Annotated in this window: 58 protein-coding genes and 1 pseudogene (1 of these 59 running past the window's edge); 41 read left to right on the top strand and 18 right to left on the bottom strand. The window is 54.7% G+C overall.

Annotated elements, in window-relative coordinates:
- Both H8710_RS06545 and H8710_RS06540 read left to right on the top strand, forming a co-directional pair.
- Positions 1-196: pseudogene (locus H8710_RS06545) on the top strand (N-acetylmuramoyl-L-alanine amidase family protein); the annotation flags it as partial.
- A gap of 370 nt (positions 197-566) precedes the next feature.
- Positions 567-2,348 carry a CehA/McbA family metallohydrolase gene (locus H8710_RS06540; protein WP_249294661.1) on the top strand — a complete coding sequence of 594 codons (1,782 nt, stop codon included), beginning with the start codon at positions 567-569 and terminating at the stop codon, positions 2,346-2,348.
- 218 nt (positions 2,349-2,566) lie between these two features.
- On the opposite strand, the gene H8710_RS06535 is transcribed toward H8710_RS06540, so the two are convergent.
- The 4 genes from H8710_RS06535 to H8710_RS06520 all read right to left on the bottom strand — a co-directional run bounded on the left by H8710_RS06535 (position 2,567) and on the right by H8710_RS06520 (position 6,154).
- On the bottom strand, positions 2,567-2,782 hold the full coding sequence (locus tag H8710_RS06535) for a hypothetical protein (RefSeq protein ID WP_249294659.1): 216 nt from the start codon (positions 2,780-2,782) through the stop codon (positions 2,567-2,569).
- A 173-nt stretch (positions 2,783-2,955) separates the two neighbouring features.
- On the bottom strand, positions 2,956-3,138 hold the full coding sequence (locus H8710_RS06530) for a ribbon-helix-helix domain-containing protein (protein WP_249294658.1): 183 nt from the start codon (positions 3,136-3,138) through the stop codon (positions 2,956-2,958).
- Positions 3,139-3,339: 201 nt separating this feature from the next.
- A complete protein-coding gene (locus tag H8710_RS06525; RefSeq protein ID WP_249294656.1) occupies positions 3,340-3,981 on the bottom strand; it encodes a sugar O-acetyltransferase in 642 nt (213 codons plus the stop codon).
- Between the two features lie 298 nt (positions 3,982-4,279).
- Positions 4,280-6,154 carry an ABC transporter substrate-binding protein gene (locus H8710_RS06520; protein WP_249294655.1) on the bottom strand — a complete coding sequence of 625 codons (1,875 nt, stop codon included), beginning with the start codon at positions 6,152-6,154 and terminating at the stop codon, positions 4,280-4,282.
- A gap of 416 nt (positions 6,155-6,570) precedes the next feature.
- Here H8710_RS06520 and H8710_RS06515 point away from each other — a divergent pair, with 416 nt between their 5' ends.
- A complete protein-coding gene (locus H8710_RS06515) occupies positions 6,571-6,750 on the top strand; it encodes a hypothetical protein (RefSeq protein ID WP_249294653.1) in 180 nt (59 codons plus the stop codon).
- A 338-nt stretch (positions 6,751-7,088) separates the two neighbouring features.
- Here the strand turns inward: H8710_RS06515 and H8710_RS06510 are convergent, their stop codons facing one another.
- The 4 genes from H8710_RS06510 to H8710_RS06495 all read right to left on the bottom strand — a co-directional run bounded on the left by H8710_RS06510 (position 7,089) and on the right by H8710_RS06495 (position 9,439).
- Entirely contained in the window at positions 7,089-8,186 is a 1,098-nt protein-coding gene (locus H8710_RS06510) for an InlB B-repeat-containing protein (RefSeq protein ID WP_249294651.1), read from the bottom strand.
- Between the two features lie 280 nt (positions 8,187-8,466).
- Positions 8,467-8,964, bottom strand: coding sequence for a sigma factor-like helix-turn-helix DNA-binding protein (locus H8710_RS06505; RefSeq protein WP_249294650.1), 498 nt, complete (start codon positions 8,962-8,964; stop codon positions 8,467-8,469).
- 85 nt (positions 8,965-9,049) lie between these two features.
- Positions 9,050-9,256: a helix-turn-helix domain-containing protein gene (locus H8710_RS06500; protein WP_249294649.1), complete on the bottom strand. Its 207-nt coding sequence runs from the start codon at positions 9,254-9,256 to the stop codon at positions 9,050-9,052.
- Between the two features lie 3 nt (positions 9,257-9,259).
- The gene (locus H8710_RS06495) at positions 9,260-9,439 is read right to left on the bottom strand and encodes a helix-turn-helix domain-containing protein (protein ID WP_249294648.1); all 180 of its coding nucleotides are present in this window, start codon (positions 9,437-9,439) and stop codon (positions 9,260-9,262) included.
- A gap of 284 nt (positions 9,440-9,723) precedes the next feature.
- Between H8710_RS06495 and H8710_RS06490 the strand changes: the two genes are divergently transcribed.
- From H8710_RS06490 to H8710_RS06460, 7 genes are all read left to right on the top strand, one after another.
- Positions 9,724-10,125, top strand: a complete 402-nt coding sequence (locus H8710_RS06490; RefSeq protein WP_249294646.1) for a hypothetical protein — start codon at positions 9,724-9,726, stop codon at positions 10,123-10,125.
- A gap of 301 nt (positions 10,126-10,426) precedes the next feature.
- The gene (locus H8710_RS06485; RefSeq protein ID WP_249294644.1) at positions 10,427-11,530 is read left to right on the top strand and encodes an ImmA/IrrE family metallo-endopeptidase; all 1,104 of its coding nucleotides are present in this window, start codon (positions 10,427-10,429) and stop codon (positions 11,528-11,530) included.
- Between the two features lie 365 nt (positions 11,531-11,895).
- Positions 11,896-12,063 carry a ribbon-helix-helix protein, CopG family gene (locus tag H8710_RS06480; RefSeq protein ID WP_249294642.1) on the top strand — a complete coding sequence of 56 codons (168 nt, stop codon included), beginning with the start codon at positions 11,896-11,898 and terminating at the stop codon, positions 12,061-12,063.
- Between the two features lie 148 nt (positions 12,064-12,211).
- Positions 12,212-12,388: a ribbon-helix-helix protein, CopG family gene (locus tag H8710_RS06475; RefSeq protein WP_249294641.1), complete on the top strand. Its 177-nt coding sequence runs from the start codon at positions 12,212-12,214 to the stop codon at positions 12,386-12,388.
- Between the two features lie 183 nt (positions 12,389-12,571).
- Positions 12,572-12,739, top strand: coding sequence for a ribbon-helix-helix domain-containing protein (locus H8710_RS06470; RefSeq protein WP_249294640.1), 168 nt, complete (start codon positions 12,572-12,574; stop codon positions 12,737-12,739).
- A 177-nt stretch (positions 12,740-12,916) separates the two neighbouring features.
- On the top strand, positions 12,917-13,138 hold the full coding sequence (locus H8710_RS06465) for a ribbon-helix-helix protein, CopG family (RefSeq protein ID WP_249294639.1): 222 nt from the start codon (positions 12,917-12,919) through the stop codon (positions 13,136-13,138).
- 3 nt (positions 13,139-13,141) lie between these two features.
- Entirely contained in the window at positions 13,142-13,420 is a 279-nt protein-coding gene (locus H8710_RS06460) for a hypothetical protein (RefSeq protein ID WP_249294638.1), read from the top strand.
- Positions 13,421-13,594: 174 nt separating this feature from the next.
- On the opposite strand, the gene H8710_RS06455 is transcribed toward H8710_RS06460, so the two are convergent.
- From H8710_RS06455 to H8710_RS06445, 3 genes are all read right to left on the bottom strand, one after another.
- Positions 13,595-14,197, bottom strand: coding sequence for a pentapeptide repeat-containing protein (locus H8710_RS06455; RefSeq protein WP_249294636.1), 603 nt, complete (start codon positions 14,195-14,197; stop codon positions 13,595-13,597).
- A 96-nt stretch (positions 14,198-14,293) separates the two neighbouring features.
- The gene (locus H8710_RS06450; RefSeq protein WP_249294634.1) at positions 14,294-14,716 is read right to left on the bottom strand and encodes a Fur family transcriptional regulator; all 423 of its coding nucleotides are present in this window, start codon (positions 14,714-14,716) and stop codon (positions 14,294-14,296) included.
- 303 nt (positions 14,717-15,019) lie between these two features.
- Positions 15,020-15,904, bottom strand: a complete 885-nt coding sequence (locus tag H8710_RS06445) for a putative manganese transporter (protein ID WP_249294632.1) — start codon at positions 15,902-15,904, stop codon at positions 15,020-15,022.
- Positions 15,905-16,192: 288 nt separating this feature from the next.
- On the opposite strand from H8710_RS06445, the gene H8710_RS06440 reads away from it, so the two are divergent.
- The 3 genes from H8710_RS06440 (at position 16,193) to H8710_RS06430 (ending at position 19,392) form a co-directional block, all read left to right on the top strand.
- A complete protein-coding gene (locus H8710_RS06440) occupies positions 16,193-17,098 on the top strand; it encodes a S66 peptidase family protein (RefSeq protein ID WP_249294630.1) in 906 nt (301 codons plus the stop codon).
- A gap of 124 nt (positions 17,099-17,222) precedes the next feature.
- Positions 17,223-17,897 (top strand): response regulator transcription factor, encoded by a 675-nt coding sequence (locus tag H8710_RS06435; RefSeq protein WP_249294628.1) that lies wholly within the window; start codon positions 17,223-17,225, stop codon positions 17,895-17,897.
- Positions 17,884-19,392 carry a sensor histidine kinase gene (locus H8710_RS06430; RefSeq protein WP_249294626.1) on the top strand — a complete coding sequence of 503 codons (1,509 nt, stop codon included), beginning with the start codon at positions 17,884-17,886 and terminating at the stop codon, positions 19,390-19,392. Before H8710_RS06435 ends, H8710_RS06430 begins: the two co-directional genes overlap by 14 nt.
- Positions 19,393-19,591: 199 nt before the next feature.
- Here the strand turns inward: H8710_RS06430 and H8710_RS06425 are convergent, their stop codons facing one another.
- Positions 19,592-19,990 (bottom strand): SLOG family protein, encoded by a 399-nt coding sequence (locus tag H8710_RS06425; RefSeq protein WP_249294624.1) that lies wholly within the window; start codon positions 19,988-19,990, stop codon positions 19,592-19,594.
- A 113-nt stretch (positions 19,991-20,103) separates the two neighbouring features.
- Between H8710_RS06425 and H8710_RS06420 the strand changes: the two genes are divergently transcribed.
- The 4 genes from H8710_RS06420 to H8710_RS06405 all read left to right on the top strand — a co-directional run bounded on the left by H8710_RS06420 (position 20,104) and on the right by H8710_RS06405 (position 25,292).
- Complete coding sequence (locus tag H8710_RS06420) at positions 20,104-20,433, top strand: helix-turn-helix domain-containing protein (protein ID WP_249294623.1); 330 nt, start codon at positions 20,104-20,106, stop codon at positions 20,431-20,433.
- A 682-nt stretch (positions 20,434-21,115) separates the two neighbouring features.
- Positions 21,116-21,802 carry a polyphosphate polymerase domain-containing protein gene (locus H8710_RS06415; protein WP_249294622.1) on the top strand — a complete coding sequence of 229 codons (687 nt, stop codon included), beginning with the start codon at positions 21,116-21,118 and terminating at the stop codon, positions 21,800-21,802.
- 137 nt (positions 21,803-21,939) lie between these two features.
- The gene (locus H8710_RS06410) at positions 21,940-22,611 is read left to right on the top strand and encodes a DUF4956 domain-containing protein (protein ID WP_249294620.1); all 672 of its coding nucleotides are present in this window, start codon (positions 21,940-21,942) and stop codon (positions 22,609-22,611) included.
- Between the two features lie 224 nt (positions 22,612-22,835).
- The gene (locus H8710_RS06405; protein ID WP_249294618.1) at positions 22,836-25,292 is read left to right on the top strand and encodes a CotH kinase family protein; all 2,457 of its coding nucleotides are present in this window, start codon (positions 22,836-22,838) and stop codon (positions 25,290-25,292) included.
- 400 nt (positions 25,293-25,692) lie between these two features.
- Here H8710_RS06405 and H8710_RS06400 read toward each other — a convergent pair whose 3' ends face one another.
- Complete coding sequence (locus H8710_RS06400; protein WP_249294616.1) at positions 25,693-25,929, bottom strand: hypothetical protein; 237 nt, start codon at positions 25,927-25,929, stop codon at positions 25,693-25,695.
- A gap of 178 nt (positions 25,930-26,107) precedes the next feature.
- Between H8710_RS06400 and H8710_RS06395 the strand changes: the two genes are divergently transcribed.
- On the top strand, positions 26,108-26,944 hold the full coding sequence (locus tag H8710_RS06395) for a hypothetical protein (RefSeq protein ID WP_249294615.1): 837 nt from the start codon (positions 26,108-26,110) through the stop codon (positions 26,942-26,944).
- A 218-nt stretch (positions 26,945-27,162) separates the two neighbouring features.
- Here the strand turns inward: H8710_RS06395 and H8710_RS06390 are convergent, their stop codons facing one another.
- Positions 27,163-27,792: a LexA family protein gene (locus tag H8710_RS06390; protein WP_249294614.1), complete on the bottom strand. Its 630-nt coding sequence runs from the start codon at positions 27,790-27,792 to the stop codon at positions 27,163-27,165.
- A 189-nt stretch (positions 27,793-27,981) separates the two neighbouring features.
- On the opposite strand from H8710_RS06390, the gene H8710_RS06385 reads away from it, so the two are divergent.
- The 8 genes from H8710_RS06385 (at position 27,982) to H8710_RS06350 (ending at position 33,130) form a co-directional block, all read left to right on the top strand.
- Positions 27,982-28,203 carry a hypothetical protein gene (locus tag H8710_RS06385; RefSeq protein WP_249294612.1) on the top strand — a complete coding sequence of 74 codons (222 nt, stop codon included), beginning with the start codon at positions 27,982-27,984 and terminating at the stop codon, positions 28,201-28,203.
- Positions 28,204-28,611: 408 nt separating this feature from the next.
- Positions 28,612-28,815, top strand: coding sequence for an XRE family transcriptional regulator (locus H8710_RS06380; RefSeq protein WP_249294611.1), 204 nt, complete (start codon positions 28,612-28,614; stop codon positions 28,813-28,815).
- 232 nt (positions 28,816-29,047) lie between these two features.
- Positions 29,048-29,185 carry a hypothetical protein gene (locus H8710_RS06375; protein ID WP_249294609.1) on the top strand — a complete coding sequence of 46 codons (138 nt, stop codon included), beginning with the start codon at positions 29,048-29,050 and terminating at the stop codon, positions 29,183-29,185.
- 117 nt (positions 29,186-29,302) lie between these two features.
- Entirely contained in the window at positions 29,303-29,632 is a 330-nt protein-coding gene (locus H8710_RS06370) for a hypothetical protein (protein ID WP_249294608.1), read from the top strand.
- A gap of 78 nt (positions 29,633-29,710) precedes the next feature.
- On the top strand, positions 29,711-31,450 hold the full coding sequence (locus tag H8710_RS06365) for a Lin1244/Lin1753 domain-containing protein (protein ID WP_249294607.1): 1,740 nt from the start codon (positions 29,711-29,713) through the stop codon (positions 31,448-31,450).
- The gene (locus H8710_RS06360; protein ID WP_249294605.1) at positions 31,428-32,132 is read left to right on the top strand and encodes a hypothetical protein; all 705 of its coding nucleotides are present in this window, start codon (positions 31,428-31,430) and stop codon (positions 32,130-32,132) included. Before H8710_RS06365 ends, H8710_RS06360 begins: the two co-directional genes overlap by 23 nt.
- Before the next feature lie 36 nt (positions 32,133-32,168).
- Positions 32,169-32,528: a hypothetical protein gene (locus tag H8710_RS06355; protein ID WP_249294603.1), complete on the top strand. Its 360-nt coding sequence runs from the start codon at positions 32,169-32,171 to the stop codon at positions 32,526-32,528.
- A complete protein-coding gene (locus H8710_RS06350; protein ID WP_249294602.1) occupies positions 32,510-33,130 on the top strand; it encodes a hypothetical protein in 621 nt (206 codons plus the stop codon). The genes H8710_RS06355 and H8710_RS06350 overlap by 19 nt, the downstream gene beginning before the upstream one ends.
- Before the next feature lie 117 nt (positions 33,131-33,247).
- Here H8710_RS06350 and H8710_RS06345 read toward each other — a convergent pair whose 3' ends face one another.
- Positions 33,248-33,727, bottom strand: a complete 480-nt coding sequence (locus H8710_RS06345) for a hypothetical protein (protein ID WP_249294601.1) — start codon at positions 33,725-33,727, stop codon at positions 33,248-33,250.
- Between the two features lie 750 nt (positions 33,728-34,477).
- On the opposite strand from H8710_RS06345, the gene H8710_RS06340 reads away from it, so the two are divergent.
- The 5 genes from H8710_RS06340 to H8710_RS06320 all read left to right on the top strand — a co-directional run bounded on the left by H8710_RS06340 (position 34,478) and on the right by H8710_RS06320 (position 39,320).
- A complete protein-coding gene (locus H8710_RS06340) occupies positions 34,478-34,771 on the top strand; it encodes a hypothetical protein (RefSeq protein ID WP_249294600.1) in 294 nt (97 codons plus the stop codon).
- 811 nt (positions 34,772-35,582) lie between these two features.
- Positions 35,583-36,389 carry a phBC6A51 family helix-turn-helix protein gene (locus tag H8710_RS06335; RefSeq protein WP_249294599.1) on the top strand — a complete coding sequence of 269 codons (807 nt, stop codon included), beginning with the start codon at positions 35,583-35,585 and terminating at the stop codon, positions 36,387-36,389.
- Complete coding sequence (locus H8710_RS06330; protein ID WP_249294597.1) at positions 36,379-37,629, top strand: PBSX family phage terminase large subunit; 1,251 nt, start codon at positions 36,379-36,381, stop codon at positions 37,627-37,629. Before H8710_RS06335 ends, H8710_RS06330 begins: the two co-directional genes overlap by 11 nt.
- Positions 37,630-37,750: 121 nt before the next feature.
- Positions 37,751-37,942, top strand: coding sequence for a hypothetical protein (locus H8710_RS06325; protein WP_249294595.1), 192 nt, complete (start codon positions 37,751-37,753; stop codon positions 37,940-37,942).
- Positions 37,929-39,320 carry a hypothetical protein gene (locus tag H8710_RS06320; RefSeq protein ID WP_249294593.1) on the top strand — a complete coding sequence of 464 codons (1,392 nt, stop codon included), beginning with the start codon at positions 37,929-37,931 and terminating at the stop codon, positions 39,318-39,320. The genes H8710_RS06325 and H8710_RS06320 overlap by 14 nt, the downstream gene beginning before the upstream one ends.
- On the opposite strand, the gene H8710_RS06315 is transcribed toward H8710_RS06320, so the two are convergent.
- On the bottom strand, positions 39,302-40,123 hold the full coding sequence (locus H8710_RS06315) for a hypothetical protein (RefSeq protein WP_249294592.1): 822 nt from the start codon (positions 40,121-40,123) through the stop codon (positions 39,302-39,304). The two genes, H8710_RS06320 and H8710_RS06315, sit on opposite strands and share 19 nt — an antisense overlap.
- A 163-nt stretch (positions 40,124-40,286) precedes the next feature.
- On the opposite strand from H8710_RS06315, the gene H8710_RS06310 reads away from it, so the two are divergent.
- Positions 40,287-40,793, top strand: coding sequence for a hypothetical protein (locus H8710_RS06310; protein WP_249294590.1), 507 nt, complete (start codon positions 40,287-40,289; stop codon positions 40,791-40,793).
- 3 nt (positions 40,794-40,796) lie between these two features.
- On the opposite strand, the gene H8710_RS06305 is transcribed toward H8710_RS06310, so the two are convergent.
- Both H8710_RS06305 and H8710_RS06300 read right to left on the bottom strand, forming a co-directional pair.
- Positions 40,797-41,339 (bottom strand): hypothetical protein, encoded by a 543-nt coding sequence (locus H8710_RS06305; protein WP_249294587.1) that lies wholly within the window; start codon positions 41,337-41,339, stop codon positions 40,797-40,799.
- Positions 41,340-41,826: 487 nt separating this feature from the next.
- The gene (locus H8710_RS06300; protein WP_249294585.1) at positions 41,827-42,678 is read right to left on the bottom strand and encodes a hypothetical protein; all 852 of its coding nucleotides are present in this window, start codon (positions 42,676-42,678) and stop codon (positions 41,827-41,829) included.
- Between the two features lie 194 nt (positions 42,679-42,872).
- Between H8710_RS06300 and H8710_RS06295 the strand changes: the two genes are divergently transcribed.
- The 9 genes from H8710_RS06295 to H8710_RS06255 form a co-directional block, all read left to right on the top strand.
- Positions 42,873-43,121 (top strand): hypothetical protein, encoded by a 249-nt coding sequence (locus tag H8710_RS06295; RefSeq protein WP_249294583.1) that lies wholly within the window; start codon positions 42,873-42,875, stop codon positions 43,119-43,121.
- 255 nt (positions 43,122-43,376) lie between these two features.
- Positions 43,377-44,762 carry a phage portal protein gene (locus tag H8710_RS06290; RefSeq protein ID WP_249294581.1) on the top strand — a complete coding sequence of 462 codons (1,386 nt, stop codon included), beginning with the start codon at positions 43,377-43,379 and terminating at the stop codon, positions 44,760-44,762.
- A 54-nt stretch (positions 44,763-44,816) separates the two neighbouring features.
- The gene (locus tag H8710_RS06285; protein WP_249294577.1) at positions 44,817-45,533 is read left to right on the top strand and encodes a hypothetical protein; all 717 of its coding nucleotides are present in this window, start codon (positions 44,817-44,819) and stop codon (positions 45,531-45,533) included.
- A gap of 680 nt (positions 45,534-46,213) precedes the next feature.
- Positions 46,214-47,284: a phage coat protein gene (locus tag H8710_RS06280; protein ID WP_249294576.1), complete on the top strand. Its 1,071-nt coding sequence runs from the start codon at positions 46,214-46,216 to the stop codon at positions 47,282-47,284.
- A gap of 167 nt (positions 47,285-47,451) precedes the next feature.
- Positions 47,452-47,757, top strand: a complete 306-nt coding sequence (locus tag H8710_RS06275) for a head-tail connector protein (RefSeq protein WP_249294574.1) — start codon at positions 47,452-47,454, stop codon at positions 47,755-47,757.
- Between the two features lie 52 nt (positions 47,758-47,809).
- Positions 47,810-48,172, top strand: coding sequence for a hypothetical protein (locus H8710_RS06270; RefSeq protein ID WP_249294573.1), 363 nt, complete (start codon positions 47,810-47,812; stop codon positions 48,170-48,172).
- 183 nt (positions 48,173-48,355) lie between these two features.
- A complete protein-coding gene (locus tag H8710_RS06265) occupies positions 48,356-48,793 on the top strand; it encodes a phage tail terminator family protein (RefSeq protein WP_249294571.1) in 438 nt (145 codons plus the stop codon).
- Positions 48,794-49,595: 802 nt separating this feature from the next.
- A complete protein-coding gene (locus H8710_RS06260; RefSeq protein WP_249294570.1) occupies positions 49,596-50,897 on the top strand; it encodes a phage tail sheath family protein in 1,302 nt (433 codons plus the stop codon).
- Positions 50,898-51,190: 293 nt separating this feature from the next.
- Positions 51,191-51,197, top strand: partial view of a phage tail tube protein gene (locus H8710_RS06255; protein WP_249294568.1) — the 5' portion only. 458 nt of this gene lie beyond the right edge of the window; the window shows 7 of its 465 coding nt (coding positions 1-7); the start codon lies at positions 51,191-51,193; its stop codon lies off the right edge, out of view.

The raw sequence follows: 51,197 nt of genomic DNA, 5'->3' as shown, positions 1-51,197 counted from the left end.
AGGCAACGGCGCTATGATGACCGGCTGGCTGCAGCAGGGAAATACCTGGTATTACCTGAAAGACAGCGGAGCCATGGCGACAGGCTGGAATTGGGTAAATGCTAAATGCTACTACTTTAGCGCCAGCGGCAAAATGGCAGCAAACACCACCGTGGGCGGATACAAGGTAGACGCTTCCGGCGCGTGGGTGAAATAAGACCTGCATAAACATGATCCAAACCATGTTTTAGGTATATCTGCAGCGATGCTGCACCTGCAATGCTATCTTCTAATCTCCTTAATCTCCTATACCTATGCTTGAGTGGAAATAACTCCTCTCAAGGGCAAAACCGGCTGGATTCTCCGGCCGGTTTTTGCAGTAACTGCGGTATTGTGCCGGAAACGGTACGGGCGCTGTCCGGAAATTTTGGACGGTAGGATAAACGGCCTTGTCTTACAGTCCCCAATGTGGTAATCTTTAAAAAGAAGACCGTTTTAAGAGCCGCAGGTTGTTCGCTGGCGCTGTTAAGAAGGCGGTGAAGCAAATATCAGAATCAATTGAATCCATAAGGAAAGGCGGTTAACATATGAAGGGATTTTTCTGTTCCAAAGAGGAAATTTGTTCGTTTGCGGGGGACGTGGTGACCTTGCAGGTCTGTGGTGGGGATGAGCTTTCCGCCGCGCCGGTGGAGTGGAGCTGTTCCGACCCGTCGGTGGTCCGGATCCGGGACTTCGCAGGGGAGGAGGGCGGCTTTGCCGACAAGGTGCTCCTGACCCTGCTCAAGGAAGGGAGCGCGCAGGTGACGGCCTCGTTGGACGGGCAGGAGGCCGTCTGTCAGGTGACGGTACGCAGGATCAAACATGCCGGCCCGGAAGAAAAAATGAACTATTACCGAGGAGACATGCACGCCCACACCGGATACTCAGACGGGGTTGGAACTCCTGAGATGGCTTTGGCCAGAGTAAAAGAAGAGAAATTTTTGGATTTTTACACCATCTCCGACCACGGCATCGCCTATACGCCAGAGAAGTGTTTTGCAAACGTTTTGGCGGCGGAACAGGCCACCGACGAGCAGTTTGTCGCCTTGCCCGCTCAGGAGGCGGACCTTTATTTTGAGCTGCGGGACGATTACGGGTTCTGGGTCAATCAGGGCGGGGAGCTTCTGACTTTCCAGGGGGAGAAATGGGCTCGTACTACCGATTGGGACAGCTATTTTGAACGAGTAGGCGAGCACAGCGCCCTCATGCTGGGGATGCCGCATCCCAGCGACGTAGGCGGCGCGGAATCCACTATGTGGAACGGCTATAACCTGCCTTATCTCAGGGAACCGCGGGCGAAGAAATATCTGCGGTTTGTGGAAATTTTAAACAGCCCTACCTTTGAAGCCTATAATCTGCTCCATGAGCGGATTTTTTCCCAGGCGCTGGATTTTGGCTACCATGTCTGTCCATCAGCAGGCAGCGATACCCACTCCTATAACTGGGGGGAGGGGGCCATGTGGAGCCGCACCGTCATCATGGCGCCGGAGCTCTCCAAAGAGGCGATTATCGACGCTATGCAGAGCGGACGGGTCTACGTCACCGAAAGCGGCAACGTGAAGCTGAAATTCCAGGTCAATGGCGTCCACCCGGGCGGCACAGTCAAGGCCTGCGATTTCTACCTCTGCGACTTTTCCTTCGACGTGTTCAAGCCCGCCAACGAAAACGAGCGCATCGTCAAAGCAGAACTCTTTTCCGACTATGGAGAAGTGGTGGATTCCGTTGAACTGAACCGCAGCCGGATTCGGGGAAACTACACCCTGATAAGCCGCGATGTGAACGCCCGGTACTTCTACCTGCGCCTCACCGACGCGGCGGGAGACCGGACATGGTCGGCTCCTATCTGGACGGACAACGCGCCCGACGAACCCCTCACACTGCCCAAGGGCAAAAAAATTCCTCGAGAGGAGTGCGTGGTTTTGTCCGCACCGGGGAAAAATCCCGAAAAGCTCTTTAACGGCAATCCCAACGACGGCTGGCTCAGCGACGAGATGCCGGCGGAAATCCTCATCGATCTGGGCAAGGTGCGGAGAATCTGCGGATTGGGGTATTACCATCACTTCGTCGAAATCAAAAACTGCACCCACGTGGCTCAGCTGCTGGGGAAATTCAAGCTGGAAGTCAGCGTAGATGGGGTGAACTACGAGGAGGCGGTCCGGCGGAATATGCGCTCCTACGGTTCGGAGCAGGTGACGCCCTTCTCGCCAAAGGAGGCCCGGTATCTGCGGCTCACCATTCTCACCTCGGTGGGGATGGAACGGGGGACGCCCATGTATCGGGACATCCCGGCGGCTATCGGGGAACTGAGCGTTTACGAGAGCGAGGAATAATTTTTACAGGCAGGGGCGGCGAGAGCCGCTCCTGTTTTTTTACTGCGGCGTGGGGGAGCAAAAGGATTGTTGTAACATAAGGTTACAAATTCGCACAATGGAAAACAGGAATACAGAGGCCGACCCACGGTTTACCCATGGCTTCTATCAATTAGAACCCCCGCTCTCGGCCGGTATGGCCAAGGGCGGGGGTATTTGAACAACGAGTCCCATCTATTTTATGATAAGCAATGACTTTTTTTGATTTCGGCATCTATCCTGTCGACAGCTTCCTCAATGAAAGTTTGCAGGGCCTGGTTGAACCCTTCGCTTAAAACACTGCCCGTTTTCTCCTCCAGGCGGGAGACGAATTCTTCCGACAGCTCGACGGTAGTAAAAAGATTGTCGTTTTCGTCGCAGATATCGATTACGACCATGCTATTTGTTTTGTTCATAACACTTCTCCTTTGAATTTCCAGCAATCCCTTGAAAGAAGTATCCACCCATGGTATAACATTCTTGCAAACTGGTGCAGTTTATGTTACAATATTTAGGCCGACGTTCTTTCGGGATTGTTGGTGTTTGGGGAAGCGGCGGTTCCTGTGGTGGGTGAGCGCCGCTTCCTGTTTTACTGTTTGTTGAGCGCTTCATACAGGCAGTTAGCGCCTCTGCGCAAAACCTCGGACCGGGTGACGTTGAGTTTTTTCATACAAAACTCAATTTTTGCCAGTGTCTCGTTGTCTACACGGACTTTCAGGTCGTGCTCTAAGGGCTTTTCTGGATGAGGCCCGGGTTTTTTCCGCTCCTTCAAACTGTCACCTCCTTATTTTGGAACACAAGTTAATTTTATATCTTGCGTTCCAAATTGTCAAGAGAAAAATTCGAATTGATGTCAATAAAAACCCGGTAATTGCCTTGTGGCAATTACCGGGTTTTTTGTAGGGGCGAACTGTGTTCGCCCGAAAAAACCTTCATATGAAAACGGGTGAACACAGTTCGCCTCTTTTGACGGTTATTTCTCTATCACCGAGTTGTCCGCGAGGATTTCCGGCAGATATTTCATGCTGTCTTTTTCGGTGATCTCCCGGATCACCCGGCAGGGGACTCCCGCCGCAAAACTGTTTGCCGGGATGTCCCTCGTCACCACGCTGCCAGCTCCGATGACGCAGTTGTCCCCGATGGTCACACCGGGGCAGACGGTGACCGACGCGCCGAACCAGCAGTCGTTTCCGATATGCACCGGCTTGGCGTAGCAGAGGAGCTTTTTCTCCCCCTCCGCCGTCAGCATGGCCCGGCGCTCGTCGGGCAGCATGGGGTGAATGGGGGTAACGATGGTCACATTCGGACCGAAATTGCAGTTGTCCCCAATGGTGACTTCTCCGTCGTCCTGTACGGTAAAGTTAAAGTTTGCAAAAAAGTTTTTCCCAATCTTGGTGTGAATCCCGTAGTGAAAGGCGATGGGACCTTGGATTCGCCCGCCCTCCCCAAACGCGCCCAGCATTTGGGCGAGGATGGAAGCGCGCTTTTCTTCCTCGTCCTCATAGGTGTTGTTGTAGTCCACATTCAGGTTGTGGGCCTTCCGCTTGAGAGCCTTTAATTCCGGTTCAGCGGGAGAAAATAGGACTCCCGCCTTAATTTTTTCCTCCGGGTGCATAGCGCTTTCCTCCCTGTTTGATGTGTTTTGAATAAACGAGGGGTAAATTGAGATGACTGCTATATCCGAATAAACAGCAAAACGTTAAATTATCTTCATTATAACTGAGCTGGGAAACTCTGTCAAGAATCCGGGGCTTCCGCAGAGCAGAGGCAGGTTTTTCGTCGAAAACCGCTAATCGGCGATGTGTAAGAGACCTTTCCTATTCGGCAAAGAAACGAAGCTGAGACGTAAAAGAACGCCGTTTTAGCAAACGGCGTTCTTTGGTTATTTACAATAAGCTGCTCCGGCGGAAAAATTATTCCCGGCCAATCCAGCAGTAAAGAATCTGGCTCGTCCAGCTCCAGAAGGAGTCTACGTTTCCGTAGCCGCGGAGCTTTGTGGAATAGAAGTCGTGGTACACATCGGAATAGAGGGGGATGTCGGGGAGCACCTCATTCCAGCGCTGCTGGAAGGCGACCCATTTTTTGGCGTAGCCTTCGGTGTCGGACTGGTCGGTCTCCCGCAGGTCAGTGGCAAGTTTAAAGAGCTCTTCGTCCTTGATGAAGTTCTGGTTGAAGACGCCCATGTACTTGTCGTCCATATTATAGGCATACCAGGGGTCGAACACCGGCTCAAAGCCTGTGGCCAGGTTGTACATGTTGTACAAAGGCTCGGTGACGCCCTGGCGCTGGAGGTTCTGAAGGAGGACGTTGAATTCCAGGGTGGTGGAATTGAGCTTGATGCCCGCCTGCTCAAAAGCGGAGGGCAAAACAGTGTTCAGAAGGTCGGTAACGGGGTTGGGGGTGGTGTTAGCCCAGTTGATTTCCAGGGGCATGAGCTTGCCGTCCACTTCTTTGTAGCGGACGCCGCTCTGGTACGCGCCGCCCTGGGCGTTTTTGGTCCAGCCGTCTTCCTCGAGAAGGGCGATGGCTTTCTCCACGTCGTACTCGTAGTCGTCGAGGGTGCGCTCGATCTCATCGGAGGTCTGCTGGTACATCCATTGGCCCACGCCGTACATGCCTTTGACGACTTTTCCGTAGCCGCCGGTGAACTGCTTGGCGAATTCGGGGCCGTCGATCAGATGGGCGATAGCCTGGCGGACCTTGACAAACTGGGTGGGGCCGAAGTCGCAGGCGAAGGCGATGCGTCCGTAGCCCGCACGGTCGTAGGAGGTGTAGCCAGCTTTGCCTTCATCGACAAGGGCCAAATCGGCTTCGATTTCGGTGCCGCCGGATACGTTGGTCAAAAGGTCCACAGAGCCGGAAGCCAGCTCGTCCCGCTGGTTGGCAGTAGTGACCTTTTTGAGGACGATTTTCGCGATAGAGGGCTTTTGTCCCTCATAGTTTCCTTTAAAATAGGGGTTTACTTCGACGACGGCCTGTTTGCTGGACCGGTCGAAGCTCACAAACTTGTAGGGGCCGGCGCTGACAGAAGGATTGTAGCGGTAGCCGGTGTTGGGGTCGCCGATAGTTTTTGAAAGCTCCTCGGCGGTGAGGCTTTCGATAGCCGCGCCGTTTTCAGAGTCGGTGATGGAGGCGCTGGGAGCCAAAATCGCCATGGGGTAGGGGATGACCTGCACCAGATAGTTTTCGTAGAAGAAGGGGAGCCGTTCCGATTTGACGGTGAGGGAGAACTTATGGTCGCCCAAAAGCCGGACGCCTGCAAAGGCGTTTGTCTCGCCGGCGTTATAGGCGTCAAAGCCCACAAGTTCGGGGTTTTTGTTGGTATCTGCGCCGTCTACGGAGGCGAACACGGGGGAATTTTGCAGGAGGACGGAAAAAACGTAATCCTTTGCGGTAATATCGCTTCCGTCGCTGAATTTCAGGTCTTTTTGCAAGGTGAAGGTAAAGGTTTTAGAGCCGTCGCCGTTGTCGACGGTGTCCATTGTTTCCACAGCGGTGGGGTTCATCTCATAGAGGCCTTTTTTGGTGTAGACGGTGGTCTCGTAGCCGTTGATAAGGTCGCGGACGTCTTTGTCGGCCGCGCCGTTGCCCCAGGCGGTGGTGAAGAGGTTGCTTCCGGTGATGTCGGTGACACGGCCCGCCACAATCTGTCCTGTGGGTTCTACCGGCTGTCCGTCGGGGGTGGTGTTGCCGGTTCCGCCGGAGGAGGAGCCTCCTCCCGGTCCGCCGCAGGCGGCCAGGCTCAGGGCGGTGACGGAAGCCAGCAGTATCGCAAGTAATTTTTTCATATCGAAGTACCATGCCTTTCTGGATTCAATTTATAAGGGAGGATTTCTGGAGCCGGAAAATCCGGCTGTAATGCGGAAAGCCCGCTTGTCCGCCGGCCTTTTGCCGCGCGGGGCGCGTCGTGCCTTATAAAACGCCATTGTTCTACAAAATACAAACGCCGTCCTACCAATTATACACGATTTGACCAAAAAGTTCAACTGCAATATCTGGGAGGCAAATTTCCGGATTTTGAAAACAATGGGGGACAAAGCGGAGGTTTTTTCTCATTTCTTAAAAATATTGTGCCCAGCTTGCGGTGCGAAAACCGGATGATGCATAAAAGAAACGTTTTTCAGGCATAATGATCATAGAAATGTTTGAATTTGGAAAAGGCGGGCCGATTTTGCGCCCGGCCGGAGAAAGGACGGGGATTTCGGTGAACATCCGGCATAGCGGGCCCACACGGAGACAGGTGCGGGCCATTACCTATCTGATTGCGGCGCTGCTCATCGGGGGTATCTTTTTGTGGCAGACCATAAGCCTCATGGGAGCGGTCAAACGGACCTACTCCTATCTTTGCTCCGCCATGGACGTGGTCTTCGCCCAAGAGGCGTAGTTCTGTGCACCGTAAAGGAAAAATCCCGCTCAAGAAGAGGCGGTGCATCGGCAAAAGAGCCGCCCCAACGAGACGGGGCGGCTCTTTTGCATGATTTGGGCCAACGCCCGATAAGGGGAACGGCAGGCTGATTGGCTCGGTGAAGCTGGCGAGGGCTTTCCCCGTGGAGGCGAAAGGGCGCTTGGTCCTGTTTTCGAAACCCGGTTCTGGCGCCGGCTGCGGGAGAGGGTGAGGGCCGCTCTCGCCGGGCCGCCTGGTTGGCGGTGGCAAGGCACAAGTCCCGCGAAATGGGGAGGTCTGCCCCGCTCCGGCCTCACAGCGCCAAGTGCAAACGGGGGCTAGCGCACCCACTGTCCGCTCTTATTCAGGCGGTAGCCGCCTATCTTGGTATTTGCGGCCATTTTTCCGCTTTCGTAGAAGTAGTAGCACTTGCCGTCGATCCAATTCCATCCCACGGCCATGGCACCGGAGGGCGTCAGATAGTACCAGGTGCTGCCCTCTTGGAGCCAGCCGGTTTTCATGGCGCCGCTGCCAGTGAAATAATACCAGGTATTGCCTACCTTCTGCCAGCCCACGGCCATTTCGCCGGAGGGCGTCAGATAGTACCAGACCGAGCCTATGGGCAGCCAGCCCTGCTGCATGATGCCGTCTTTACAGTAGTACCATTTTCCATCCACCTTGGCCCAGCCGGAGACATAGCTGCCGTCGGGAGCTTTCAGGCTGTAGCCGCTGCCGGTTTTCTCCCAGGTGTAGCCGGTGGGCCTGGAAGTGTCTGGTTTAGGGGTGTTAGGTTTGGTATCGGGTTTGGAAGTATCGGGTTTAGGATTGAATCCGGTGCCTTCCCGCGTCCAAATTGCTGTGTAGACAGTGTCACTTTCGATTTCTTCAAAGGGCTGGTCCCATTTTTTGAGGGTGTAACCGTAGCGGTAGATGGCAGGCGGCCGCACTATTTTTCCGGCTTGAATCCAACCTTTTAGCAGATCGCCCTCCTGAGTCCAGCCGTCCGGCAGTTTGTCCGCAAGGGTACCTCCATCCAGGTCAAAGGTGACACGGTAATAACCGACCACCTCTACAGTCACCATATTGGCGGTCAGCGTTACATTTTCCGCGGGCATGGTGAATATAGTGGCTGTGCTGAAGGGGTCGTCAAAGGTTCCGCCCCCGCTGCTGGTCCATTGAGTAAACTTCATCCCGCCAAAGGGGGTTCCGGCCTGTACAGCTACCCGGTCACCTTCCCGGTAAGTTTCCTGTGCCGTTCTGTCGAAGCCGTTCACCATGGTTATGGTGTAGGTTTCCTCTGTATTGTCGGCGTACAGGCCGGAGGATGTACCGCTTTCTGCTGTATCCGCCGCGTAAGCTGTTCCGGGTGCCGCCATCGAGGCGATCATGCTCAGGGCCAGGACGGTGGAAAGGATGCGTTTTTGCCGTTTGCTCATAAATCTCATTCCTTTCTGGAGCCTGTGCGGACTGGCTATGCGGCCTCCGCACGCGGTTTGGGGTTGAAAACAAAGTTTTAAACGATTTTCTCCAACTGAACGTTTTGCTCCGGGGGAAGCAGAAACTATTCAATAGGAAAACAAATAAACTTTCTATATGGTTTCACCAAAAGGGAAAAAAATAAACCAAATACCAAAATATGATAAAAATTTTAAGAATGATCAGCAAGCAGGGCAAAAACACCCCTTGGCAGCAGCCAGGGGGTGTTTGTATTTTAGATCAGACCACTCGTCGGGGCTTGGCAGGATGGGGCTTAGCCGGTTCGTCGGTGCAGCCCGGCAGGCAGACCGTCCGCAGGGCCGATTCGTGAAGGCGGCTGATGTGCCGTTCGCAGTAGCTCATCCTGTCCGCGATCTCCTCCATGGTCAGGCCATCTATGTAGCGGTATTTCAGCACCAGCTGGGATTCCGGGTCGGGGATGGATCGGATGGCGTCGTCGATGGCGCGTCTAAGCCCTAAAAGCGCGTCCACCTCCTGGGCGATCCGCTGCTCCCACAGGAAGATGTTTTCCCGAGCACGCAGCACCCGGTCGGAGGGGGTGAAGCGGGTGGCAAGAGCGGGGGAAAGGAGAGAGGGGGAATTGATTTGGGCGGCTCTCAGGGCGGGAACCGGCGTCACCCGGCAGGCCAGTTCCTCCCAGCGGATTTTTTCAGCGAGGAGCCGCTGGATTTCCTGTTGGATCAATTGATATTGCTGTAAGTATTCTCGTTTAGTCAAAGCGTTTCCTCCCTTGTTAGTCGGGGAACTCGGCAGGGAGTTCCGTAAATTGAATGAACGGTTACGAATGCCGTCGGGGAAACGGTTATTTGTTGCGGGGAAGGAGGAAAGCCTCCAGGCTCCTTTGTTCGGAAGGGCGGAGGGGGCGGCGGAGAGCTGCCTCGACGTTTTCCTCGCTGCGGGAGAGCAGACGGGCGATTTGAGGGACGGTCATCCCCTCCAAAGCCCACTTGTGGATGAGGTAGACGGTGTCCCGAGTGTAGGGCCGGTTGAGAACGGAAGGCGGCTTCATGGTTTACGCTTTGATCTCGGTGGCCGTGAGAAAGGCCTGGAGCGCTTCCTCCGAGATACGGATGTTTTTGTTGTTTGCCAGCTTGCTGGCGCGGATGCGGCCGTCCTTGACCCAGGTGTTGACGGTGCGTTTGGTGACCTTCAGGATTTTTGCGGCTTCCTCGATGGTGTAGTAAATAGACATTTTTTTACTCCTTTTCTGGTAAATTATGGTTTTGGATTCTTTTTTCTTGCATTTTCCGTAAGGTTATGGTAGGATTAACTTGATTGGAAAATTCCCTGAATCAGGGGGAGGATACAGCCTGTGAAAGGTTCTGTATCGGTGGTGTAATCCTATTATATTCCGTAAATATATGTAAGTCAAGTATATATCCGTAAAAATATGAAATTTGGAAGTGGGCACAAAATTGGAACATCTGTTTTGTGCATTCTGCTGACAGCAGGATGTTATGGAAAGGGGTCGTCAGAATGGAGATTCGTTCACCGCAGGAAATCGCAGAGATGGTGGTGGAGCTGTGCATGGAGAAGGGCGTTTCGGTCAATCGGATGCTCAGCGACTGCAACCTCAACAAAAGCGTGGTGGATAACCTCAAAAGGGGTTCCAGGGCGTCATTTCCCATTATGGCGGCATTGTCAGCCTATTTCGGCGTCAGCATCGACTCGCTGATGATGAAAGGCGGCAAGGAGACCGGCGCGCCCTCCCGCGATCAGGTGCTGGCTTATACGGAAACAGGGGACAGGGAGTTGGAGGCCGTCAGCGGTCTAACCGATGACGAGCAAGAGCTTCTTACGATGTTTCGGAAGCTGCCGCCCAAAGAGCAGGTCCGGTTGCTGGGCCGGGTGGAAGCTATGTTGGAGCGGTATCGTTAATTTAGTAATTATTATACAATGGTTTTAGAAAGATAATAGGGGACTTTGCGCCCTGAATGTCGAAATTTGTAAAAATCACCAGAAAATTAGCTAAAAATGTAGAATAAATTTTGTAGAAATAGCAACATTGTTGTATATAAATAAAAAAATAGATTAAAATCCTATTGATTTGTCACTTTTAGTCATATATTATAGATAGTATCATAGACATGAATACAAATTTGGTTACAAAATGGTCTATGATACACACCGGAGAACCCTCGGTTTTGACATCTATGGATATTTGTACTGGAGTGATTGGATGAACGTACCCAACTTGGCTTATAAATTTCGATTAGATTACCGGATCGCCCATATGCCTTTGGACTGCGATCAGCTGGTATATATTCTAAGGCGGAATTTCCGTATCCTCAAATATTCTGAAGCGGAGGCGGAGCTGGTCCGTCGGGAATGCTTTAGCTGTACGTTGGAATTGGACGGATTTGCCCTCACTGACGAGTTTGATCAGACTACCATATATATTTCTGATTATATCGACCGGGAAAAGCGGCTTTGTGTACTGCTCCACGAGCTGGGCCATGTGATTTGCGGCCACTGCCGCAAGTTGGGGCCGGTGATGGGCTACGGCTGGTCCGGAGACCCGATGCAGGAGGAAGAGGCCAACGAGTTTGCCCGCAGTGTGCTGGCCCCTGTGTGTTATCTAGCGAAACTGCCTGTTCAGTCGCCGGAGGATATTCAGGCGGTGACTGGAGTGAGAAAAAGGGACGCCCAGCGGCTTTATAAGGACGTGCTCAAGTATCGAAAAGAGGCCCATCTGGTCACTCAGCAGGAGAAAAGCCTTATAAAGATGATGAACGGGGCAGAGGACCGGCCTTCTTTCCACCGGGGACAAAAATGCTTGAAAAGGGTGGCCGCGGCTTCGTTTATCGCTTTGGCGGTCATTTTAGGTATCTGTTGCTGTGCGCCGTATTTTAACATGGAAGAAAATCTGCCCGCCTACAGTTCCAGCGGGAGCCAGAATTACGGCGGGAGCGTATCTATGGCCTCGGCGGAGGGCGATTTAGACCTTCTGGAGGAAAATTCACAGCCGGTTTCAGCTTCGGTTCCCGACACGGGGCTGCCAAAAGTAGGAGAAGACCAGCCGGAAGCAGGTTTTCAGCAAGGACAGGCCCCGAGTTCCAGCAGCGGAACGCCGGAACAAGGGCCGGTTCCGCCTGGGGGGAGCCAGGTGACCCAGGACGGACAGGCTCAGAAAATGTTTTGGGCGACACAGTACGGCGAGTGCTACCATCGGGAGGACTGCTTTCACCTTTACGGCAGAGACAATATGCGGGAGCTGACCCGGCAGGAAGCATTAGAAGATGGTCTGCGGCCGTGTAAAGACTGCCGCCCCGACGAGAAATAGGACATAAAAATCCCCCGGAGGCCTGCTCCGGGGGATTTTTTGCGGGGGAGGGGATGGTGTTGTCCTGTGGTTTTGCCGCTGTGCGGAGGGGGACGGCAGGAGGAGCAGAGCCCCGCTCCTGAATTTTGCTGCGATTTAGGGTTATCGGTGGGCGGCTCATAGCGGTGCCTGCAATAGAAAAGGAAGCGGCGTGATGTCGAACGTTTATTCACCGCTTCCTTTATGCCGGTAATCGCCTCACGGTGATTGCCGGTTTTCATTATAGCATGAATATTGTCATATTTACAAGAAAATTTTGGAAATCCGTTGACATTTGTTGAACAGAAGTATATAATATTTACGATGTCGAACGAAAGGAGGAAAGTATGTCCGGCAAGAAAATGGGGAGACCGACTGATAATCCCTTGACAGTACGCATCGGAGTACGATTAGACCCCAAAACCATCAACATGCTTGACGAATACTGTAAAGTCAATAATCTAAGAAAATCAGAAGTAGTACGGCAGGCGATTATTCAGTACATCTCCGAATAAATAGAACAGGAAGCAGTACATAGCTTCAAAGAAAAAAGTAGAACTTACTAACAAAAAGTAAGTTCTTTTTTTTACAAACACACTTGACATTTGGTGCTACTAGTACTATAATACATTTAGTGCTACGTAAGGGAGGTGAATTGGTTTCGTGGCAGGGAAAAAATTGGGACGTCCTACCGACAGCCCAAAAGTCTTTATGTTGCGGGTAAAAATGGACAAGGAGACTTTGGCAAAACTCGATGAAAGCTGTGAGATTTTAGGAAAAAACCGCTCGGAGTTCGTGCGGGAAACAATCGTCGAAAAGTACGATGTCCTCAAAAAATAAAACAGGAAGCGGTGTGATGTTAAACGTTTATTCACCGTTTCCTTTATGCCGGTAATCGCCGTAAGGAGATTACCGGTATTTATTATAGCAGAAAAATTGGTATCTACAAGAAAATTTTGGAAAATTCTTGACATTTGCCCGACATAATTCTATAATATATTTGTCGAGCGAAAGGAGGTGCCTATGCCCGGCAAAAAAATGGGGAGACCGACTGATAATCCGATGCCTATTCGTGTAGGATTCCGGCTGGATCCAAAAACGCTCAGCTTGCTTGACGAATACTGCAAAAAAAATAACATCCGGCGTTCGGATGTCATACGGCAGGCGATTATTCAGTACATCTCCGAATAAATAGAACAGGAAGCGGCGCTTACCCTCGAAAGTACACACCGCTTCCCCAAACACCAACAATCCAGAAAGAACGTCGGCGTAAATATTATAACACAAACCTTACCGGTTTACAAGGCTGTTATACCATGCGCCGCTGTTTCTTTCAAGGGATTGCTGGAATTTAACAGGAGAAATGCTATGAAAGAAACAAAAAATCTGATTCCCGTCGACCTTTGCGACGAAAACGGCAATGTGGTCACCACCATCGAGATTCCGGCGGATGACATCGCGCGCCTGGACCGCCTGGCGGCCAAAATGGGCCGCTCTCCCGACGAACTGCTGGATGAAGTCCTCCGAAACGCTATCAAACAGACCGTCGGTCTCATGGCCGGCGGCGTCAAAAGGCAGAAAGGAGAATGACCGGTGATTGTCCGAAGCCTCCGAGAAGAGCAGTACAGCCGTCTTTGCGCCCAGCTGGACGAAATACCGGCAAATCCTTTGGACGCCAGCCGCACCGTCACCATCAACGTAGACGGCGACAGCTACGCTTTAAAGCTCCAGCCGGAAAAATCCTGCCGCGTCGCTCTTTTGCAGGCGGTCCGGGCCGACCGGCGGTACTCTCCGCCGGAATGCACCCTCGTCACCAAGGGGCGGGTTCTTTCGGCTCTGCTGGAGCTGTTTGTTCTGCAAAATTTGGCATAACTGTTGACCCCGTCCTTGCTGGGTTTGGCGAGGGCGGGGTTTTTATTTGTCTGTGATTCGGCCCGCGGCGCGGAATGACGGCGGGCATTGTCCCTGCCGTTTTGTCAGCGGGTGGAGTATGAATCCAATGCGGCAGCATTGGATTTTGACCCGCACCTGCGTTGCCGTGGTTTCTTACGGCAGATACCGAGCGCCCAGGGCGGAGGCCAGGACGACGGCCTGCTCCAGGTCGATTTTCGCGTCCTTGAAGTCGATTTCCAAAAGGTTCAGGTCGTGGATGGAGCAGCCGCGGAGGTCGGCCCCGCGGAAGGTGGCGCCGGTCAGGTTCGCCCCGTCGAAGCAGCACTCCGACAGGCGGCATTTGGAGAAATCGGCGTGTGGCAGCTCGGCGCTGCGGAAATTCACATGGGTGAGGGCGGTGCCGGAGAAGTCCATCTCGTCAAAGAGGGTGTAGGACCAGTCGCCGCCCAGGATGGTCATGGCCTGGCAGTCGGCGTCGCAGAGATTGGAGCCGGTCATCTTACAGTCGTCAAAGGTGGCGGCGAAAAGGGTACTTAGCTGGAACTGGCAGTTTAAAAAAGCGGTGTTTTTGGCCACCATGCCGTTCAGCTTGGCCCCGGCGAAGCTGCACCGGTCGAACCGGCAGGATTTGAGCTCAATGGCGGCCAGATCCGCCCCCTGGAAGGAACATTGCGTGAAAGTGAGGCCGGTGAGGGAGTCCTCTAAGATTTCCGCCTCCCGGAAGTCCTCGTTTTCGTAGTGTTTTTCGGTGAACATGGCGAGCCTCCTCGATGGGGGTACATTGCCCTGGTGCGGAGCGCCCCAGGGTCTGATCAGGGTGATTACCGAAAGATTTTGCGGCGGCGGGTTTCCTCAGTTCTGGCAGTCGGGGCAGACGCCGAAAATCTCAAACGAGTGTCCCGTCAGGGTGAAGCCGTGGGCTTTGCAGACGGCGGCGGTGAAGGACTCCACCGGGCATTCATCCAGCACGATGCACCGCTTGCACTTGACGCAGACCAGGTGGTGCCGGTGGCCCAAATGGGCGATTTCGTAATACTGCTTGCCGGTGTCGCCGGGGAGGCCGGTTTTTTCGACAATGCGGTGCTCCTCCAGCGACGAGAGGGTGCGGTAAACGGTGGAGAGGCCGAAGTCAAGGCTTTTCGCCTTCAGGTCCAGGTAGATGTCCTCCGCCGTCAGATGGGCGGGGGAGGAGAGCAGGATGTCCAAAATGGCTTCCCGCTGTTTTGTCACTTTGAGCCCGGATTTTTTTAAGAGCTCGGGCGCGCTTTGTTTCATAACGTCCCCGCCTTTCCGGCCCGTAGGCCTGTTTTCGTTGTTTGACTGCGGATGGGCGGCAGTGCCGCCAGAGTGCGAGGGGATGCGCGAGGGGAGGGAGCCGGTTTGTCGTTCCCGCGACGTTTGTTTTTGAGAGAAGCCTGCGGGTGGGTAAAATCGCCGGAAGCGCAGGGAAGCCTTGGCAGGAGCGGCCCTAAAGAGGGATTCCGCGGGTGGGCTTCGGCCTCAGAGGCGGCCGGGGGATTTGCGGCGGTTTCTGTGTTTTTGGGGCCGGGGCGTTCTGGTGCTCCGGCAGGGAGCGGTTTAGAACATCATGGCCAGGTGGATGACCATGCCGGCAGCCACCGACACCAGATAGGTGCACAAAACGATCTTGAGAGCCGCTTTTTTGTTTCGGCACTCCTTAAAGAGCACCAGGTACCCAAAGCCGGTTCCCGCCGACAGGCCGGCGATGGCGGCCCCGAAACTGATGCTGCCGCCCATGAGCAGCTGGGTCAGCAGGACCGAGGTGGCGCAGCCGGGAATCAGGCCGATTAGGGCGGTCAGGATGGGCTGGAACACGCTGCCCGACAAGAGGACGGTCTCAAGGTTGTCCTCGCCGATCCAGAACACAATGAGGTTGATGAGGAGCATGGTGACGGCCAAAAACGCCGTGATTTTCAGGGTGTGGACGGCGGCGCTTTTGAAGATGGAGCCGTGATGGGAACAGCACCCGCACTGGCCGCCGGTGTGCTCGTGGCTATGGTCGTGGCCGCATGGTTCGGCTTTCTGCCCCAGGGTGCGGACCCGGATGGTTTCATTGCGGAAGAGGGTGTATTTGAGGAGGTACCCCGCCGCCACGGCTACAATCACCTTGACGACGATGAGCCACACCACGAGGCTCATGTCCGACAGGTTTGAAAGCATGACGGGGATGGCCTCGTCGGAGGTGGAGACAAAAACGGCGATGAGGGTGGCTCCGCCGATCATGCCGCCGTTATAAAGGGACGCGGACGCCGCCGAGAACCCGCACTGGGGGATACAGCCTACCAGGGCCCCCATCAGGGGGCCGAACCGGGAGCCTTTCCCATTCATGAATTTGAGAAAATCCACCCGGTGTTCCAGCCATTCGATGAACAGGTAGACCACAAAGAGGATGGGAATGGTTTTGAGGGTGTCGAGCAGGGTGTCCAGTAAAACGTCCAGCATAAAATCGCCTTTCCTATTTGAATTTGTTGGGATTGCGCGGCGCTTGCGCCCTGTCTTTGAGGGGAAGGGGCAAAAGCCGGTGAGAAGGATTTTTTCTAAATGAAAATGATTATCATTTGCAATAATACACCGAAAAAAGGAGCTTGTCAATCGTTTTTTGTCGAAGGATTCTGTTTTTTTCACACAGCCGTCACATTGGCCCATTAAAATGAAAATCAGTGGACGGGCGGGCCGCCTTGTGGTAAACTGGTAGGGAAAGAAAGCGTGCTCCATGAGCGGAAGGAGAATATGATGCTGAAACCATCAAAACTGCGAAAAGGGGATACTGTCGGGATTATCGCGCCCTGTCTGGCAGCGGAGGAACAATACGTCTCTGAGGCGGAAAAGGCCCTGGAACGGATGGGGTTTGCGGTCAAGCTGGGGAAAAATATCTACAGCCGGGCGGACGGCTTTGCCGGGACGCCGGAAGAGCGGGCGGCGGATTTTAATGAGATGGTCCTCGACCCGGAGGTGGGGATGATTTTGTTCGACGGGGGAGAGGTGAGCAACGAGATCCTCCCCTACATCGACTACGAGGCCGCGGCGAGAAACCCCAAGATCATCCTGAGCTACAGCGACGGCACGTCGGTTTTAAACGCCGTGTCGGCCCGCTCGGGGCTTATGACCTTTTACGGCCAGTCCACAGGGGCAATCAGCCGGGGAAATCCCTACAATTTGGAGCGTTTTACCGAAATGCTCGCGGAGGGAAATCCCGTGTACCGGAAAAATTCCGCCTGGAACGCCGTTCGGGGCGGGACGGCCCGGGGGCAGCTTGTGGGCGGGTATCTTGTAAACTTCGCCCTTTTAATGGAAGGGAAGTTTTTTAAAGCTGACCCTAAAAAGCGGTACATCCTCTTTTTGGAGGACCACATCTGCTTCAACACGCCCCCCGCTGTCAGCCGGTATCTCTCCCACATCGGGCAGAGCGGGCTGATGAAACAGGTGGATGGCCTCCTCTTCGGGCACTATGACCGGGAGCCTCAGCCGGAACTACATGACTTGCTCCGCCGGTTCGGGGAGCGGCATCAAATCCCGGTGGTTTGGTGCGACGACTTCGGCCACGGGGAGAACCAGGCCATTCTGCCCATCGGGGCGGAGGCGATCATGGATGCCGACGGGGGGACGCTCAAGTTTTTGGAGAGTTTGGTGCTGTAGGGGTCAGGGAGCACGGGGAAAATCGCGTAGGGGCGGGGCTTTGCTCCGCCCGCTTTGAACATGCGTCCGCGAAACCGCGAGGCCATTCATACGCCTGAGGAAAGAGTTTGGAAAGGAGAGTACCATGCCGCGGATTTTGGTTGTGGACGACGAACAGCGCATCCGGGAGATCATCAAAAAATACGCCGCCTTTGAGGGATACGACATCATGGAGGCGGAGGACGGGATGCAGGCGGTGGAAATCGCCGGGAAAGAGGATTTCGACCTGATCATCATGGACATTATGATGCCGGGGCTGGACGGCTTCTCTGCCTGCAAGGAAATCCGCAAGGCAAAAGAGGTGCCGGTGATCATGCTGTCGGCCCGTGGGGAGGAGTACGACCGGATCCACGGGTTCGAGACCGGGGCGGACGATTACGTCGTCAAGCCTTTTTCCCCGCGTGAGCTGATGATGCGGGCGGCGGCGGTGCTCAAACGGGCGCGGCCCGCGTCGGAGAGCGGGCACGAGGTGTACGAGGCGGGGGGGCTACGGGTGGACTTCACCGGGAGGCTGGTGGAGGTCGACGGGGAACGGGCGGAGCTGTCCCCAAAGGAGTACGACCTGCTGTTTTATCTCGTCCGCAACCGGAACATCGCCCTGACCCGGGAAAACCTCATCACAAACGTCTGGGGCTACGACTTTTACGGTGACGACCGGACGCTGGACACCCACATCAAGCTGCTGCGGAAGAGTCTTGGGGCGTACAGCGGGCGGATCGTCACGCTGAGAGGGGTGGGGTACCGTTTTGAAAGCGAATAGAAAGCCTTTGAGCGTCAAATGGAAGCTCCTTTTATTTTTCGGCGGGTTTGCAGCCATTGTGCTGGCGCTTTTGTGGTGCTTCCAGGTGGTTTTCCTCGAAGAGTTCTACAAAGGGGTCAAAACGAGGGAAATCAGCGCCGCGGCGGACTCCATTTCCAAAAAGATGTTCGAGAGCGACCTTCCCGCCCTTTTGCAAAATCTCGCCCAGGAAAACCAGATCTGCGCTATGGCTATCGGCACCGACGGGAGCCTGATCGCCTCGGCGGACACCCTGCCCAACTGCCGCATCCACAAGCTGCCGCCCGCCGAGCTCTTCGCCCTGTACGCGGCGGCGGTGGAAAATGGCGGCAGCTTCATCCAGCGGACCAGCCGGGAGGACGGGCGGTTTTTCATCCGCGGGGAGTCGGGAAAAATACCGTTTGAGGAGGCAGCTGGGGCAGACGGCGGGGAATTCGACAAGAATAAGCCCCTGCCGCCCTTTTTTGACCGGGCCCAGGAGAGCATCATCTGCGTGCGGGTGGTGGAGGGCGAAGTGGGCGACGAGCGGGTGCTGCTGTTAAACTCGGTGATTTCGCCGGTGAGCGCCACGACAAAGACCCTGCGCATCCAGCTCACCGTGCTGACCGGGCTGATGCTCCTGCTGGCGGCGGGGTTCGCGGTGCTGCTGTCGAGGAAGATTTCGAGGCCGGTCATTGAGATCAACGAGTCGGCCAAGGAGCTGGCGAGGGGCAGGTACCGCCGGCACAGGGGAAAAAGCTACCGGGAGATCCGGGAGCTGGACGAAACGCTGGCCGACGTGTCGGTGGAGCTGCAAAAATCCGAGGCGCTGAAACGGGAGCTCTTAGCCAATGTGTCCCACGATCTGCGCACCCCCCTGACCATGATCACCGCCTATTCGGAGGCTATGCGGGATTTGCCGGGGGAAAATTCCCCGGAAAACGTCCAGGTCATCATCGACGAGGCCAACCACTTAAACGCCCTGGTCAACGACCTGCTGGATTTGTCGAAGCATCAGGCGGGAGTCCAGAAGCTTACAAAAGAGCGGTTCTCGCTGACTAAACTCGTGGGGGAGACGTTGGAGCGGTATCAGAAGCTCCGGGAGCAGGAGGGGTACAAAATCACCTTCGAGGCGCCGGAAGAGGCGTTTGTGGAGGCCGACCGGATGAAAATTTCCCAGGTGGTCTACAACCTCATAAACAACGCTGTCAACTACACCGGGCCGGACAAGAAAATCCAGATCGTCCAAGCGGTGGAGGGGGATTTTGTCACCCTGTCCGTCCGGGACAGCGGCGAGGGGATTCCCGAGGAACAGCTGGGGCTCGTTTGGGAGCGGTACTACAAGCTGGACAAAACCCACAAGCGGGCCGCCGTGGGGACGGGGCTGGGGCTGTCCATCGTCAAGAACATCCTCGACATGCACGGGGCCCAGTACGGCGTTCAGAGCAAAGTCGGGGAGGGGAGCGTGTTCTGGTTTAGGCTCAGGCGGGAGCGGTAGGGCGAACTGAACCCGTTTTCATATGGAGTTTCTTGAGGCGAACACAGTTCGCCCCTACAAGTACAGCACCCCCGCCCTGTGGAAGAATTCCATGGGGCGGGGGTTTTGTGATAAACGGTGGGCCGACGTGGGCGTGGGCCCCTAGGGATTTGAGGAAGATTGTAGGGGATATGGCGTTGAGCGGAGCAGAGCCCCGTCCCTACAGATTGGGGGCGTTTTTTTGGGAGAAGGGCTCGTCGGGCGGCACCTGGAAAAGCAAAATCCCATCGGGGGAGTAGATGCGCACCGGTTTCCCGGCCTTCTTCGCCCGGATGACGGCATCTTTGGTGCCGGTGGAGCTGCCGTCCCAGACGGCGACGACAAAATCGGCGGTGTCAACAATGAGCTGGTTGCGCTCCAGGGGAGCGCGGAGGTAAAAGTAACGCTTGTAGTCGGGGCGGAGGACGCGGATGGGCAGATTGTGCCCGGCGGCGTATTGGGCGGCAAGGCTGTCCACGCCGTTGGCGCCGCCGGAAATCAGTTCGGTGGTGCCTTCGGGCAGAATTTTTCCGATGTCTACCTGTTTGATGGAACGGGAACCGATGACGGCAACGATCATTGTAAATCACCTCAAAAAAATATTATCACAATTGAACTTATAAGTCAATAATGATTTATAAGTTCCTTAAAGTTATGGATTAATCTTGACATAATAATCGTGAGGTGGTTATTATGGTCGATTATAAGGTGATTGGAAATAGAATCAAAACCGCAAGGGCGGAAGCCGGAATGAGTCAGGAACGATTGGCGGAGAAATTGAATGTTACTCCAGAATATTGCAGTAGATTTGAAAACGGTAAGGCAAAATTAAATCTAGAACGTTTGTCTCAGATTTCTGTTATATTAGATGTGCCGCTGGAATACTTGATTTGCGGTGTGACAGTTGGCTCTAAGGGATATTTGCATGATGAAATAGCGGAAATAGTCAAATCTTATTCCGGAAGGCAGATACAGGCTATTGCCGAGATTGCTAAAATAATTTCAAAATTGGATAAAGAATAACGATCCCGCCCTCACCGATTTGGTGAGAGCGGGGTTTGTTTTTTCACCGCTGCGGATTGGATTGCCGGCGGGCGGCTGATAGCCGCCCCTACAGTTTGTGCGTTTTTTGAAACGTTCCGGGAAAAGAGGAGGGCCGGAGGTACGACGGCCCGTACCCGACGTTCCGGAGCATTCCGGAACGTCGCAACCGGGGCGAGCGGCGTCAGCGCGCAGCCCCGGAAGACGAGGGGAAGGCGGGCGGTATACCAAGGCTCTCGGATGTCAGCGGCCCCACTGCGGGTCGTCGTATACGGGGAACCGAAGTTTGATACCAAGGCGCTCACACAACGACGGCGTTAATCACGGTCGTCGTGCCCCTGATTCCGAAGTGGAGGTGTAGGCTCTTGGATTCCTGGAGGAACGGAGTGACCGTTGGGGGTCCAGGGGATCTCCCCGGTCGGTTTTTCTCCTCTCTTTTTGACGAAACAAAAAGAGAGGCCGCCTGCCGGGGCGGGTCCCGGCGACGAATCGAGAAGAAATCAGTAACGACTAAGGAGCAGAACGCAAAGTCAAACAAAAAAATCCCCCTCATTCTTTCCCAAAAACATCGGCCACTTTTCAAAAACCCTTCAACAAACCGTCACATAAGCCCTTTATACTGAAACCATCAAAAAACAGGCCATAGCCGGAAAGGAAACGCCTTATGAAAACCAAAAATCTCCGCCATGAATTGAAGCACATCGTAAGCGAAGGGGACTGTTTGCTGCTGAGGCAGCGGCTTTCGGGCATCGCAAGCCCCGACCCACACGCCGCAAACGGCAAATACCGCATCCGGAGCCTTTACTTTGACAATCTGGATGACAAGGTGCTGCGGGAAAAGATCATTGGGGTCAGCAATCGGGAGAAGTTCCGCATCCGTTATTATAACGACGATTTTTCCTACATCAAGCTGGAGAAAAAAAGCAAAATCCACGGCCTCTGCCAAAAAGACGCGGTGCGGGTCACCAAAGAGGAATGCGAGCGCATTCTGAGCGGCGACATTGACTGGATGCTTCTGGACGAAACGAGGCCGCTTCTCCAGGAACTGCACGCCAAGATGCGGTACCAGCAGCTGCGGCCCGCCACGGTGGTGGATTACCTGCGGGAGCCCTTTGTCTACCGGCCGGGAAACGTGAGGGTCACATTGGACAGCGAAATCCGCACCGGGCTCAAATCCGGAGACCTCTTCAACCAGAATCTCAGCTCGGTGCCCATTGTGGGCGGCAATCCCCGAATTCTGGAAGTGAAGTACGACGCGTTTCTCCCGGACGTGATCCGGGACGCCGTCCAGGTGGAAAACCGAATGGTGGGCACCTTTTCCAAGTACGCCGCCTGCCGGTGCTATCTGTAAAGGGAATATAGCTTACAGATGAAAAATGCCTTTTCCGCGGGAAAAAACGCGGCTCTGCCTCTGCGGGAACGGAGGCGTTTTGTCCGGGGACTTTTTCCGGGACAAAGCCACAATAAAACATGATTGGAGAATTACCTATGACATTTCAGGACATTTTCAAGTCGAGCTTTCTCGAGAACGTCACCTCTTTTTCGGCGCTGGACATGGTCATCGCGCTGGCGCTGGCCTTTGTTTTAGGGCTCTTTATCTTCCTCGTCTACAAAAAGACCTTCAACGGGGTCATGTATTCGGCGGGGTTCGGGGTTTCCCTTTTGGGGATGACCCTCATCACCACCCTCATCATTTTAGCGGTCACGTCAAATATCGTGCTGTCCCTGGGCATGGTGGGCGCGCTGTCCATTGTCCGGTTCCGCACCGCCATCAAAGAGCCCATGGACATCGTGTTTTTGTTCTGGTCCATTTCGGCGGGCATCGTGCTGGGGGCGGGGCTGATTCCGTTGGCGATTTTCGGGTCGCTGTTCATCGGCATCGTGCTCCTCATCTTTGTGAACAAAAAGTCCGGTGATTCCCCCTACATTCTGGTGGTGAACTGCGCCGACGGCAAGGCGGAGCAGATGGTTCTCGACACCGTCAAGGCGTCGGTGAAAAAGCAGGTGGTCAAATCCAAAGCGGTGTCCCCGAACGGCATCGAGCTGACGGTTGAGGTGCGGCTGAAGTCCTCGGAGACGGATTTTGTCAACATTTTAGGGGCCGTGGACGGGGTGTCCAACACCGTTTTGGTCAGCTACAACGGGGAATACATGTCCTGACGATAAAAAGTCCTGCCCTGGGGCGGCGTCAGCGTCCGGTGCAGAACGAGGCGTCCAGTACAGAACGAGGAGCCCGGTGCAGAGCGAGGCGTCCGGTACAGAGCGGGGCGTCCGGTGTAGAACGAGGCGTCCGGTGCAGAGCGCGGGTGCATCCGCGGAAGGAGCCCCGCGGACGGCTGCGGCGCGCCGTTTTTGGGCAGATTGTTCCGAAAGGATTTTATCATATGATTCGAAGCAGATTCACAGCCGTTTTGACGGCAGTTTTGATGGTTTTGGCGGTTTTGGGCACCTCTTTTGTGATGATGAGCCCGCAGGTCATCGAGACCTTTTCCGCCTCCACAGCCAAGGAATACGAAAAAAAGCTTTTCAGGGAAAACACCCTGATGGAGTTTAACATTCTGGTGGACGAGGCCGACTGGCAGGACCTCATCGACAACGCGCTCTCTAAAGAATACATCCCGGCGGACGTGCAGGTGAACGGCGAGACCTTCAAGGATGTGGGCATCCGGGCCAAGGGCAATACCAGCCTCAGCGGGGTTCAAAACGACCGCTACAGCTTCAAGGTGGAGTTCGACCACTACATCGACGGGCAGACCTGCTACGGTCTCGACAAACTGGCCCTCAACAGCAATTACGCCGACTCCACTTCGATGAAAGAATACCTTTCCTACGACATGATGCGGTTTCTGGACGTTCCCAGCTCTCTCTGCTCCTATGTCAAAGTGAGCGTCAACGGGGAATACTGGGGGCTTTACCTGGCCGTAGAGTGCCTGGAGGAATCCTATATGGAGCGAAACTACGGCTCCGACTACGGCAATCTCTACAAGCCTGACACCATGCAGATGGGCGGCGGGGACAAAGGCGGCATGCAGCCCCCGGATAAGGCTGGAGAAAGTTTCCGCGGTCCCGGGACGGGCGCGGCAGGCGGGGAAAATGCTGGAGAAGCAAGTCCTCCGGACGCCGCCGCGTCCGCGTCGGTGAACGGGGGCGGGCCCGACGGCAACGGCGGATTTGCCCCGACTGGCGGCGTTCTGGGGAAGGATATAGGCTCTGGCAGTGAAACGGGCTTAACAGAGGGGCTGGTTCCCGGCGGGGAAGCGGCGGCGCCGGGCAAACAGGATGCTCCGGCGGGCGAGATAGGCTCCGGTGGGGAGTCCGCGCCGGACAGGGAACAAACCGATCAGGCAGACTCCGCCGGGGAAGATTCCTCAGAGCAGGACGGCAATCAAGACAACTCCCTCCAATCTCCTTCAAACGCCCCTGCGGACGGCGGCGCCCAGAATTCGCCGCCGTCTGAAGACGGGCAAACGGAAGGGGAGGAGAATAAAAATAGAGGCATGGGCGACTTTTTCGGCGGCGGTTTTGGCGGCGGCACAGGGGCCACCAGCCTCACCGACCAGGGCGACGATATTGACAGTTACAGCGCCATCTTCGACAGCGCCGTCTTTGACATCACCGACAGCGACAAGCGGAATCTTGTCGAGGCCATCCAGAACTTAAACGCCGGGACGGAACTTACAAAATACGTAGATGTGGACGAAGTGCTCCGATATTTCGCTGTCAACACGGTGGTGGTGAACTTGGACAGCTATGCCAGCAGCATGAAACACAATTACTACCTCTACGAAAAGGACGGCCAGATGGCCATCCTGCCCTGGGACTATAATCTGGCTTTCGGGGCGTTTATGGGAGGGAGCGCCGAGAGCGCCGTCAATTTCCCCATCGACACGCCGGTTTCCGGGACGACGCTGGAATCAAGCCCTCTTATCGGCAAGCTCCTGGAGGTGGAGGAATACAAGGAGAAGTATCACGAGTACCTGCGGCAGATCGTGGACGGATACTTCAACAGCGGTTACTTTGAGAAAACCATCAATACCATAAACGCCCTCATCACCGAGGCAGTGGCCACCGACCCGAATCCTTTCTACACCTATGACGAGTACGAGGCGGCTGTGGAAATGCTCAAGGAATTCGGCAAGCTGCGGGCCGAGAGCGTGGAAGGCCAGCTGGACGGGACGGTTCCCTCCACCGAAGAGGAGCAGCAGGCAAATCCCGGCGCCCTTATCGACGCTTCCGCAATCGACATGAGCGTTATGGGGCAGCAGGGCGGCGGCTTCGGCGGGGAACGGGGCGGCCGGAACAGTCCGAACACGGCCGCCCCGAGCGAGGCTGGGCAACCGGGCGGCAGTACGCCGCCCGGTGACGGGCAGGCAGCGGCCGCAAACGCTGCCGGGGACACGTCCGCCGGGGCGGGGGGCGTTCCGGGCGGAGAGAACGCCGGGGGACAGGTCGCGCAGACCGGTGAAGGGCCGGGTGGGGAAACGACTGACGGCGGGGAAGAATCCAATCCCCCCACCGGCGGGAAAAACCCCTTTGACGGCATGCCGGATATGAAGCTCATGCGGGAGGCCATGGAAATCATCGGGGACACCGATATGGAAAACCTGACCGAAGAGCAGAAAACAAAGCTTACCGACCTGGGACTCTCCGATGAGGACATCGAAAGCTTTACCGCCATGCAAGCAAACCTGCCCCAAGGCGGTTTCGGAAACCGAAATCCCTTCGGTGGGGAAATACAGAATCAGACCGACTGGAAACCCATCGCCCTTCTTCTGGGCGTCAGCGGAATTTTGCTCATAGGGGGCGTCATCTTCGCCCTTTGCTTCCGCAGAAGAAGATAGGCTTTGTGATGCTAGAAATCCTTCTCTTTTTGCGGGCTTTGGGACGGCTTTTTAGTGGGGACCGTTTCCTCTTGAAGGCCCGCGACAACCTGGGTGAAAAGCCCGTGCCGCTACAACCGGCGCGGGCTTTTTGCTGGATTGAGAGAGTGAAAACGTGTGGAGTAAATCGCAGGGCGACGTGGAAATCGCCCCTTATGGTTCCCAAGACATTTTGGAGAAACTGTAGGGGCGGGGGTGGCCCTGGTTGTGGTGTCGGGCAAACGGTGTGGGAGGTTCAAAGAGAGCAGTTTGTCGGGGACGGAACATGAATTTAGTGCGACAGCATTTGATTTTGCCCCGCCCCCTACGGGTTGAGGAATGTTTGCGGTTACAAATGTGCAGAATAAAAAAAGACAGGCCGTTATAGCCTGTCTTTTCTGGTTTTTTCCCAAAAATCCGTCTCAAACAAGCCCTCTTCCGCATAAGATGAAAAGAACCCCGCCCCGCCGTTTTGTACCCTGCCGTTTTGCGGGAAATCGATGAAATCAAAGCCGTTTTTCCCCGAAACCAACGGTTTTTTCATCCCCCGGTCCGGTCCGCCTGCCCGTCCCTTAGGCTCCTTTTTGGGAAAAAGGGAAATTTTCTCTGTTTTTTTCAAAAAATACGAACCTTTTTCCCGAATCTACATATCATGTAGTAAACCAAATCGCCGACGGGCTCCGCCGGCTTAAGGTCGAACCGGGAGCACCCGGCGGGGAACCTCCACACATGGGGTTCCAGTTAGGAGCGGCGGCTCGTACCGCCAGCGACCACTATACTTATGAGGAGGCTAAATCATGGCTGATCAAAACTACAACCCCTACGGCGCGGCTACCGGCGCCAACTGCTTCAAAGAGGCGGTCTGCATCAACGCGGGCCGGATCTACGACAGCTGCAGCGACAAGGACTGCTTAGAGGACCTGAGGGTCTATTTCACCGACGTGACCCAGCCGGTTATCGACAACGCCCAGTCCATCAAAGTCCGCAAGGTGGAAATTCTAAACGTTGTGATGGATGTGGAATGCGTCCCCTTTAACAAGGGATTCTACTCGGTGGATATGACCTTCTATTTCCTCATCACCATGGACACCTACGCCACCCAGATCTGCGGCACCCCCGTTACTGTACAAGGACTTTCCGCCTTCAACAAGAAGGTCATCCTCTACGGCTCTGAGGGCAGTGTCAAGGACTTTAGTTCGGTGGATGCCTGCAAGTTCTTAAACGGCGAAGACTGCGCGATCCCCAGTAACTGCCCCACCGCCCGCGTACAGGTGGTTGACCCCATCGTGCTGGCGTCCAAGGTCTGCGAGTGCCCGAAACCCGACTGCGACTGCTGCGGCACCGCCACCGCCATTCCCGAGACGATGAACTGCGTCTTCAACGGCACTTTCGTCACCGGCGAGGCCGGACGGTACGTCTACGTCTCCATCGGTATGTTCTCCATCGTCCAGCTGGAGCGCGAAGTCCAGATGATGATCCCTGTTTACGACTACAGCATCCCTGACAAGGAATGCACCGCGTCTGACACGGCCTGCGACCCCTGTGAGCTCTTCCGGAAAATCAAGTTCCCGGTCAACGAGTTCTTCCCGCCCCGCCTGGCTGAATTGGACTGCGACGAGGATCCGAACATCTAGCGTTCCGTAAATAAAAAGCCCCGCTTGAGAGACAGGCGGGGCTTTTATTGTGTTGCAGGGTGGGATATTGTTTGGGGAACGAATCTGCATCAGGGACATGGATGTTAGGGGCACAAAAAACAGGCGGGCGGCGGGGCCGTCTGCCTGTCTGGAGTGGTTTTGCCTGTTTCACATGTTTCGGGAGAAACAAAAAACCGGCTTTGTGCCGGTCCGATGCCTTATTTGATAGTGCTCTGGAATGCCACTGCTTTACCCAGTATTTGCACCTGAATGCTGTCTTGGTCAGAGATCATGATGGGGGGGTAGGCCGGGTTTTCCGACCGCAGCTGCATCCGGTCGCCCAGTTTGAAGACCCGTTTGAGCATGGCTTCGTCGTCGATGAGTACCGCCGCCAGCTCACCGTCTTCCACGTCATCCTGCTGTTTGACGAAGATAATGTCTCCGTCGTAAATCCGGGCGCCGATCATGCTGTCTCCCGACATTTTCATACAGAAATCAGCACTGCCGTTTCCGTATTCCTCAAATTTTGGGAAGCCTTCGTCCCCGCATTCAAAAACCCCTTCCGGAGACAGCTTCAAAAGGGGAATTTTTTCCACTGCCAGCGATGTGGCGCTTGATGCGGCCGGCAACATCTTCTCGCTCTTTCCCACAAGCCACGCGGGGTTTACATTTAGGGCCCGCGCGATAGCTTGGATGACAGGCAGTTTCGGGGTACCAATTTTGCCTGTTTCGTAGCGCTGGATTGTGGACTTCGTCACCCCGACGTTGTCCGCAACATCCTGCAGAGTGAGCTTGAGTTCCTTCCTTCTCTGTTTGATGCGCTCGCCAAGCGCCTTCACATCTGCCATGTTTTCACATCCTTCTTTCCTTCTAAATATCAAAGTAGGACCAAAGTGGCCCCTGTTTGGTGTAAATGGTTTCCCGACCTGTTTGAGGGGCCGGGGGAGCAAACTTGCCCTGCCGGGACAGTTTCCTGTAAAAAGCATCATCGGCAGGAGCGCCGGCTTCGGCAAGCGATAGGGGGAAGTTTGGGGACTGTGTCCGCTATGCTTGTGCATGAAAAGAAAGTTTCGCAATACGATAACCTTCATGTTTTGTTTGTGGATATTATAGCACATCCGCAAATTCCGAAGGAATTTGGAGGCGGGTTTACCCGCCGTAGTTCTGCTTTGGCAGAACCGGGTGATGATAAAATAAACGCAATGTCAAAACACTTTGTTTTGGCAAGCCGCATTTATGCGGCCGAGGGTTTTCTGTGAAAACCTTCGTTGATTGTGTTTATTACCATATCCGCAAGCCCATAGGGCTTGCACGCCGCTTTCAGCGGCGCAAAACAGCTTTAGCTGTTTTTGTTATGGTGATAATCATCCACAAATCATTTTGCGAGACAAAATGATTGCGCCTGCGGCGCATAGCACACATTGTGTGCTATTTGTGGATATTATACCACATTGTTTTGCGGCGTGCAACGAATTTTCCTGTCAGATTTTGGCAATTTTATGTCAGCTGTGTTGGCTTTTTTGTTTTTCATCCTTGTTGACCAAAAATCAGGTGCTTTTTTTTCGGAATTTTTTTATTTTTGTCGCGTTGCGCTATTGACAAGTTTTTCTTTTTGCAGTATGATAAAAACACCATAAGTTGCACAATGCAATAGAAAGGAGTTCAAAATGGTAAACACATCTAAAATCAGAGGACGTATGGTTCAGTTGGGAATTTCCAACAATGAGGCCGCTTCGGCGCTCAATTTGTCTGTTGCTGTTACAGTTAAAAAGCTGAACAACCTGTCTGTCCTCAACTTGGCCGAGGCGGAAACACTGGCTGCACTTTTGGAGATCAGTGACCAAGCTTTTGGAGAGTATTTTTTTGCATGATGTGTTGCACAACGCAACTTTGGGTGAATTTTTGAACAGGAAGGGTCTTTAGACCTTTTAAAAAATTCGTTGTGAGATGATTTGGGAGAGTTGTTGCTGCATTTGAGGAGGGCCTTGACAAAAGGCCCTGCTCTTTGAATTTTTTGAGCTCTGCTGCAGGGCTGCATCATAAAGGATTTGAAATGCACGGGCAGACGCAGGGGTAAGCGTCTGTCCGGAAGCGAGGTATTGTATGGAAATTTTGCTCTGTGGCGATTTGGCAGGCGAGAAGAAAGCCGTAAAGGCCGATGGATATCCGCAGATGCGGGCAAGCGCCGAAACCGGGGATTTAAAGAGAAATGATAGACGTTGTGGAAAATGTCCGGAATAAGGAAAGATGGATATTTTGGAGAAAAAACGCTGGAAACCGGAAAAAAGGCCGGCTTGCCGGGTTAACGGCAGATTTCAGGGCAGGACAGTATTTTGACCGGTTGGAAAGATAGGCGGAGTGTTCGGCAGGAGGCTGGGCGGAGTGTTCGGCAGGAAGCTGGGCGGAGTGTTCGGCAGGAAGCTGGGCGGAGTGTTCGGCTGGAGGCTGGGCGGAGTGTTCGGCAGGAAGCTGGGCGGAGTGTTCGGCTGGAGGCTGGGCGGAGTGTTCGGCAGGAAGCTGGGCGGAGTGTTCGGCAGGAAGCTGGGCGGAGTGTTCGGCAGGAAGCTGGGCGGAGTGTTCGGCAGGAAGCTGGGCGGAGTGTTCGGCAGGAAGCTGGGCGGAGTGTTCGGTGAAAAGTTGAAGGAAAGGTTTGGCGAGCAAATGAGACAGGTGTATGGCTGTGGATGATAAAGACGGGAAAACGGTTTGCTGGGCTTTCCAGATGCGGGAGGACGGCAGATTTCAAAAGACGGGAGGCGGGGCGGTATGGCGCGGCCGCAGAAATTAGGGCTCGATTACTTTCCATTCGACGTTGATTTTTTTGCCGATCGGAAAATAAAGGTACTGTTTGCGCGGTTCGGTTGCGAGGGCGTGGCATTTTACCTTTATATTCTCTGTGAGATTTATCGGGACAAGGGGTTTTTTGTCCAATGCGACGACGAATTTTTGGAAGTGGCTTCGGCAGAATTGCAGATTGAGCGAAAAACGCTTCTGCGGCTGCTGGACTTTATGATGGAACGGCAGCTGATCCACGGGGGACTGCTGGAGGAGTTCGGCGTGCTGACTTCTCGGGGGATTCAGGCCCGGTACCAGCGGGCCAAGGAAAACGCGGGACGCAAGACCCCAGTCCCGGTTCGGAAGGAGCTGTGGCTTATGAGCGGGCGGGAAACCTCGGCATTTATTCAGGTGCGGGGACATGAGGCACCGGTGAAAAATGCGGACAAGGCGCCGCCTTTGAGGCGGGAGAAGAGACGGGAAGAGGTTTTGCCGGAGGTGGAAGAGCAAAAAGATACTGAGGGTGGAACGATGACTCAAGCGGGTTCCGTGGAGGCTATGGAGGCAGGAGGCAGGAAAGAAAAAGGCTGTAGGCGGACGGGGGAGGCGGAGCGTTCGTCTCGGAGGGAGTTGCAGGCGTCCAATGCCGGTAAAATCGGGTGCGAGATAGACAATGCGGCGGGAGGGTTGCTCCAAGATGGGCAGACAGCCGCTGAATCCAAAGAAAGTGCGGCGGATAACCGGGGAACAGAACAGATAGCTGACGGGAACAGGCGAGAGGTTGGTCTTGCGGGAGCCTGTCCGGATGGGGAAGAGGCGGTTTTCTGGGAGAAGAGAGGAAAACAAGATGCCGGAAGGGGACAATCGCATCAAAAAGCGTCTTTGGAGAACGTACAATGTATTCCGAGGGGAAATTCCGGCGGGAACAATCCCCAAAGGAAAGAAAATAAAAGAAAAGGAAAGGAAAAGGGGGGAGAGCCGCTCTTATCAGATGCGGATCAGAGACCAGGCGAGAGCGGGCGCTTTGGAGAGGAAAAGTTTGGGGCTTTTGAAGGAACGGACTATGTTAGCAGGCTTTTGCCATGTGCAAGGCAGAGGGCTGGGGAGGCTGTTTGGGTTGATGGAGAGGAGGCTGGCGCCTCCAGCGGAGGAGATGGCGGTAAGGCGGATTTATCATGCGCAGAGGAAGGATGGGATAGCGGTACGGGAGCGTTTCAGAGACGGGAATGGCAGGAGCCGGAAAAAGAGGTTGGGGCTAAAGGGAATGCGCCCTGTGCAAAAAGGTTGCCCGGCGGCGGGGACGGGGATTTTGAATGTGAGATTTCTGCAAAGCCGCAAGCTGTTTCGGAGGCGGAGGAAACGGTGAAGCTGGTACGGGAGGCGTTTGCTTCGGTTCCACGGAATTTCCGGCGGGAGATAGGAGGATTTTTGCGGGAGGGGGCGCCTGCCGCCCTTGTCCGTTATGCGGTGGAGGAGGCAAATCGGCTGGGAAAACCCTATTCTTATATGGCGGCCATTCTGCGGCAAAGGCTGGCGGAAGGGCGGCTGGAAACAGGGAACGGGCGGCGTTCTCCGGCTTCCTACGATTTGGAAGCGTTCGAAAAACTTGGATTCCATGTGCCGAAGATTCCAAAGCAGTACGGCGGGAAACCAGACGGAACAACAAGGTGTGAGGATGGGGCGGCTGCCCCAGAAGAGGAGAATTTCAGTGAACAAGAGGAAATACGCTAAGGTGGGCGGGGCTTCCCGTCGAAAGCCAGGGGACAAAGTTTGGGGGCGGCGGGTGCTGCCTGAAGCGCGGAGGGGAGCATCGGCGCGGGAAATGGGGCATCTTTTGGTGGAAAATGGTACTGCCGGCGTCCGGGAAGGCGGCCGGAGACAGGGCGGTTTAGCTGAGAGCCGCGTTGGCGCTGGGGCAGAGAACGGCTCGGTGAGAAAAAGCGTTTGTGTGTGGGCGGCTCAGGCGGAGAATAGTCTGAACAGCTTCGAGGCGGCGGAAAAGACGCTGCCGGAACAGAAAAAGACGGGGCGCAGAGGGCACAGCCGGGGCGTCGGCGCGGTGCGGGAAGAGTTTGGAGGCGGAAAAAGGGAGGTTCAAAGGCAAAGCGGGCGCGGCTGGGAAGAAGAAAAAATCTGCGGCGAAGGGATGTCCTGGGAAGAGTGGGCGTCAGGGCCGCTGGAAGGATATGACGAGGACCTCAAACCCGACCGGGACCGGGCTTTTTCCCGGCAGACGGTTTATCTCGTCCACAAATGGCTTGCCGAGGGGATGCCGCTTCCCATGGTGGCGCGAATGCTCAACAGAAGTGTGGAAAACGTTCGGGCGGCGGCAGAAGTGCCGCTCCTTCGTGGGGAAAAGGCGCTGATTCAGCGGTATTTCTGCCCGTTTCGGATGCGGAAAGAGACAGAGTAAAATTTTTTTGAGGCGCTTGTTGCGCAGAGCTACTTTTTGAGGGCGAATAGGGGGATTGGCATTGGTGCAGATGGGAGTCCTTTAGGGAAATGGCTCGGGAGGAGCGGGATTCAGGAAGGCTCGGGAGGAGCGGGATTCAGGAAGGCTCGGGAGGAGCGGGATTCAGGAAGGCTCGGGAGGAGCGGGATTCAGGAAGGCTCGGGAGGAGCGGGATTCAGAGAGGTTCGGGAGGAGCGGGATTCAGAGAAGCTCGGGAGGAGCGGGATTCAGAGAGGCTCGGGAGGATCGGGATTCAGAGAGGTTCGGGAGGAGCGGGATTCAGAGAGGCTCGGGAGGAGCGAGGGTTCTGAGAAGGCGGATGGAAAGGGGAAACAGAGATGGAAAAGCGGGGAATGACGGAAAAAATGGGGCCTGCGTTTGACGGCAAGGTTTCACAGGGAGAGGCATTGCCAAAAGAACGTGAAAGCGCGGGACAGGCGGCAGGTGCTGAAGCGCTGATTGGTAGCGGGGCGGAGATGGAAAAAGCATGTGGGAGCGGGACGGAGATGGCAGGGAAGCAGGGAAGCGGCATGGCGGTGGAACAGTCGGTTTCTGGGGCTGAGGTGACCCGGGAGGAGCTGGGGCAGCTTTATTTTCTCCAGCAGGAGATCGAGGGGCAGAAGCGGCGGATCAAGGAGCTTCGCAACACCCTAAAAAGTCCGGCGCTTTCGGGGATGCCGCGGGGCGGCGGCGTATCCGACCCGGTGGCGAGGACGGTGGAACTCATCGAGGGGCAGCAAGAGATACTGCTCAAAAGTGTTCAGGAATGTTTGGAGCGGCAAAACCGGCTTTTGGGATTTATCGGGCAGGTGGAGGACGCACGAATCCGGCTCATTTTGCAATACAGGCATTTGGAGGGGCTCAACTGGGTGCAGGTGGCACATCGGATGAATGTCACGCCGGAGAGCGTCAAAATGGCTTACAAACGGTTTTTCGACGGCAGGAAAGGTATTCAGTAGTGTATTCCATAGAGGATTTTATAAAATATCGGGTAGGGGATTTGAAAAGATATTTATAAAGCTATGACAGAATATCATGCAGATAATATTTTATAGTGTATATAAACTCGTATTGATTTATATATTAATAACAATATTTATTAGTGTATAAAAAGTTGTATGTTTTAATGTATATAGTAGTGTAGTGGAAAATATATTCATGAATATATTTTCGAATATATACGAATAATGGGGCGTCGGGAGAGGCGTTTGGGCGTCGGGAGAGGCGTTTGGGCGTCGGGAGAGGCGTTTGGGCGTCGGGGAGAGGCGTTTGAGGGCGTCGGGAGAGGCGTTTGGGGCGTCGGAAGAGGCGTTTGGGGCGTCGGGAGAGGCGTTTGGGGCGTCGGAAGAGGCGTTTGGGGCGTCGGGAGAGGCGTTGAGGGCGTCGGGAGAGGCGTTGAGGGCGTCGGGAGAGGCGTTGAGGGCGTCGGGAGAGGCGTTTGGGCGTCGGGAGAGGCGTTGGGGCGTCGGGGAGAGGCGTTGGGGCGTCGGGGAGAGATGGGGGCGGCAGGTGTTTGAAAGGTGGCGGAAAGAGAGGCAAAGGTAAAATTGAGGCAAAATTCTACCAAAATTCTAGAAAATAGACAAAAAGCGCCCCTTTTAGGGCGCTCTTTCAAATTTATCTCTATATTTCTGTGAATAATCACCAAATTTGTCAAGATATTTTATATTTCTACAAAATACTATTGACAGGAGTTTCCAAATGATGTATAATATAAATCAGGAACGGCGGTTCTGCGCCGGGGGTCACACTCCGAGCGGCGCGACGTTGTTCTGAGAAGACAACTAAAAATTGCGGCGCCTGTCTCAGGTGTTGGCGCACCGAGAACAGGATTGCACGGAGGATACAGCTCCATACAACCGGACGAACCACGCCGCAGAAGACATTATAACACATCTCTTCTCATTTTACAAGCCCCTTTTTACAGGTTACCGCCAAGGAAAAGTGGGAAAAAGCCTGTTTAGGTGTGAGAGTCATCCGAGTTTTCCGGCTTTTGTGTGGTGATTCGAGCACTGAACTGGAGCTGATTCTTGTAGTCCGAGAAACTCTCCGAGCATTTTATCACACCCGCGGTAAGGCTTGAGATGGATGTGCAGATGGATTCTGTCAGGCAAAGTTTTGAAGGATGTATACCGCTTTGGATACATATCTAATGCTGTTGTATGGAGGATGCTGGGAAACCAGCGGAATCTGTACGCAGCATTTTTTATTTGTTTTCGGGGCTCTGGAAGCAGAGGGGCTGGCTTTTTCTCCCCTCTGTGGAACGGCTTTCGAGAACAGCCGTTAAGGCGAAGGAGGTTCATGCAATGCGTGACCGCTACAAGGATATGTGGGAGCAGGTCCGGGAACGGGAAGGGTCGTCGGATGCGCTGGAACAGATGCTGGACGGGATTTACGAAGAAGCGAATGAGTCGTTCCGGTTTACGGGCTGCTGCAGGCAGCTGGAGAGCGACCGAAACTCGCTGCTGGCGTGGCGGTGTCCCACATGGTACAAAAAAAGAAAGATTGACGAGCTGGAGAGAGAGTTCCAGCGGGAAAAAGAGCGGTTTCTCTGCAAATACACGGTGATGCGGTATTTGGAGCTGACCGGGAAGCTGTGATCCCCCTGCATTGCAGGGGGATTTTTCTTTTGGGGGAAGATGTAATTCATACGTGCGGGTTGGAGGAGAGAAGGCGGGCGGAGTCTGTTCGTTGTTTTTATCAGAGGGTTTTGATGGATTGCGGGCGAACGCAGTTGGCCCCTACGGGGGTAGGTGTGGGGGGCCGTTGTGAATTGGGTGTGCCGGAGAAACGGGGGGTGATTGTGGAGAGACGTTGTGGGGGAATGGATTGAGGGAGTCGGAGCAGAGGCCCGTCCCAAACGAAAGGCCGTTCGAGGAACCGCGGGCGGGCAATGCCCGCCCCTACAGTTTTGGGGGACGTTGTGGGGGAATGGATTGAGGGGGGCGGACGCCGCAAAAAATTGTAAGGCAGGAGATTATGAGGTGCATTGAGGGAAATAATTTCCCAAAATTGGAAAGTTGTTACTTTTGTGACGGGGGGCGGGAGTATACTGATACCAGTGAAAGACGGGCGGGGATGATTTTTGGGCGAGCAAGAGCGTTTCCCGCGGCGTTGCGGGCTTTCCGGCCGTTTCCGACAGCCTCTCGTGAGGCGTTTTTTTGCGCGGCAGACACGGCGGAGGGCGGCCGGCCGGCTTTCACACATTTTTTCCCCTTAACCTTCCATTTTACCTCCATTCCATTGGGGTGAGGCGCTATTAGGCGCTTCGCCTCCCGCGCGCGGGGCAGGCTGACGCTTGTCCCGCGTGTTTTTTGCGGGGAGAAAGGGAGGGAGAGGCGAATAGGGCGGCAGACAGGATGAGCGGCGCTTTGGGGCAGCCGAAAGAAGGAATTATTGGAGGTTTCCGAAATGGAAATGCTGGATAGAGATCAATTGGCGCCAATGGGTGCGGAAGGCTGTGCAAAGGGCGGCGCGGATGCTTTTGCAGAGGGTTCCGGACAGGCGGAAAAGCGGGGGCGGCCTCGGAAAAAGGCGGTTCCCGGGGAGGCGGAGGTTTCTGAGGGAATGAAAGATTCCGACAAAATGAGCGGCTCTGAGAATGCGGCGGGAAGCGCGGGAGTTCCCGGGGAGGCGACTCCAAAAAAGAGGGGCAGGCCACGGATTCATCCGGCGAAGGAGCCGGGGGCTGAACCGAGAAAGCGGGGGCGGCCGGCAATCCATCCGGTGATGGAAGACGACATCTGCGGGGCGGCGTTCCGCAAACAGGGGCGCAAGCCCAAAAACGGCTGGAAGGCGGAGGAGCTTTTAGAGGGCGAGGCCATCAACGGCGCGTGGGAAAAAGTGGCGGAGCTGCTGCTCCGGGGCGAGCCGGGAATGCCCATCCGGGAAATCGCCAAAGAGGCGAACATCAGCAGGGACATGGTGTACCGGTATCTCAAGGACGAGGGGTTCAACCGGTATTTGGACGCGCTGATCGACGAGGAAATCAGGAGCTGTGAGGCGGCTATCTGGCACAGGCTGAAAGAAATGTGCCTTGAGGGGGACTTACAGGCCATCAAATACTATTTCGACCTGCGGGGCAAGCGGGCGAAGGGGCCGGAGGAAGGACAGGGGACGGTGGTGCAGATCATCGACGACGTGCCGGACCTGTCGCCGGAGGAATTAAAAGAGATTTACGGGCCCCTGGCGGGGGAGGAATTGACGGATGACGCCTGATAAGCTGAATCCGCTGATCGCGCCCAGCTTTGCGAGCCTGCACCGGCAGGTGTTAAACGGCGGGTTCAGCCACTACTGGCTCAAGGGCGGGAGAGGGAGCGCCAAGTCGTCCTTCATCAGCCTGGAAATCGTGCTGGGGGTCATGCGGGACCCAAACGCCAACGCAGTGGTGCTCCGCAAAGTGGGGACGACGCTCCGGGACAGCGTGTTTGAGCAGGTGGTCTGGGCGGTGGAGAAGCTTCAGGTGGCGGATCTGTGGGAGCAGAAAAAAACGCCCCTCTGCCTCATCTTCAAGCCGACGGGACAGAAAATCCTGTTCCGGGGCGGGGACAACCCGCAGAAAATCAAGTCGGTGAAGGTGTCGAGGGGCTATGTGCGGTTCATCTGGTACGAGGAAGTGGACGAATTCCGGGGAATCGAGGAGCTGCGGGTCATCAACCAGTCGCTGATGCGGGGCGGGAAGAAATTCGACGTGTTCTATAGCTACAACCCGCCGAAAAACGCCGGCCACTGGGTCAACGGAGAAGTGGCGGTGCAGAGTCTCAGGGCCGACACCATCGTCCATCACTCGGACTTTCGGTGGGTTCCCATCGACTGGCTGGGGGAGCAGTTTGTGGCGGAGGCGGAGGAATTAAGGCGCAGCAGGCCGGAGTTTTACCGCCACGAGTATCTGGGAGAAGTGACGGGCACTGGGGGAGAGGTTTTCCGCAACGTGGTTTTGCGGGAGATTTCCGACGGGGAGGCGGCTTCCTTCGACCGGGTGCGGCGGGGCCTCGACTGGGGCTACGGGCCGGACCCGTTTGTTTATCTGGCCCTCCATTACGATAAAAAGCGGAGGAAGGTTTATCTTTTCTACGAGTTTTACAAGTTCAGGGCCCGGTACGACGAGATCGCGGCGGCGATTTTACGGGAAAACAAGCTCTGTGAGCCGGTGACGGCGGAGAGCGCGGAGCCTCGGTCCAACGATGAGCTCAGAGAGCGGGGAATCCGAATCCAGGCGGCGAAAAAGGGGCCGGGGAGCGTGGAGCACGGTGTGAGCTGGTTCCAGAATCTCACGGAGATCGTCATCGACCCCAATCGGTGCCCCAACGCGGCCCGGGAATTCAGCCAATACGAGCTGGACCGCGACGGCGCGGGGGGCTTTAAGGGCGGGTTCCCGGACAGAGACAACCACTGCATCGACGCGGCGCGGTACGCCTGCGAGCGGGAGATGAAGCGGGCGGGGACCAGCTTTTCGTGATAACGGAGATGACCCCGGGGGGCTGTGGAGGATTGGGGGTGTAGGGGCGGACGTCTACGTCCGCCCGCTGCGAACCCTGTGTTCAGAAAAACCGTGGAGTGGTTTTGGAAACGGCGGGGCGATGAAGGCATCGCCCCCTACGGTTTTGGGGGACGTTTCGTGGATTTGCGGGCGGGCAATGCCCGCCCCTACGGTGTTCCGGGGAGGTCTCCGCGTGAAGGCGGGCGTTTTTTGGGACAGCAGTCGTTATGACGATGAAAAAACCGCCTTTACAAAAGGCGGTGTGGGAGGAAAAGGATATGAGGGCCAATAACGCGGGGGATTTTCTCAGGATGCTCAACCCGGACGACTGCATCTATGGGTTCAAAAAGCTGTCCAACTGGGATTTGGACAAGGTGATCAAGCTCTACAAGGACAGAGGGGTTCTGCGGGGGGTGTCGGACCGGGACGAGGCGAGGAAAATCCTGTGGGACAGCACCTATAACGGCGACCGGAGGGACGTTTACGGGGAGGACCTGATCAAGTCGGGGGCTTTGGAGGTGCCGGGGCCTTTGAAGGGGCTTTCGGTGAAAAAGATCAGGGAGAAGCTTCAAAAGCACAAGCTGTACAGCTACACCTTTCGGGTGAGCTTTGAGGGAAACCACAAAAACGCCATCAAGGTGCTTCAGCAGAGCCTGAACCTGAGCGTCACGGGAAGGTACACCGAGGATGTGGCCCGGGCGGTTTACGAAAAGGTCAAGGGGGACATCAAGAAGGGGCAGGGGTATCTGGCCAGCGAGGATGATCCCGACAGGCTGTTTAAGAGCGGGTTTCAGGAGTATGTGTTCTGTGTGGATAAGGTTGTGTGGGGGCTGTGCGGAATTGAAGAGAAGTTTTTGGTGGATGACGGGGGGACGGTGTGGAAAGAACACGGACCGGATATCAGTACCGACAGCGACGCACAGTGCAGAAAAGTCTTAAAGGATATGGATAATTTTGGGTACGGATATGTCATGACTAACGGAATGAATGAACGGGTTCAAAAAATTCATCAAGACGCAGAAGCGAAAGCACAAGAAGCACTGGAATATCTCATGGGCACAGCTGCCGTGACCATTTTGAATTCACGTGGAAGTATAAGAGACGCCTCTTATCAACAGAAGTATCTATTTGCTGCAAAGACTTCTTTTGATGAATATACAATGTATTCTAACTGGAAGCAGGCCTTAGTAGATATAGTCAATATTGGTGGTTTAGTTATTGACACTGCAGAAGACTCTGAGCCATTTCTGGTTTTTTTCTTTTCACCCAGTTATTGGAAATTAATTAGTGTTGGAGCGATTCTGGTATTTGGTTTTCTACATTATATGGATCCGTCCCCCGGACTGGCTGATGCTATTGATAGCATTAAAATACCTACAAAGTACGTAAACTCAACAAGATATGACGAGGTTGTAGTTAGAAGCGGTGACTGGCAGTATCTTATAGAAGATACTGCCACTAATGTCCGAAATAAAATGATTCAAGTTGTAAATAAACAAATTGATTATTGGAAAAGTAATCCAATAGAATATAGTTCCAGTCCATATGAAACAGAACTGTATAACCGCTTTATCATTGAATACCTAGAAGGCGTCGTTTTTATGAACGAACATTTTGATGAGATGGATGTTGCTTTACAGAAGCTTTTAGATCAGTCGCCGTTTAAATAGAAATGGAGTGTTTCATCAAGATAGGATGCATAGCATTTAAGCTGTACAGGGTACAATACAACATGATAGAACACATAGAAAATTGTGCTTTTTAGCGTAGGAGATACGGGGTTAAGGGTAAGTTTGTCTTTAGGCAGCAAAAATATGCCGAAGAGAAAAGCAAGCTTGAAATAGCCCCACAGGGTGCGAATAATGTGTTTATTCAGAAGGCGGGCACAATAACGAATAGAGTGGTAGGCGGAGCGTTCCTTTTGTACGGCGGCAATTGGGGCGAAGACAGTAAGAAAAATCCAGAACGGTAGCGAAATCATAAGGGCAGTGAATGCAAGCACCGTAAGAATACCTGTGAGCGATGCGGCTACATTAAAAAGGTGCCGTAAGCCGATAAACACGCCGATAGCGGCGATTCGCGCCAGTGTGAAAAATACGCCCAGCAGGAAGATACGTCCGGCGTAGTGGAGCCAAAGCCTGCCGCCTTGGCGAATATGGAAATCGGTGGACTGTTTCAGGATAATAAATACCGGCAAAAAAACCAAAAGAGGTATCAGAAAATTGTCCAGCAGGATTGGCAGAAGGCTATCAACAAAATGGGAAAGATTCCAGGTAAGGAGATAGTCTTCTTGGCCGGTGAGGCGCTCCAGGGGCCAAAGAAACAGCCGGGAAAATGAAAGCGGATAAAAGACATCCTGCTGGCATTTCAGCCAGAAAAGGGGAATGCCGGCTAAAAGCATGACAAACGCTAAAGGTTTTGCGTGAATTTTACATTCTTTGGCAGATTGTTTGATAATTTCTGTGGTAGTCATAGAGCCTCCTTGAGGGGGATTTGGTTTTTTCTTTTAGTGTAGCAAAATTGGAAGGGACTTGATGTCGAGAAATGTCGAATGAAAAGCGGGGTTTGATGGAGAACGGCAGGCGGGGTAAAGTCTCGCATTACGGTGTACCGGATTTTATGAGAAAAGCAGGACGATGAAAAAAGCCGCCCTTATAAAAGGCGGTGTGGGAGGAAAAGGATATGAGGGCCTTTATACTGCTCAGCAAAGTAATTTTCAACAACTGGCCCATTCTGGCTCATATGCACCCATTATGAATATGCAGGCAGTTTCTGAAATTGCAGCGGAATATTTCATGCAAAATTCTGATCCGGGAGGTTCTTTAGGTGATATTCTTTCTCTATATATTGATGATGTGGATTTGACTGATATAGAAAAACTACAGGTGGTAAAAGAAGTCGTTCAAAAGAGTGAATTTAACTATCTTGTTGTCGATTCCAAATATCATTTAGAGGATACATTTATACGCTTGATTCGCAAAGAGCTGGATGATAACCAATATAAAAACAAATACACCTATAGTTCCAGCAAAATGGAAACAGAATTATACAATACGGTCATTGTAGATTATTTGCAGATAGTGTTACATATCAATGAAAATAGCGGGTTTTATAGAAAATGCTTCGATCCATATCTGGAGTAAATTTTATTTGTTGAGCTTTTTGGCCAGCTTTTTGAGGCGAGGACGCATATCGAAGATACGCTGGGATGAAAATTCCCGTAAAAGGTAAAGGTAGGCGGCCATTTCCAGCGGCTCGACAACGCCGGCGACGACTGCGGAAAGGATTCCATAAAAGGGAAGATTGGCGCACAGGAAATAAAGAAGGAAATGGGGAGAAAAGAAAATAAGAGTAATTTTCAGAAAACTCCAGAAGTTTGCGAAGAAATTCTGAGCAAGCAGAAGGTAGCTGCGCTGAAGCCCATTGTAGGTTTTGCGATTCTCTGCTGCAATGACGATTGGCGTTATTTTCAACGCGAACATTAGCATGGGTAGAAAGATAACGATGATGCAGATAAGGAAAAAGTTAATACCTGTAAAAAGTCCGCTGTAATCAACGAGAGGATCGGTATCTGTGGCCATTTGAATAAATTTGTAGAGGATAGCAAGGGTATAGAAAAGTTCTACCGAAAGGCCCCATAGGAGGGTAAAGCGTACAAATGCTCCAGAAGAGTCACGCCAACTTGTCATAAATGTTGTTTTAGTTTCTTCTTTTTGCTTGTTTAATATAAGAATAATTGGCAGTGTTGTGCAAACAGGAATGATAGCGTACTGAATTAGAAATATTCCTATAGTAGAGGAAACTGATAGAATACTGGGAGGCGTGAGGCCATCTCTTACAAACGGAGAGTGGAATACCGTCTTCATGATATAAAAGGTGGCATCCCACAGCCGATAGCCGGGAATTTGACCGATCAAGTTTGTAATTATAGATAGGATTAGACGGAAAATGATGGATACGATGAGTAAAGGTTTCCAGTGAGTCAAACAGTTTTCTGCCGATTTTTTCAGTATTTCTACGGTTGATTTCATAGGGGCCTCCTACAACAGAAATTTTGTTTCTTTTAGTGTAGCAAAATTGGAAGGGACTTGATGTCGAGAAATGTCGAATGAAAAAACGACTAAAAAAACTGCCTAGGCTGGCGGGGAAAAGCTAAATGGCAGCTAAATTGGAAACTTAATGCGTTTCTACTAAATACATCATGCTCCTGACCTTGATGGGGTAAAGGGCGGCGGATAGAAGGGCGTGCAGCGAAAAATACATCATCAGGTCAAGGCCGTTTGTTTTGTATGCAGCATAAAATTTGCCGAATGAAATGAAAAAGAGGGCCGCGTGTGCAAACCAAAAGATAACGTTGACCTTGAAGTAGTTCCACAGGACGGTGAAAAAGTGTTTTTTCAGCAGGTTAACGCAGTTTTTGATGGCCGCAAAGGCCGTTTTGTCTTCGCATACGATAGTAATGCCGGCAAATCCAGAAACGATGATCCAAAAGGGCAGTATGATGGCGATGGCAAGGCATACTGCGAAGATGAAAAGGCAAATCCAAGGAAGGGGGCCTTTGTTTTCAGAGCCAGTTCCCCACTCATAGAGGGTGCGGAGGCCAAAAAAAATGTAGAAGCACAGGAGCCGTGTGGCGATGAGCATTAATTGCAGCAAAAGCAGCTGGGGGATTTTTTTTACTGTGCCGGATAAATACTGTCCAAAAGGCTTGGTGGTTCCTGCCCAGTACAGCCCGGCGACTGGAAGAAAGGCAAAAATGGGGACAAGCAGGCTGTCAGTAACCAGGTAGGGGAGACTTTTAAGAAAATCCTGGAAGCTGCTGAGAGCGAATGCAGAACCAATTTCCGGAATTTTCAGAGGGGACGTCCATAAGTACAGTTTGAAAGCGGAAAAAGGATAACTTGCGAATTGATTGACCCGGAACCAGAAAAGCGGGAAAATCAAAAACAGGGAGATAACTAAAAAGAATTTCCAGTGTTTTTGATACTCTTTGCCGGAGATTTTTACAATTTCAAATGCTGAGTACATAGCGGGCCTCCTCAGATGAAATTTTGTTTCTTTTAGTGTAGCAGGAAGCGGAAAAAGAAGATGTCGAAAAATGTCGAATAGAAGGCCGGGGTTGGTCGATACAGTCTCGATGGATCTCATTCGTGGCGGGAGCCGCGTTGAGAAATTCGTTTGCTTTGAAAAGGCAAGGCTTCGGGGAGAATCGGCCGCGAAATGTGTTTGAGAAGGCGGGGAAATCTTTTGGAACGGCGGGAAGCGGCCAGGCGGAGCGTCTCTGCCCCTACTGGGTGGTTTTGGGGAGGCGCGGGCGGATATGGAATCCGCCCGCCACGGATTTTTGGGGAGGCTTCGGCACGGGATGGCGGATGGAGCGAGCTCTGCTCCTGCGGGAGGCGGGGAGGCTCGGCGGAGCGTGCATTGATTTTATGGGGAAATTTTTGGAGAGCCGCGGGCGGAATAAGTAGTCTCGTTGTGGGGTGCGGGGAGGTTTCCGGGTGAACGCGGACGGAGCAAGTCGTGTCCCTGCGGGGTGCGGGGAGGTTTCCGGGTGAACGCGGACGGAGCAAGTCGTGTCCCTGCGGGGTGCGGGGAGGTTTCCGGGTGGACGCGGACGGAGCAAGTCGTGTCCCTGCAGGGTGCGGGGAGGTTTTTGGGCGCCGCGGGCTATCCTCCATTTGGATGGCGGCGGGGCTGTTAATTTAGAAAGGGAAGTGACGCAAATGTTTTTTACCGAGACGGGAAATGAGACGAAACGCTTAAACGCGCTCATCGAGGCGGGGGCAAAAGAACTCATGGCGGACGACGAGGCGCTGGCCGACCGGGTGCGGGAATGGGCTTTTGACCCCAGGCGCATCCAGATGCTTGATGGGGCGCGGTACTACCGGGGGGACAACGACATCCTCGGGCGGAAGCGGCTGGTCATCGGGGAGGACGGGGAGCTTGTGGAGGATAAAAGCCTGACGAACAACCGGATCGCCCACTCTTTTTTTCGAAAGCTGGTGGATCAGAAGAGCCAGTACCTGTTCGGGCGGCCGTTCTCCGTCAGTACCGACGACGGGGCGTACGGGGACATCCTCAACGGGATTTTTGACCAGAGGCTCCGGCGAAAAATCCAAAACCTCTGCAAAGAGGCGGTGGTGAAGGGGATCGCCTGGCTTCAGCCGTACATTGACCACGAGGGCATCCACTTTCAGAAGATTCCGGCAGAGGAAGTGATTCCGCTGTGGGAAGATTCGGAGCACACCGTTTTGGAGGCGGCGGTGCGGGTGTACACCTCGGAAGGGTACGAGGGCCGGCGGAAAAAGACCTTCACCCATGTGGAGTACTGGGACTCCGACGGGGTGCGGTACTACCTGATGGAGAACGGCAAGCTCAGCCCCGACCCCATGAGGGCCGACAGCTGCCACATGACGATTGGCGGGAAGGGCTACAACTTCAAAAAGGTGCCGTTCATCCCGTTTAAGTACAACGAGGAGGAGATTTCCCTCATCCGGTATGTGAAGCCGCTCATCGACGATTACGACCTCTTAAAATCCGACGATTCCAACGCCATTATGGACACGCCCAACTCGATTCTGGTGGTGAAAAACTACGACGGACAGGGGCTGGGGGAATTCCGCAAAAATCTCAGCCAGTACAAGGCGGTGAAGGTCACTGACGACGGGGGGCTGGACATCAAGTCCACCGGTCTCAGCACCGACATGGTGGAGAAGCACTTAAAGCTGGACCGCAAGGACCTGTATGAGGCGGGGAGAGGGGTGGACACCCAGAGCGAGGATTTAAAGACCGCGTCGGGGGTGGCGCTGAAATTTTTATATGCCGATTTGGATTTGGACTGCAACGGCATCGAGAGCGAGTTCATGGGTGGGCTTTCGGAAATGGTTTCTTTTGTGAACCTGTGGCTCCAGCTGAGCGGGCAGGGGGATTTCGGCGACAAATCCGTGCGGTTTGTGCTCAACCGGGACATCATTATCAACGAGGAGCAGGCCATCGACGACTGCATGAAATCCGAAGGGATGCTGTCGCGGCAGACGGTGCTGGAGAACCATCCCTGGGTTACCGATGTGGAGGAAGAGCTCCGCCGGTGCGGGGAAGGAAACGAGTAAGTTTTTGCGGCATAAAAGTTGCACTAAGCGATTTTTAAATACAGACAGAAAGGAATGAGTGCTACGGACTGGTTTCAAAAAATGGTGAAGGCGGCGGAAGAGAACCTGACGCTGCCGGAGTCCCTCAACGAAGCTTCCGGCGGGAAAAAGCCGGGAGAAGAGCCGGATGTTTCCAAAACGGCGGCCAGGGAAGCGGTTTCTGAAAAAAAGGCTTCGGAGCAGGGGGACAAGCCTGTTTCGGAGGAGAAGGAAGGCTTTGGCGGGAAGGAGGCTTCCCAGGATGAGGCGGCCGAGGAAAAAGCGGAGGCCGGCGAGGGAGAGGCTTCGGCGGAGGCGGAAACGGAGCTGGAAGAGCTGCCAAGCGAGGCTGAGGCCTGGGCGCTGGTGGCGGCGCTCCAAAAGCAGGTGGCGGAGCTCACTGCCCGTGAGAAGGCGTTGGAGGCGGAGCTAAAGGCCGAGAAAGACGGCCGTCTGGCCGACCGGGAGGAAATGTCGGTCAAGCTGGAGCTCATCAAAGCCGGGGCGCTGGACGCCGACTACCTGGCCTTTAAAATGGGCGGGGAGGCCGCCTTTGACGAGGAGGGGAACCTTCTCGAGGCCGACGGATTTGTCCGGGAGGCCAAAAAGCGGTATCCCGCTCTGTTTCGGGCGGCATTCCCGGCCGACATCGAAGGGGTAAAGCCCGGAGACGGCGGCATGGGGGTCGGGCGCAGGCCTGACACCGGATTCCTGACCTATTCCCAGGAGCAGAGGCTCAGAGAGCGGAGATAGGGGATTCTTTCCGATTTTCCAAAACGCTTCGGGAGAGGGCGGGGCGAGCAGCGTCAGCGCGGAGCCCCGGAAAGCCGTGGGACGGAAGGATTCCGGAGCACGGGGCCCCTGTCCGGCCCGAGCAGCGTCAGCGCCAGGGGCGGGGACGAGGGGAAGGCGGGCGGCGGGCCGGGGCGCGGAGGTTTCGGTGGGGAGATGATGTTCGCTCCCGTGATGCTCCGGGGGAATTGCGGGTTGTAGGGGCTGACGCCCAGATTAGCCCGGATTTTACCGGATGTCTCCGGTTGAACGCAGGCAGATATGGAATCCGCGCCTGCGGGGCTTCGGGGGAAATGGCGGAGGGACGGTGCTCGTTTTCCGCGGTTTCCGGGGAGGCTTCGGGGGGAGGTGAGTTCGCTCCACCTTGGTGGCTTTCAGACGTTTTTGGTGAGCCACGGGCGGGTGATAGCCGCGCCTGCGGGGCTTCGGAAGAACGGGGGGTGCAGGGGCGGCTGACGCCCGCATCGGCCCGCGGTTTTCCAAAAGGTTATCCGGGGCGCAGGGATAGTTTTCCGGGAGGACTGCAAGGCTGCTTAGGCGGCCAACATCATTCGGCGTGAGGGGGAAATCCTCTGACGATACATTTTACGGGCGCCGGGAAATAGCCGGCATCCAATTCATTTGAGAAAGGAAGAACCAATATGGCACTTTTTAACGCAACCAATTTTAACGCGGAAGTGTTCGGCAAATACGTCGACCGCATTCCCAACCTGAAACGCAACGAGCTGATCCGCTCCAAGGCAATCGTGGAGCGCCAGCGCATCGCGTCCATCTTCTCCGAGCAGGCGGGCGGCAACTATGCGGCGACTCCGCTCTTCGGCCAGATCGGCGGCACTCCCGCCAACTACGACGGCAAGACCGATACCCCCACAAACACCACAAAGACCTTTTCCCATTACCGGGTGGTAGTCGGACGCCAGAATTCCTGGACGGAGAACGATTTTTCCGCTGACATTGCCGGCGGCGCTGACTTTATGGACAACGTGGGCCAGCAGATCGCCGAATATTGGGACGCGGTGGACCAGGACACTATTCTCTCGATTCTGAAGGGCATTTTTGCCATGACCGGCACCGAGAACAAAAAATTCGTGGACAGCCACACCTACGACGTGACGGCGGTAGGCGACGGATTGTTCGGTGCGTCCACCCTCAACAAAGTCATCCAGCAGGCGGCGGGTGACAACAAGCAGAAGTTTTCCCTCGTCATCATGCACTCCGAGGTGGCGACGAATCTTGAGAACCTCAATCTGATGGAGTACCTGAAATACACCGACGCAAACGGCATCCAGAGGGATTTGTGCCTGGCGTCCTTAAACGGCAAGCTGGTGCTCATCGATGACAGTATGCCGGTCGAACAGGTGGCGGCCACCGGTTCCGGTGATACTGCTGTTCCTGCACACAATAAATATACCACCTACGTTTTGGGAGACGGCGCCATCGAGTACACCAACTGCGGCGTCGAGGTCCCCTATGAGATGGACCGCGACCCCAAGACAAACGGCGGCCAGACCACCCTGTACGCCAGACAGAGAAAGATTTTTGCCCCTTACGGCATCAATTTCACCAAGAAAAATATGGTTTCTCTGTCCCCCACCGACGCTGAGCTGCAAAACGGCGCCAACTGGGAGCTGGTGAACACCAACGAGGCTTCCGGCAAGGAGTACATCAACCACAAGGCCATTCCCATCGCCAGAGTCATCTCCAAGGGTTGATTTTTTGGCCGGGTTCCGGCAAAGACGCCAGTCCCGGCGGGGAGACCGTGAGCGGGATGGCTGGCCCCGGCAGCGGCTGGTGGCCGGAGTTCACGCTTGGGGCTTGCGGCGGAGCCAGTGTGACACGGCGGCCCCGGGTGGGGCCTTGAGAGGAAAGGTTTGATGATATGAACATTGCGGATAAGGCAAAACTGCTGCTTGCCGATGGGTATGACGAGGCGCTGCTGCTGTTTTGCTGCGAACTGACCGAGGAGTACATCAAAAGCTACTGCCATCTGGAGGAAATCCCCAAAGGGGCGGAACATCTCGCCTCTCAGATGGCGGCGGGCTGCTACCGGGAGGCGAAGGACGGCGGCAAAGCGGTCAAATCTGTCACCCGGGGCGATTTTTCTGTCACCTACAGCGACGGGGCCCAGGATGTGCTTCAAGGTTATAGCGAAAGGCTCAACGCCTTTCGAAAGATGAAGTGGTAGCAGGCGGGATATCCCCGTGGCAGGGGTCAGGGAGAAAGGAACGGAAGATTCGATGAACGAAGAGCAGATCATCGCCTCCACCTTCGATGGGGTGATGGATGTATATGAGCGTAGGTACAAGGAGGGGAAGCTCATCCAAGAGGAGGAGGAGAACCTTTTGTACAAGCGGTTTCCCTGCGCTGTGAGCCGCTCCCGTTCCGGCGCGCGGTACGGCAACCAGCCGGTCAAGCAAGGGCAGGCGGCGGCGCTTAACTACGAGACCAAGGTGTTTGCCTCCCCAAAGCTCAGTATCCCGGCGGGATGCAGTTTAGTGGTGACCCAGTACGGCAAAACCGTCCGCTACGTCACCTGCGGCGAGCCGGTGCGGTATCCCACCCACCAGGAGATCTTGGTGGTGCGGGAGGATTACGCGTAAAAGGGGCGGTGCGCGGGGGCGAATGCGACGGCATTTGATTTTGACCCGCCCTTACGCGGGGACGTTCCGGGAATTTGCGGGCGGGTGATGCCCGTCTCTGCGGTGCCTGGGGCCCAGGGATTCATCCTGCCCCTGGGGCGTTCCGAAAAACAGGCGGAGCGAACAGCAAAGGACGGAAAAGATATGTTACAAGAACTGATCAAAGGGGCGGCAACGGCCATTGCCAGGGCTTTCGGGCCGGAAACGGCCATCTACACCGAAATGGTGCGGCAAAACCTCAAGCGGCCCTGTTTTTTCATCGAGGGGGGAGACCTCTCGGAAAAGCGGGTGGTGGGCAACCGCTACCGGCGGACGACGCCTTTGAGCGTCACTTACTTTCCCAGCGAGGAGAAAATCCCCGTAAAGCGCAACGCTGAGATGGCGCAAGTTGCCGAGGAGCTGTTCTGCGTCATGGAAACCCTTGCGCTGGAGGACGGCTCTGTTATGCGGGGAACCTCCCTGCGGGCCCAGAACGCCGGAGAAGTCCTGCGGTTTTCGGGCCAGTACGGCGGGTTTGTCACAAAACTCCCCGACGAAAACCCGGTGCTCATGGGCGACCTGACGCTGCGGGAAGGGGTGTGAGCGGGTTCCAGGAGAAAGCGGCCTGGACGGATTCCATTTGGAGGCCGGAAAAGCGGTTTTGGCCGGAGCGCGGAGAAATTTACCCAGAGAGGCCGATGGCTTTGCCCGGGGCGGTGTTAAAGGGGGCGGGCGCCGGGGAGGCGGAAGCTTTTCGGAGGCACGCAGGCCAGCTGTTCGGGAAGAAATCCCTTTGGGGCTTGGAAATTTGCGTTTGAAAAGGAGAACGCTTTTTCGGGCGGCGGGCGTTTGGCGTTTCGGGGAGGCAGGGGCCTTTTGTGGGAGCAGAAACGGCCGTTTGGGGAGGCTAGCTCTTCTGCGGCACGTAGAAGCTGCCGTTCGGGGTCGAACGACTTTTGTGAACGGCGGGGATGAGCCGTATTGGGAGGCAGGAGCCTTCAGAGACGCGGAAACGGGCCGTTTGGGGAGGCGAGACTTCTTGAGCGGAATAAAATTGCCGTCCGGGGAATGGAAAACCTTTGGACGCGCAGGTTGCTGCCCGAAAAAAGACAGAAGGCTTTTTTCGGGCTTAAAAATTGCCGTTTAGCGGGGCGTTGAGATAAGAACAAAACCGTAGGGGCGGCCATTGGCCGCCCGTGGGCGCGGGATACGCGCGGGTCGGATCGGTGTCGTGGCAGAATGCAGCGGGCGATTGGCTTGGCCACGGGTGTGCGATGCGTGCCCCTACATGGTTTCGTTCAAACAGCGCCCGCAAGAGAGCGGAGCCGTCCTGAAGGCGCGAGCCTGATAAGGCGGATTTATTTTACGAAAGGAACGTCAATTTTTTGACGGATGGTGAATTATTATGGCCATTGGCGGCGGTACATTTACCTCTCAGAACAAGGCTTTGCCGGGGGCGTACATCAATTTTATCAGCGCTTCCAGAGCCGACGCGGCCCTCTCCGACAGGGGGAGTGCCGCTATGGCGCTGGAGCTTGACTGGGGCCCTGAGGGAGAGGTCTTTACGGTTTATGCCGAGGACTTTATGAAAAACGCCCGGAGCATTTTCGGCTACGGGGCTGCCGACGACAGGATGAAGGGGCTTTGCGACCTCTTTATGAACATCCGCGTCGGACATTTTTACAGATTAAACGGGGGCGCGAAAGCCTCCTGCTCCTACGGAACCGCAAAATACAGCGGCACGAGAGGCAACGACCTTAAAATCGCGATCCGTGTAAACGGGGACGACGGGCAGAAATTCGACGTAATCACCGTTTTGGACGGCGCGGAAGCGGACAAGCAAACGGTCGCGGCGGCGGCGGACCTTATGGACAACGATTACATCGTGTTCAAAAAAGACGCCACCCTGAGCGCCACGGCGGGGGTCTCTTTGACAGGCGGCACCAACGCCCAGAACGTCCAGCAGTCCGATTACGAGGGATTCCTCGATAAAATCGAGAGCGAGAGCTTTAACACGCTGGGCTGCATGTCAAATGTGGACGCGGTGAAGGAGCTTTTCGTCCAGTTCACCAAGCGGATGCGGGAAGAGGTGGGCGTCAAGTTCCAGACCGTTCTCTATCAGAAGGCGGCGGACTATGAAGGCGTCATCTCGGTGGAAAACGCGGTCACAGACGGGGCGGCAGAGAGCCTCGTCTACTGGGTTACAGGCTTGCAGGCGGGCTGCCCGGTCAATAAGAGCTGCCTCAACGCTGTGTACGACGGGGCGTTTTCGGTAGACACGGGCTACACCCAGGCGGAGCTGTCTAAAAACCTCAAGGCGGGCAAATTCATGCTCCACAAGGTGGGCGACAAAGTGCGGGTGCTGGGCGACGTGAACACATTTGTGTCGGTGAGCGCCGACAAGAGCGCCGATTTCTCCGACAATCAGGTCATCCGCGTCCTCGACCAGATCGGAAACGACATCGCGGTGCTCTTCAACGAGCGCTACCTGGGCCAGGTGCCCAACGACGCGGCGGGGCGTATTTCCCTCTGGAACGACATCGTCCGCCACCATCGGCAGCTTAGCGACGTGAGAGCCATCGAGGAGTTTACCTCCGACAGCATCGTCGTGGAGCAGGGCAATACCAAAAAGAGCGTGGTGGTCAGCGACCGCATCACCCCCGTCAGCGCCATGGCGCAGCTTTACATGACGGTCGTGGTGGAGTAAAAACGGTGGCTGCCAAAAGATTTACTGTCAGATAGGGAAACGGCGGGGAATAAGTTGAATGCGGCAGCATTTGATTTTGACCCGCGCCTGCGGTTCTCCGGAAACAGGGAACCGGGCGGAGCAGAGCCTCTCCCCTGCGGATTCCCGGAGGGAGGGAGGACGGAGCGCCTACGGTTCCCCGGAAACGGAGAAAGGGCGGAGAAAACGCCGTCCCTGCGATTGCCCAGAAATTCGGGCGGACGGGTTGGAACGTCCGCTCAAACAGTTGAATTCCCAGAAAGGAATGATTTTACATGCGTA

Source organism: Fumia xinanensis, from assembly GCF_014384905.1.
Lineage (GTDB): Bacteria > Bacillota > Clostridia > Oscillospirales > Ruminococcaceae > Fumia > Fumia xinanensis.
The sequence above is the reverse complement of the archived record's forward strand: the minus strand, read 5'-3'. Positions and strand labels throughout refer to the sequence as shown.

Bases quoted from the DNA above. Each gene is read 5' to 3' on its own strand.
- H8710_RS06450 (WP_249294634.1), bottom strand. From the start codon at position 14,716: ATGAAACAAAGCGCGCCCGAGCTCTTAAAAAAATCCGGGCTCAAAGTG.
- H8710_RS06500 (WP_249294649.1), bottom strand. From the start codon at position 9,256: ATGAAGCCGCCTTCCGTTCTCAACCGGCCCTACACTCGGGACACCGTC.
- H8710_RS06510 (WP_249294651.1), bottom strand. From the start codon at position 8,186: ATGAGCAAACGGCAAAAACGCATCCTTTCCACCGTCCTGGCCCTGAGC.
- H8710_RS06525 (WP_249294656.1), bottom strand. From the start codon at position 3,981: ATGCACCCGGAGGAAAAAATTAAGGCGGGAGTCCTATTTTCTCCCGCT.
- H8710_RS06465 (WP_249294639.1), top strand. From the start codon at position 12,917: ATGAAAGAAACAAAAAATCTGATTCCCGTCGACCTTTGCGACGAAAAC.
- H8710_RS06490 (WP_249294646.1), top strand. From the start codon at position 9,724: ATGGAGATTCGTTCACCGCAGGAAATCGCAGAGATGGTGGTGGAGCTG.
- H8710_RS06485 (WP_249294644.1), top strand. From the start codon at position 10,427: ATGAACGTACCCAACTTGGCTTATAAATTTCGATTAGATTACCGGATC.
- H8710_RS06265 (WP_249294571.1), top strand. From the start codon at position 48,356: ATGTTACAAGAACTGATCAAAGGGGCGGCAACGGCCATTGCCAGGGCT.
- H8710_RS06470 (WP_249294640.1), top strand. From the start codon at position 12,572: ATGCCCGGCAAAAAAATGGGGAGACCGACTGATAATCCGATGCCTATT.
- H8710_RS06375 (WP_249294609.1), top strand. From the start codon at position 29,048: ATGGAAATTTTGCTCTGTGGCGATTTGGCAGGCGAGAAGAAAGCCGTA.
- H8710_RS06495 (WP_249294648.1), bottom strand. From the start codon at position 9,439: ATGTCTATTTACTACACCATCGAGGAAGCCGCAAAAATCCTGAAGGTC.
- H8710_RS06455 (WP_249294636.1), bottom strand. From the start codon at position 14,197: ATGTTCACCGAAAAACACTACGAAAACGAGGACTTCCGGGAGGCGGAA.
- H8710_RS06410 (WP_249294620.1), top strand. From the start codon at position 21,940: ATGACATTTCAGGACATTTTCAAGTCGAGCTTTCTCGAGAACGTCACC.
- H8710_RS06380 (WP_249294611.1), top strand. From the start codon at position 28,612: ATGGTAAACACATCTAAAATCAGAGGACGTATGGTTCAGTTGGGAATT.
- H8710_RS06480 (WP_249294642.1), top strand. From the start codon at position 11,896: ATGTCCGGCAAGAAAATGGGGAGACCGACTGATAATCCCTTGACAGTA.
- H8710_RS06535 (WP_249294659.1), bottom strand. From the start codon at position 2,782: ATGAACAAAACAAATAGCATGGTCGTAATCGATATCTGCGACGAAAAC.
- H8710_RS06305 (WP_249294587.1), bottom strand. From the start codon at position 41,339: ATGACAAGTTGGCGTGACTCTTCTGGAGCATTTGTACGCTTTACCCTC.
- H8710_RS06420 (WP_249294623.1), top strand. From the start codon at position 20,104: ATGGTCGATTATAAGGTGATTGGAAATAGAATCAAAACCGCAAGGGCG.
- H8710_RS06300 (WP_249294585.1), bottom strand. From the start codon at position 42,678: ATGTACTCAGCATTTGAAATTGTAAAAATCTCCGGCAAAGAGTATCAA.
- H8710_RS06435 (WP_249294628.1), top strand. From the start codon at position 17,223: ATGCCGCGGATTTTGGTTGTGGACGACGAACAGCGCATCCGGGAGATC.
- H8710_RS06320 (WP_249294593.1), top strand. From the start codon at position 37,929: ATGAGGGCCAATAACGCGGGGGATTTTCTCAGGATGCTCAACCCGGAC.
- H8710_RS06270 (WP_249294573.1), top strand. From the start codon at position 47,810: ATGAACGAAGAGCAGATCATCGCCTCCACCTTCGATGGGGTGATGGAT.
- H8710_RS06280 (WP_249294576.1), top strand. From the start codon at position 46,214: ATGGCACTTTTTAACGCAACCAATTTTAACGCGGAAGTGTTCGGCAAA.
- H8710_RS06390 (WP_249294614.1), bottom strand. From the start codon at position 27,792: ATGGCAGATGTGAAGGCGCTTGGCGAGCGCATCAAACAGAGAAGGAAG.
- H8710_RS06365 (WP_249294607.1), top strand. From the start codon at position 29,711: ATGGCGCGGCCGCAGAAATTAGGGCTCGATTACTTTCCATTCGACGTT.
- H8710_RS06290 (WP_249294581.1), top strand. From the start codon at position 43,377: ATGTTTTTTACCGAGACGGGAAATGAGACGAAACGCTTAAACGCGCTC.
- H8710_RS06315 (WP_249294592.1), bottom strand. From the start codon at position 40,123: ATGACTACCACAGAAATTATCAAACAATCTGCCAAAGAATGTAAAATT.
- H8710_RS06540 (WP_249294661.1), top strand. From the start codon at position 567: ATGAAGGGATTTTTCTGTTCCAAAGAGGAAATTTGTTCGTTTGCGGGG.
- H8710_RS06260 (WP_249294570.1), top strand. From the start codon at position 49,596: ATGGCCATTGGCGGCGGTACATTTACCTCTCAGAACAAGGCTTTGCCG.
- H8710_RS06520 (WP_249294655.1), bottom strand. From the start codon at position 6,154: ATGAAAAAATTACTTGCGATACTGCTGGCTTCCGTCACCGCCCTGAGC.
- H8710_RS06340 (WP_249294600.1), top strand. From the start codon at position 34,478: ATGCGTGACCGCTACAAGGATATGTGGGAGCAGGTCCGGGAACGGGAA.
- H8710_RS06405 (WP_249294618.1), top strand. From the start codon at position 22,836: ATGATTCGAAGCAGATTCACAGCCGTTTTGACGGCAGTTTTGATGGTT.
- H8710_RS06445 (WP_249294632.1), bottom strand. From the start codon at position 15,904: ATGCTGGACGTTTTACTGGACACCCTGCTCGACACCCTCAAAACCATT.
- H8710_RS06275 (WP_249294574.1), top strand. From the start codon at position 47,452: ATGAACATTGCGGATAAGGCAAAACTGCTGCTTGCCGATGGGTATGAC.
- H8710_RS06330 (WP_249294597.1), top strand. From the start codon at position 36,379: ATGACGCCTGATAAGCTGAATCCGCTGATCGCGCCCAGCTTTGCGAGC.
- H8710_RS06335 (WP_249294599.1), top strand. From the start codon at position 35,583: ATGGAAATGCTGGATAGAGATCAATTGGCGCCAATGGGTGCGGAAGGC.
- H8710_RS06350 (WP_249294602.1), top strand. From the start codon at position 32,510: ATGGAAAAGCGGGGAATGACGGAAAAAATGGGGCCTGCGTTTGACGGC.
- H8710_RS06310 (WP_249294590.1), top strand. From the start codon at position 40,287: ATGAAAAAAGCCGCCCTTATAAAAGGCGGTGTGGGAGGAAAAGGATAT.
- H8710_RS06325 (WP_249294595.1), top strand. From the start codon at position 37,751: ATGAAGGCATCGCCCCCTACGGTTTTGGGGGACGTTTCGTGGATTTGC.
- H8710_RS06440 (WP_249294630.1), top strand. From the start codon at position 16,193: ATGATGCTGAAACCATCAAAACTGCGAAAAGGGGATACTGTCGGGATT.
- H8710_RS06395 (WP_249294615.1), top strand. From the start codon at position 26,108: ATGGCTGATCAAAACTACAACCCCTACGGCGCGGCTACCGGCGCCAAC.
- H8710_RS06425 (WP_249294624.1), bottom strand. From the start codon at position 19,990: ATGATCGTTGCCGTCATCGGTTCCCGTTCCATCAAACAGGTAGACATC.
- H8710_RS06285 (WP_249294577.1), top strand. From the start codon at position 44,817: ATGAGTGCTACGGACTGGTTTCAAAAAATGGTGAAGGCGGCGGAAGAG.
- H8710_RS06415 (WP_249294622.1), top strand. From the start codon at position 21,116: ATGAAAACCAAAAATCTCCGCCATGAATTGAAGCACATCGTAAGCGAA.